The organism is Spongisporangium articulatum (assembly GCF_044465595.1).
Lineage (GTDB): Bacteria > Actinomycetota > Actinomycetes > Actinomycetales > Kineosporiaceae > Spongisporangium > Spongisporangium articulatum.
Map to the genome: position 1 here is coordinate 394041 of NZ_JBITLV010000004.1, position 56868 is coordinate 450908.

Annotated in this window: 52 protein-coding genes (2 of these 52 running past the window's edge); 24 read left to right on the top strand and 28 right to left on the bottom strand. The window is 72.4% G+C overall.

Annotated elements, in window-relative coordinates; genetic code table 11:
* The 3 genes in view from ACIB24_RS14425 to ACIB24_RS14435 are tightly spaced (each overlapping or abutting the next) and all read left to right on the top strand, a layout consistent with a single transcriptional unit that may run on beyond the window.
* Positions 1-27, top strand: partial view of an ABC transporter ATP-binding protein gene (locus tag ACIB24_RS14425; RefSeq protein WP_398281498.1) — the final stretch only. 1560 nt of this gene lie to the left of the window's left edge; only the last 27 of its 1587 coding nucleotides appear in the window; its start codon lies off the left edge, out of view; it ends in the stop codon at positions 25-27.
* Complete coding sequence (locus tag ACIB24_RS14430) at positions 24-1136, top strand: ABC transporter permease (protein WP_398281501.1); 1113 nt, start codon at positions 24-26, stop codon at positions 1134-1136. Before ACIB24_RS14425 ends, ACIB24_RS14430 begins: the two co-directional genes overlap by 4 nt.
* Entirely contained in the window at positions 1133-2401 is a 1269-nt protein-coding gene (locus ACIB24_RS14435) for an ABC transporter permease (RefSeq protein WP_398281504.1), read from the top strand. The genes ACIB24_RS14430 and ACIB24_RS14435 overlap by 4 nt, the downstream gene beginning before the upstream one ends.
* Positions 2402-2463: 62 nt before the next feature.
* Here the strand turns inward: ACIB24_RS14435 and ACIB24_RS14440 are convergent, their stop codons facing one another.
* Positions 2464-4113 (bottom strand): hypothetical protein, encoded by a 1650-nt coding sequence (locus ACIB24_RS14440; protein ID WP_398281507.1) that lies wholly within the window; start codon positions 4111-4113, stop codon positions 2464-2466.
* A gap of 195 nt (positions 4114-4308) precedes the next feature.
* On the opposite strand from ACIB24_RS14440, the gene ACIB24_RS14445 reads away from it, so the two are divergent.
* Positions 4309-5595, top strand: coding sequence for a thymidine phosphorylase (locus tag ACIB24_RS14445; RefSeq protein WP_398281510.1), 1287 nt, complete (start codon positions 4309-4311; stop codon positions 5593-5595).
* A gap of 19 nt (positions 5596-5614) precedes the next feature.
* Here the strand turns inward: ACIB24_RS14445 and ACIB24_RS14450 are convergent, their stop codons facing one another.
* Both ACIB24_RS14450 and ACIB24_RS14455 read right to left on the bottom strand, forming a co-directional pair.
* Positions 5615-7981 carry a glycoside hydrolase family 65 protein gene (locus tag ACIB24_RS14450; RefSeq protein ID WP_398281513.1) on the bottom strand — a complete coding sequence of 789 codons (2367 nt, stop codon included), beginning with the start codon at positions 7979-7981 and terminating at the stop codon, positions 5615-5617.
* Positions 7978-8715: a beta-phosphoglucomutase family hydrolase gene (locus tag ACIB24_RS14455; RefSeq protein WP_398281516.1), complete on the bottom strand. Its 738-nt coding sequence runs from the start codon at positions 8713-8715 to the stop codon at positions 7978-7980. The genes ACIB24_RS14450 and ACIB24_RS14455 overlap by 4 nt, the downstream gene beginning before the upstream one ends.
* A 114-nt stretch (positions 8716-8829) precedes the next feature.
* Here ACIB24_RS14455 and ACIB24_RS14460 point away from each other — a divergent pair, with 114 nt between their 5' ends.
* Positions 8830-10671 (top strand): FGLLP motif-containing membrane protein, encoded by a 1842-nt coding sequence (locus ACIB24_RS14460; RefSeq protein WP_398281519.1) that lies wholly within the window; start codon positions 8830-8832, stop codon positions 10669-10671.
* A gap of 15 nt (positions 10672-10686) precedes the next feature.
* Here the strand turns inward: ACIB24_RS14460 and ACIB24_RS14465 are convergent, their stop codons facing one another.
* Entirely contained in the window at positions 10687-11763 is a 1077-nt protein-coding gene (locus ACIB24_RS14465; protein WP_398281522.1) for an ATP-dependent DNA ligase, read from the bottom strand.
* 27 nt (positions 11764-11790) lie between these two features.
* Positions 11791-12189 (bottom strand): cupin domain-containing protein, encoded by a 399-nt coding sequence (locus ACIB24_RS14470; protein ID WP_398281525.1) that lies wholly within the window; start codon positions 12187-12189, stop codon positions 11791-11793.
* Positions 12190-12231: 42 nt separating this feature from the next.
* Between ACIB24_RS14470 and ligD the strand changes: the two genes are divergently transcribed.
* Positions 12232-13353 (top strand): non-homologous end-joining DNA ligase, encoded by a 1122-nt coding sequence (ligD, locus tag ACIB24_RS14475; protein ID WP_398281528.1) that lies wholly within the window; start codon positions 12232-12234, stop codon positions 13351-13353.
* A 76-nt stretch (positions 13354-13429) separates the two neighbouring features.
* On the opposite strand, the gene ACIB24_RS14480 is transcribed toward ligD, so the two are convergent.
* Positions 13430-13855, bottom strand: coding sequence for a hypothetical protein (locus ACIB24_RS14480; RefSeq protein ID WP_398281531.1), 426 nt, complete (start codon positions 13853-13855; stop codon positions 13430-13432).
* Positions 13856-14312: 457 nt separating this feature from the next.
* Between ACIB24_RS14480 and ACIB24_RS14485 the strand changes: the two genes are divergently transcribed.
* Both ACIB24_RS14485 and ACIB24_RS14490 read left to right on the top strand, forming a co-directional pair.
* Complete coding sequence (locus ACIB24_RS14485) at positions 14313-15395, top strand: adenosine deaminase (protein WP_398281534.1); 1083 nt, start codon at positions 14313-14315, stop codon at positions 15393-15395.
* Between the two features lie 83 nt (positions 15396-15478).
* A complete protein-coding gene (locus ACIB24_RS14490; RefSeq protein ID WP_398281537.1) occupies positions 15479-17473 on the top strand; it encodes a tetratricopeptide repeat protein in 1995 nt (664 codons plus the stop codon).
* On the opposite strand, the gene ACIB24_RS14495 is transcribed toward ACIB24_RS14490, so the two are convergent.
* The 7 genes from ACIB24_RS14495 to ACIB24_RS14525 form a co-directional block, all read right to left on the bottom strand.
* Entirely contained in the window at positions 17467-18339 is an 873-nt protein-coding gene (locus ACIB24_RS14495) for an SDR family NAD(P)-dependent oxidoreductase (protein WP_398281540.1), read from the bottom strand. The two genes, ACIB24_RS14490 and ACIB24_RS14495, sit on opposite strands and share 7 nt — an antisense overlap.
* Before the next feature lie 34 nt (positions 18340-18373).
* Complete coding sequence (locus ACIB24_RS14500; RefSeq protein WP_398281543.1) at positions 18374-18820, bottom strand: GNAT family N-acetyltransferase; 447 nt, start codon at positions 18818-18820, stop codon at positions 18374-18376.
* Between the two features lie 217 nt (positions 18821-19037).
* Positions 19038-19649: a fasciclin domain-containing protein gene (locus tag ACIB24_RS14505; RefSeq protein WP_398281546.1), complete on the bottom strand. Its 612-nt coding sequence runs from the start codon at positions 19647-19649 to the stop codon at positions 19038-19040.
* Positions 19650-19781: 132 nt separating this feature from the next.
* Positions 19782-20687, bottom strand: coding sequence for an aldehyde dehydrogenase family protein (locus tag ACIB24_RS14510; RefSeq protein ID WP_398281549.1), 906 nt, complete (start codon positions 20685-20687; stop codon positions 19782-19784).
* Positions 20684-22129 (bottom strand): aldehyde dehydrogenase family protein, encoded by a 1446-nt coding sequence (locus ACIB24_RS14515; RefSeq protein ID WP_398281552.1) that lies wholly within the window; start codon positions 22127-22129, stop codon positions 20684-20686. Before ACIB24_RS14515 ends, ACIB24_RS14510 begins: the two co-directional genes overlap by 4 nt.
* 13 nt (positions 22130-22142) lie before the next feature.
* Positions 22143-23120: a deoxyribose-phosphate aldolase gene (deoC, locus tag ACIB24_RS14520; RefSeq protein ID WP_398281555.1), complete on the bottom strand. Its 978-nt coding sequence runs from the start codon at positions 23118-23120 to the stop codon at positions 22143-22145.
* Positions 23121-23149: 29 nt separating this feature from the next.
* The gene (locus tag ACIB24_RS14525) at positions 23150-24880 is read right to left on the bottom strand and encodes a phospho-sugar mutase (RefSeq protein WP_398281557.1); all 1731 of its coding nucleotides are present in this window, start codon (positions 24878-24880) and stop codon (positions 23150-23152) included.
* 81 nt (positions 24881-24961) lie between these two features.
* On the opposite strand from ACIB24_RS14525, the gene ACIB24_RS14530 reads away from it, so the two are divergent.
* From ACIB24_RS14530 to ACIB24_RS14545, 4 genes are read left to right on the top strand one after another with little or no spacing between them, the layout of a single operon-like run.
* Positions 24962-25534, top strand: a complete 573-nt coding sequence (locus tag ACIB24_RS14530) for a phosphate-starvation-inducible PsiE family protein (RefSeq protein WP_398281560.1) — start codon at positions 24962-24964, stop codon at positions 25532-25534.
* Between the two features lie 56 nt (positions 25535-25590).
* The gene (locus ACIB24_RS14535; RefSeq protein WP_398281563.1) at positions 25591-26163 is read left to right on the top strand and encodes an ArsR/SmtB family transcription factor; all 573 of its coding nucleotides are present in this window, start codon (positions 25591-25593) and stop codon (positions 26161-26163) included.
* Entirely contained in the window at positions 26163-26912 is a 750-nt protein-coding gene (locus tag ACIB24_RS14540) for an SRPBCC domain-containing protein (RefSeq protein ID WP_398281566.1), read from the top strand. Before ACIB24_RS14535 ends, ACIB24_RS14540 begins: the two co-directional genes overlap by 1 nt.
* Positions 26913-26928: 16 nt before the next feature.
* Positions 26929-27744, top strand: a complete 816-nt coding sequence (locus ACIB24_RS14545; RefSeq protein ID WP_398281569.1) for an alpha/beta fold hydrolase — start codon at positions 26929-26931, stop codon at positions 27742-27744.
* Positions 27745-27826: 82 nt separating this feature from the next.
* Here ACIB24_RS14545 and ACIB24_RS14550 read toward each other — a convergent pair whose 3' ends face one another.
* The 5 genes from ACIB24_RS14550 to ACIB24_RS14570 all read right to left on the bottom strand — a co-directional run bounded on the left by ACIB24_RS14550 (position 27827) and on the right by ACIB24_RS14570 (position 33369).
* Positions 27827-28573, bottom strand: coding sequence for an ATP-binding cassette domain-containing protein (locus ACIB24_RS14550; protein ID WP_398281572.1), 747 nt, complete (start codon positions 28571-28573; stop codon positions 27827-27829).
* Positions 28570-29577: an ABC transporter permease gene (locus ACIB24_RS14555; RefSeq protein ID WP_398281575.1), complete on the bottom strand. Its 1008-nt coding sequence runs from the start codon at positions 29575-29577 to the stop codon at positions 28570-28572. The genes ACIB24_RS14550 and ACIB24_RS14555 overlap by 4 nt, the downstream gene beginning before the upstream one ends.
* 57 nt (positions 29578-29634) lie before the next feature.
* Complete coding sequence (locus tag ACIB24_RS14560) at positions 29635-30687, bottom strand: substrate-binding domain-containing protein (RefSeq protein ID WP_398281578.1); 1053 nt, start codon at positions 30685-30687, stop codon at positions 29635-29637.
* Positions 30688-30830: 143 nt separating this feature from the next.
* Positions 30831-31916 (bottom strand): LacI family DNA-binding transcriptional regulator, encoded by a 1086-nt coding sequence (locus ACIB24_RS14565; RefSeq protein WP_398281581.1) that lies wholly within the window; start codon positions 31914-31916, stop codon positions 30831-30833.
* Between the two features lie 64 nt (positions 31917-31980).
* Positions 31981-33369 (bottom strand): FGGY family carbohydrate kinase, encoded by a 1389-nt coding sequence (locus tag ACIB24_RS14570; protein WP_398281584.1) that lies wholly within the window; start codon positions 33367-33369, stop codon positions 31981-31983.
* Positions 33370-33468: 99 nt separating this feature from the next.
* Between ACIB24_RS14570 and ACIB24_RS14575 the strand changes: the two genes are divergently transcribed.
* Positions 33469-34443 (top strand): ketose-bisphosphate aldolase, encoded by a 975-nt coding sequence (locus tag ACIB24_RS14575; RefSeq protein WP_398281587.1) that lies wholly within the window; start codon positions 33469-33471, stop codon positions 34441-34443.
* Positions 34444-34503: 60 nt separating this feature from the next.
* Here ACIB24_RS14575 and ACIB24_RS14580 read toward each other — a convergent pair whose 3' ends face one another.
* Positions 34504-35310 carry a purine-nucleoside phosphorylase gene (locus ACIB24_RS14580; protein WP_398281590.1) on the bottom strand — a complete coding sequence of 269 codons (807 nt, stop codon included), beginning with the start codon at positions 35308-35310 and terminating at the stop codon, positions 34504-34506.
* Between the two features lie 6 nt (positions 35311-35316).
* Entirely contained in the window at positions 35317-35790 is a 474-nt protein-coding gene (locus ACIB24_RS14585; RefSeq protein WP_398281593.1) for a gamma-glutamylcyclotransferase, read from the bottom strand.
* Between the two features lie 178 nt (positions 35791-35968).
* On the opposite strand from ACIB24_RS14585, the gene ACIB24_RS14590 reads away from it, so the two are divergent.
* Positions 35969-37360, top strand: a complete 1392-nt coding sequence (locus tag ACIB24_RS14590; RefSeq protein WP_398281596.1) for an NAD(P)H-quinone dehydrogenase — start codon at positions 35969-35971, stop codon at positions 37358-37360.
* A 90-nt stretch (positions 37361-37450) separates the two neighbouring features.
* Here ACIB24_RS14590 and ACIB24_RS14595 read toward each other — a convergent pair whose 3' ends face one another.
* Positions 37451-39253, bottom strand: a complete 1803-nt coding sequence (locus ACIB24_RS14595; RefSeq protein ID WP_398281599.1) for an acetyl/propionyl/methylcrotonyl-CoA carboxylase subunit alpha — start codon at positions 39251-39253, stop codon at positions 37451-37453.
* Between the two features lie 215 nt (positions 39254-39468).
* On the opposite strand from ACIB24_RS14595, the gene trxA reads away from it, so the two are divergent.
* Positions 39469-39852: a thioredoxin gene (trxA, locus tag ACIB24_RS14600; protein WP_398281602.1), complete on the top strand. Its 384-nt coding sequence runs from the start codon at positions 39469-39471 to the stop codon at positions 39850-39852.
* On the opposite strand, the gene ACIB24_RS14605 is transcribed toward trxA, so the two are convergent.
* On the bottom strand, positions 39849-41510 hold the full coding sequence (locus ACIB24_RS14605) for an endonuclease/exonuclease/phosphatase family protein (protein ID WP_398281605.1): 1662 nt from the start codon (positions 41508-41510) through the stop codon (positions 39849-39851). The two genes, trxA and ACIB24_RS14605, sit on opposite strands and share 4 nt — an antisense overlap.
* 29 nt (positions 41511-41539) lie before the next feature.
* Positions 41540-43714 carry a putative bifunctional diguanylate cyclase/phosphodiesterase gene (locus ACIB24_RS14610; protein WP_398281608.1) on the bottom strand — a complete coding sequence of 725 codons (2175 nt, stop codon included), beginning with the start codon at positions 43712-43714 and terminating at the stop codon, positions 41540-41542.
* 100 nt (positions 43715-43814) lie between these two features.
* Between ACIB24_RS14610 and efeU the strand changes: the two genes are divergently transcribed.
* Genes efeU through efeB form a run of 3 tightly spaced genes read left to right on the top strand, consistent with a single transcriptional unit; the run spans position 43815 to position 47843 of the window.
* Positions 43815-45395 carry an iron uptake transporter permease EfeU gene (gene efeU, locus ACIB24_RS14615; protein WP_398281611.1) on the top strand — a complete coding sequence of 527 codons (1581 nt, stop codon included), beginning with the start codon at positions 43815-43817 and terminating at the stop codon, positions 45393-45395.
* Positions 45396-45427: 32 nt separating this feature from the next.
* Positions 45428-46573 carry an iron uptake system protein EfeO gene (efeO, locus tag ACIB24_RS14620; protein WP_398281614.1) on the top strand — a complete coding sequence of 382 codons (1146 nt, stop codon included), beginning with the start codon at positions 45428-45430 and terminating at the stop codon, positions 46571-46573.
* Positions 46566-47843: an iron uptake transporter deferrochelatase/peroxidase subunit gene (gene efeB / locus ACIB24_RS14625; RefSeq protein WP_398281617.1), complete on the top strand. Its 1278-nt coding sequence runs from the start codon at positions 46566-46568 to the stop codon at positions 47841-47843. Before efeO ends, efeB begins: the two co-directional genes overlap by 8 nt.
* Here efeB and ACIB24_RS14630 read toward each other — a convergent pair.
* Positions 47840-49021: a benzoate/H(+) symporter BenE family transporter gene (locus ACIB24_RS14630; RefSeq protein ID WP_398281619.1), complete on the bottom strand. Its 1182-nt coding sequence runs from the start codon at positions 49019-49021 to the stop codon at positions 47840-47842. The genes efeB and ACIB24_RS14630 overlap by 4 nt on opposite strands.
* Before the next feature lie 23 nt (positions 49022-49044).
* On the opposite strand from ACIB24_RS14630, the gene ACIB24_RS14635 reads away from it, so the two are divergent.
* The gene (locus tag ACIB24_RS14635; protein WP_398281622.1) at positions 49045-49575 is read left to right on the top strand and encodes a pyridoxamine 5'-phosphate oxidase family protein; all 531 of its coding nucleotides are present in this window, start codon (positions 49045-49047) and stop codon (positions 49573-49575) included.
* On the opposite strand, the gene ACIB24_RS14640 is transcribed toward ACIB24_RS14635, so the two are convergent.
* The 3 genes from ACIB24_RS14640 to ACIB24_RS14650 all read right to left on the bottom strand — a co-directional run bounded on the left by ACIB24_RS14640 (position 49576) and on the right by ACIB24_RS14650 (position 52270).
* The gene (locus ACIB24_RS14640; RefSeq protein WP_398281625.1) at positions 49576-50184 is read right to left on the bottom strand and encodes a Maf family protein; all 609 of its coding nucleotides are present in this window, start codon (positions 50182-50184) and stop codon (positions 49576-49578) included. It lies immediately after the preceding gene.
* A 123-nt stretch (positions 50185-50307) separates the two neighbouring features.
* Entirely contained in the window at positions 50308-50550 is a 243-nt protein-coding gene (locus tag ACIB24_RS14645; protein WP_398281628.1) for an acyl-CoA carboxylase subunit epsilon, read from the bottom strand.
* A gap of 106 nt (positions 50551-50656) precedes the next feature.
* On the bottom strand, positions 50657-52270 hold the full coding sequence (locus tag ACIB24_RS14650) for an acyl-CoA carboxylase subunit beta (protein ID WP_398281631.1): 1614 nt from the start codon (positions 52268-52270) through the stop codon (positions 50657-50659).
* A gap of 115 nt (positions 52271-52385) precedes the next feature.
* On the opposite strand from ACIB24_RS14650, the gene ACIB24_RS14655 reads away from it, so the two are divergent.
* Genes ACIB24_RS14655 through ACIB24_RS14665 form a run of 3 tightly spaced genes read left to right on the top strand, consistent with a single transcriptional unit; the run spans position 52386 to position 54954 of the window.
* Positions 52386-53348: a biotin--[acetyl-CoA-carboxylase] ligase gene (locus ACIB24_RS14655; protein WP_398281634.1), complete on the top strand. Its 963-nt coding sequence runs from the start codon at positions 52386-52388 to the stop codon at positions 53346-53348.
* 7 nt (positions 53349-53355) lie between these two features.
* Positions 53356-53937, top strand: a complete 582-nt coding sequence (locus ACIB24_RS14660) for a PH domain-containing protein (protein ID WP_398281637.1) — start codon at positions 53356-53358, stop codon at positions 53935-53937.
* 36 nt (positions 53938-53973) lie between these two features.
* On the top strand, positions 53974-54954 hold the full coding sequence (locus ACIB24_RS14665) for an adenylate/guanylate cyclase domain-containing protein (protein ID WP_398281640.1): 981 nt from the start codon (positions 53974-53976) through the stop codon (positions 54952-54954).
* Here ACIB24_RS14665 and ACIB24_RS14670 read toward each other — a convergent pair.
* Entirely contained in the window at positions 54878-55495 is a 618-nt protein-coding gene (locus ACIB24_RS14670; RefSeq protein WP_398281643.1) for a GtrA family protein, read from the bottom strand. The genes ACIB24_RS14665 and ACIB24_RS14670 overlap by 77 nt on opposite strands.
* A 67-nt stretch (positions 55496-55562) precedes the next feature.
* Between ACIB24_RS14670 and ACIB24_RS14675 the strand changes: the two genes are divergently transcribed.
* Entirely contained in the window at positions 55563-56771 is a 1209-nt protein-coding gene (locus tag ACIB24_RS14675; RefSeq protein WP_398281646.1) for a 5-(carboxyamino)imidazole ribonucleotide synthase, read from the top strand.
* Between the two features lie 65 nt (positions 56772-56836).
* Positions 56837-56868, top strand: partial view of a 5-(carboxyamino)imidazole ribonucleotide mutase gene (purE, locus tag ACIB24_RS14680; protein WP_398281914.1) — the beginning only. 457 nt of this gene lie beyond the right edge of the window; only the first 32 of its 489 coding nucleotides appear in the window; the start codon lies at positions 56837-56839; its stop codon lies beyond the right edge, outside the window.

The following is a 56868-nucleotide window of genomic DNA, read 5'->3' on the forward strand; positions in this document are numbered from 1 at the left end:
GCTGACGGTTCGGAGGACGTCGCGTGAACCGCTGGCGCAGTATCGGCATCACCCTCGCGGCCCCCGCGCTCGCGATCGTCCTGTCCCTGGTCATCACCTCGCTGGTACTGCTCACCACGGGGACGTCGCCGTTCAGCACCTACCGGACGATGCTGAACTACGCGGCCGAGCCGCGGACGACGACGCTGATCATCAACTCGGCGATCACGTACTACTTCGCGGCGCTCGCGGTGGCCGTCGGGTTCCGGATGAACCTGTTCAACATCGGCGTCGACGGGCAGTACCGGCTGGCGGCCATGCTGGCGGCCGCGTTCGCCGGCAACGTCGACCTGCCGAAGCCGTTGCACGTCGGGCTCACCCTGGTCATCGCCGTGCTGGTGGGTGGCGCCTGGGCGGGGATCGCGGGGCTGCTGAAGGTGTACCGCGGGGTCAGCGAGGTGATCTCGACGATCATGCTGAACTTCGTGGCCACCGGCGTCGTCGCCTACCTGCTCACCCCGGGGCGCCTCGCGGTGCGGACCGAGGGGTCCAACAACATCGGCACGAAGGAGATCCCACCGTCCGGGCAGGTCCCCGGGCTCGGTCTGGTGCCCGACTCCCAGCTGAAGGTGTACGGGCTGGGCGTCCTGGCGGTCCTGGTCGGGTTCGGGTTCTGGTTCCTGCTGGAGCGCACCCGGTTCGGCTTCGACCTGCGGGTCACCGGCTCCAACGAGGAGGCCGCGGTCGCCAGCGGGGTGAGCGTCCGGCGCATGGTCGTGATCAGCATGCTGATCTCCGGCGGCGTCGCCGGCCTGGTCGGCATGCCCGACCTGCTGGCCGTCGACGGGGCGGGCAGCTACTCGCTCGACTTCCCGGCCGGCATCGGCTTCACCGGCATCGCGATCGCGCTGCTCGGCCGGAACACGGCGGTCGGGGTCGCGATCGGTGCGCTGTTGTTCGGCTTCCTGGACAGCTCCTCGTTGATCCTCGACCTCGAGGGAGTGGCCAAGGAGATCGTGCTGATCACCCAGGGCGTCATCGTGCTGTCGGTGGTGGTCGCCTACGAGATCGTGCGCCGCTACCGGGTCCGCGCCGAACAACACGAGGTGGGCCGCGCCCTGGGCCGGACGACCCCGGCCGAGGAGGTGGCGGCATGAGCGCCGAGACCGTCACGACCGCGACCTCGGCACCCGGCCCGGCACCTGCCGCCCCGGTGTCGCGCGCCCGTCGTTACCGGCTCCTGCTGTTCGTCGCGCTCGGGCTCGTCGTGCTCTCCGCGGTGCGCGTCATCGCCGGCGCCAACGACCTCACGTCGTCCGGAACAATCTCCGCCGCACTGGGTCTCGCAGTACCGATCGGGATGGCCGGGCTCGGCGGTCTGTGGGCCGAACGCGCGGGCGTCGTGAACATCGGGCTCGAGGGGATGATGATCCTCGGGACGTTCGGGGCCGGCTGGATCGGCTGGCAGCACGGCCCCTGGGCCGGCCTGGTCGCCGCCGTACTGTTCGGTGCGGTCGGCGGTCTCGTGCACGCGATCGCCACCGTCACGTTCGGCGTCGACCACATCGTCTCCGGTGTGGCGATCAACATCATGGGCCTGGGCCTGACCCAGTTCCTCGCCTCCGAACTGCTGGCCGGGACGCCGGGGGGCGGCGAGTCGCAGTCGCCGCAGATCGGCGACCTGCCCAACCCGTCGCTGCCGGGGGCCGACGCGCTGCTCGGGCCGATCGAGCGCACGCACTGGTTCCTGGTCTCCGACGTGGCCGGCATCCTGCGCGGGCTGACGACGAGCGTGCCGATCCTCGCCGTGCTCGCCGTGCTGCTCGTGATCGGCAGCTACGTAGTCCTCTGGCAGACCCCGTTCGGCCTGCGGCTGCGCTCCTGCGGCGAGGACCCGTACGCCGCCGAGTCGCTGGGCGTGAAGGTCTACCTCTACAAGTACGTCGCCGTGCTCGTCTCGGGTGCGCTGGCCGGGTTCGGCGGCGCGTTCCTGGCCATCACCGCGGCCGGCATCTACCGCGAGGGGCAGACCGGCGGCCGTGGCTACATCGGCCTGGCCGCGATGATCTTCGGCAACTGGCGGCCCGGTGGGCTGGTGGCCGGGGCCGGGCTGTTCGGCTACACGGACGCCATGCAGTTGCGCAACGCGGCCGCCGTGCACGCCCTGCTGCTCCTGCTGTTCGCCCTACTGCTGGCCCTGGCGGTGCGTTCCGCCGTGCAGCGCTCGTGGGTGGCCGCGGGCGTCGGGCTGGTGACCTCGCTCGGCAGCCTCTACTGGTACCTGAACACCGACACCCTGCCCTCGCAGGTCACGTTCATGGCGCCCTACCTGACCACGCTGCTGGTGCTGGCCCTGGCCTCGCAACGCCTCCGCATGCCCGCCTCCGACGGCCTGACCTACCGCAAGGGCGGCGAACGCTAGAGATCATCGCCGCTGCCGGGTCTCGCCGAGCGGAACTCGGTGAAACCCGGCAACGGCGGCGATCACCCGCCGGCGCCGCCCAGCACCGCCGCGATCAGCGCCGGGTCCAGCGGGCCGGTCTTCCCGGTCAGGATGCAGATGTAGATCGGCAGCGTGACCACCGGTGGGGTCACGACCGGTGGGGTGACCGGCGGCGTCGCCGGGTCCGTCGGGCTCGTGGTCGGGCTCGTGGTCGGGCTGATGGTCGGGCCGGACGACGGGCTGTCCGTGGGGCTGGCCGTGGGACTGGCCGTCGGGCTGTCCGTCGGCGAGGCGGGTGCCGTGGGCGGCCCGTTCAGGTCGTCCGTCGGGCTCGCGGTCGGGGGAACAGTCGGCCCCTCGCTCGGCCCCGTGGTCGGGCCGTCCGTTGGACCGGTCGGACCGGTCGTCGGACCGGTGCCCTCCGACGGGTCCCACGTCGGCAGGGTGGTCGGGGGCGGAATGGAGGCGCTGTGGCTCGGCTCGTCGGTCGGCTCGGCCGTGGGTCGGGTGCTGGGGTCCAGCGACCAGGTGGGTTCCGGCGACGGTGACTCGCTGGGCTCGGGCGTGGCCGACTCCGACGGCGAAGCCGTCGGTTTCCCGGTGACCGACGCGCTCGGCGAGGGGCTCGCGGAGGCGCTCGGCGTCGTCCCCGGGCCTGCGCCCGAGCCCGGGTCCGGCTGGGCGGCGATGCCGGTCAGCGCCTTGACGTAGGCGTTGCCGGCGGCCGGGTTGGTGCCGGTCGGGTAGAGCGCGGAGCGGATGTAGGCGGCCGGCTCGTTGAAGTACGACTCGAAGGCGACGCGGTCGGCGTTCGCGGCCAGGAACGCGAGCAGTCCCGCGATGTAGACGGCGTTGTCGCCGCCCGCGTGGCCCTGCCACTGGCAGCCGCCGCCGTCGCAGGCGACGCCCCACTCGGGGACGGCGAACTTCTTGCCGTTGGCCTTGGCGTAGGCCAGCGAGTCGGCGAGGCCACCGGGCCCGACGAGCTGCTGGCCACCGGCCCGCAGCCCGTTGGCGGGCCATGAGTCGTAGATGTCGATCGCGTACACGTCGACGAGGCTCTTCACAGCCTGGAAGACGTCGCGCGAGGAGGTGCCGGTCTGGTCGCCGCCCCAGTTCGGGTTCCACACGATGCGCAGGCCCGGCGCGACGGAGTGCATGGCGTTGACGGCCCGGGTGAACGCGGCGATCCACTCGGTCCGGTTGGCGGCCGTGACCTTCCAGTACTGGCCGATGTTCATCTCCCAGCCGAGCCGGACGTACGCGTCCGGGTCCTTGTCGGCGAGCTGCTGGGCGAAGGTGCGCCACTGGCCGTCGGCGTTCGCGCTCACGTCGCTGCCCTGCGGCCACAGGGGCACGGCGGCGACGATGTCGCCCTTGAAGCCCTTGGGGATGACGCTGTCGGTGAGGTACCAGGCGCTGTTCATGGACGCCCACGAACCGCGGTCGGGGAAGACGCTGATGTTGTCGACGGGGCGGCGCCGCCAGGTGCCGAAGGCCATCGCCTCGTCGGCGGAGTGCTCGGCGTAGACGCCGCTCGACCACGGCAGGCCGGAGGCGTGGGCGGTCGAGGCCGGTGCGGAGGCCGCGATGAAGGCGATGGAGCCGGTGCCGAGTACGGCTACGGCGAGGGTCGTGACCCAGACGCGACGTGCGAATCGGCGCAGCGAGCGTTTCCAGGCAGGTCGCATGGTGAATCCCCTGGGGAAGAAGGGAAGATGATCACCCGAAGATTCGCTTTAGGCGATTAAGGCCTCAAGCATTTCCAACTCGGCGTGTCGGATATAAACGGGAAAAGACCCGGAAATTGGTGTGATCTACGACACGAAACGCCGAAATCCCCCGGTTTTCACGGTGGCGATCTGCGGTGTTCTACCGTCGGTTCCATGAGCGAACCGTTCGCCGCCGTTGACGTGATCACCGCCAAGCGCGACCGCACCCGGCTCACGGACGAGCAGATCGCCTGGGTCGTCGACGCCTATACCCGCGGCGCCGTCGCCGACGAGCAGATGTCGGCCCTGCTGATGGCCATCCTGCTCAACGGCATGGACGCCGCCGAGATCTCCGCGTGGACGACGGCCATGATCGCCTCGGGGGAACGGCTCGACTTCTCGGGTCTCGACCGGCCGACCGCCGACAAGCACTCCACGGGCGGCGTGGGCGACAAGATCACGCTGCCGCTGACCCCGTTGGTCGCCGCGTGCGGCGTCGCCGTGCCCCAGCTGTCGGGCCGCGGGCTCGGTCACACCGGCGGCACGCTCGACAAGCTGGAGGCGATCCCCGGCTGGCGCGCGAGCCTGTCGAACGACGAGATGCACCGCCAGCTGGCCGAGGTCGGCGGGGTGATCTGCGCGGCCGGCTCCGGCCTGGCTCCTGCCGACCGCAAGCTCTACGCGCTGCGCGACGTCACGGGGACGGTCGAGTCGGTGCCCCTGATCGCCAGCTCCATCATGAGCAAGAAGATCGCCGAGGGCACGGGGGCGCTGGTGCTCGACGTGAAGGTCGGCACCGGTGCGTTCATGAAGACCGAGGCGGAGGCGCGCGTCCTGGCCGAGACGATGGTCCGGCTGGGCGGGGACGCCGGGGTGCGGACGGTCGCGCTGCTCACCGACATGTCGACGCCGCTCGGGCTGACCGCGGGCAACGGGCTCGAGGTACGGGAGGCGCTAGAGGTGCTGGCCGGTGGCGGCCCGCCCGACGTCGTCCGGCTGACCCTGGAACTCGCTCGCGAGATGCTCGAGGCGGCCGGGGTGGACGCCGACCCCGAGGCGGTCCTCGCCTCGGGCCGCGCGATGGACTCGTGGCGCGCCCTGATCGCCGCGCAGGGCGGCGACCCCGACGCGCCGCTGCCGACGGCGCGGGAGACGCAGCAGGTGCTCGCGCCCGCCGACGGGGTGCTGGTCCGGCTCGACGCGATGGCGGTCGGCCAGGCCGCGTGGCGGCTCGGCGCCGGGCGGGCCCGCAAGGAGGACGACGTCCAGGCCGCCGCCGGGGTCGAGCTGCACGCCACCGTGGGCGCGCCGGTGCGGGCGGGCGAGGCGCTGATGACCCTGCACACCGACACCCCGGAGCGGTTCTCCACGGCGGTCGCCGCCCTCGAGGGTGGGTTCGACATCGCGCCCGAGGGCTCCCGCCCGGACCGTGGGCCGCTGGTCATCGACCGGATCGCCTAGCGCCGGCTGTCCGGAGGCCTCAGCTACCCGCGCGCATGTCGCGCGGCTGGCGCCCGTGCGGCTGCTGCGGGCGGGGTCGCGCGGGCGTCGGCGGCACCGGCAGCGTCATGGGTTCACCGGCGACCAGGGTGACGCGCTGCCCGTGGTGCAGCAGGTCGAGGGTGCTGGCGTCGTCCGTCAGGGTGTAGGTGGCCTCGGCGCCGTCGGTCTCCACCCGCAGGCGCAGCCCGCGGTGGGTGATCCCGAACGACAACCGCTTCAGTTCCGGAGGCAGTCGTGGCGCGAAGCTGAGGGTGCCCGAGTGGTCGCGCATCCCGCCGAACCCGCCGACCATCGTCGACCAGGCCCCGGCCAGCGACGCCATGTGCAGCCCGTTGAGGGTCGTGCCGGTGACGTCGTGCAGGTCCATCAGCGCGGCCTCGCACGCGTAGTCGTAGGCCAGCCCGAGGTGCCCGGTCTCGGCCGCCATCACCGCCTGGGTGCAGGCCGACAGCGAGGAGTCCCGCACCGTCAGCTTCTCGTAGTAGGCGAAGTTGGCGGCCTTCTGCTCGGCCGTGAACGCATCCCCGCGCAGCTGCATGGCCAGCACCAGGTCCGCCTGCTTCACCACCTGCAGCCGGTACAGCTGGACGTAGGGCATGTGCAGCATCAGCGGGTAGTCGGCGTCGGTGAGCGACTCGAAGTCGAGCACCGCGTGGTCGGTGAACCCCTCGGACTGCGGGTGCACCCCGAGCTTCTCGTCGAACGGGATGTACATCGAGTCGGCGCACTCTCGCCAGGCCGTCGTCTCCTTGCCGGTGACGCCGAGCGCGGTCGCCTCGTCGGTGTAGCGCCGGCAGACCGCGGCCGCCGCCCGCAGGTTCCGCTGCGCCATCAGGTTCGTGTAGACGTTGTTGTCGGCCACGGCCGAGTACTCGTCGGGGCCGGTGACGCCGTCGATGCGGAACTTCCCGGCCCGGTCGTACGCGCCGAGGGAACGCCACAGCCGGGCGGTCTCCACCAGGAGTTCCGTGCCGACGGTCCGGTCGAACTCCTCGTCACGCACGGCGTCGCGGTAGCGGATCACCGCGTCGGCGATGTCGGCGTTGACGTGGAAGGCGGCGGTCCCGGCGGGCCAGTACCCCGAGCACTCGTCGCCGTTGATCGTGCGCCACGGGAACGCCGCGCCCTCGAGGCCGAGCGTCCGGGCCCGGGCCCGGGCCTTGGGCAGCGTCGAATGCCGCCAGCGCAGAACGTCTTTGGCCGCGTCCGGGGCGGTGTGGATGAGCACCGGCAGCACGAACGTCTCGGTGTCCCAGAAGCAGTGCCCGTCGTACCCGGGCCCGGTCAGGCCCTTCGCCGCGATGGGCCGCCCCTCGCCGCGGGCCCCGGCCTGCAGCACGTGGAAGAGCGCGAACCGCACCGCCTGCTGGAGGTCCGGGTCGCCGTCCACCTCGACGTCGGCGCCGGCCCAGAAGTCGTCGAGGTAGGCCCGCTGCTCGGCGACCAGCCCGTCCCAGCCCGTGTGCCGAGCCCCGGTCAGCGCCGCCGCCACCTGGTCGCGCAGCGCCGGGACCGACCGCTCGCTCGACCAGCCGTAGGAGACGAACTTGACCAGCCGCAGCTTCTGCCCGGGCTGCAGGGTGGCGGTCGCCGTGACCCGGCCCCAGTTCTCTTGGACGGCCGTCTCCATCGACGTCTTCACGCCCTCGGGCGCCTCGATCAGGTGGTCGGCCGCGGCCGCCATCCGCCGTCCGCTGCGCCGGGTCTCGTGGATCAGGGTCAGCCGGTTGCCGTCCCGGTCGTGCTCCAGCGGGGCCAGCGGTGACTCCAGGACGGCGGCCACCCGCGGGTCCGTGCTGGCCGGCATGGGCAGCTGCTCGTTGGCCACCAGCTCCGACTGCAGCACCACCCGGGCCGCGTGCTTCAGCGGCTCGACCTCGTACAGGATCGCCATCACCGAGCGGTGCGTGAACGACACCAGCCGGGTCGAGGTGATCCGCACCTCCTGGTCGGCGGGCGAGCGCCACTCCGCGACCCGCTCCAGGGTGCCCGCGCGCAGGTCGAGCTTGCGCTCGTGCCGCAGCAGGGTGCCGTACCGGACGTCGAACGGCTCGTCGTCCACCAGCAGCCGGACCAGCTTGCCGTTGGTCACGTTGATGATCGTCTGGCCCGACTCGGGGTACCCGTACCCGCCCTCGGCGTAGGGCAGCGGGCGGCGCTCGTAGACCGAGTTCAGGTACGTGCCGGGCAGCCCGTGCGGCTCACCCTCGTCGAGGTTGCCGCGCACGCCGATGTGCCCGTTGGACAGGGCGAACACGGACTCGGTGGTGCCGAGGACGTCGAGCCGCAGCTCGGGCTCGCGCACGCACCACGGGTCGACGGTGAAGGCGATCTGGGCGGTCATCTGGTCTCCAGCAGCTGCTCGAGGTCGGTCACCACGGTGTCGGCGCCGTGCTCGCGCAGGGCGTCGGCGTGACCGACGCGGTCCACGCCGACCACGATCGCGAAGTGCCCGGCGTGCCCGGCCTGGACGCCGGCGATCGCGTCCTCGAAGACGGCCGCCTCACCCGGCCGCACGTCGAGCCGCAGGGCGCCCTCCAGGAACGTGTCGGGCGCCGGTTTGCCGGCCAGCCCCGCCGCCGTCGCCGCCTGCGCGTCGACCCGCGCCTCCACGTACTTGTCGAGGCCGGTCACCTGCAGGACCTGCGCGGTGTTGGCGCTCGACGAGACCACGGCGACCCGCAGCCCCGCCGCGTGCACGGCCTCCAGGTAGCGCACCGACCCCGGGTAGACGGTGACGCCCTCGGTGGCGATCACCTGCTGCACCAGGTCGTTCTTGCGGTTGCCCAGCCCGTTGACGGTCTCGGCGCTCGGCGGGTCGTCGGGCTCGCCGTCCGGCAGGTGGATGCCGCGCGACTCCAGGAACGCGCGCGTCCCGTCCGGCCGGCGGCGGCCGTCGACGTAGCGCGGGTAGTCGGAGGCGATGTCGAAGGGCGTGAACCCGTCACCGTCCCGGCTGCGCAGGTAGTCGTCGAACATCTTCTTCCAGGCGGCGGCGTGCACCGAGGCGGTGTCGGTCAGGACACCGTCGAGGTCGAAGAGACAGGCTCGGACGCCGTCGGGCAGACCCAGGGACATGACGGCAAGCACACCACAACTCACCATGAGGTCGCGCGAGGACCGTCCCAACGCCCGGGTCGATACGGCATATTGTCGACGAACGGGACGATCGAGGGCACAGGTGGGCGCGCGATGCAAAGGCACGGGGACGACGTCCGCCCGCCCCGGGCGGCTCGGCGTGTGCGGTTGTTCGTGGTCGGGTTGTTCGTCGGGGCGCTCGCGCTGACCGGCGCGTCGTCCGCGTCGGCGGCGGTGCCGGGGGCGATCGGCCTGCAGCCCGTGACGCTCAAGCTGTCGCCGAAGTCCGGCCCGCCCGGGTCGTCGATCACCGTGCGCGGCACCGGCTTCGACCCGGGCATCTGCGGTGGCCGGGCCGGCCTGAAGTGGCGGGGCGGTGGGCTTTTCAACGTCCAGCACGTCTCGCTGCGCGCCGACGGCACCTTCACCGCCACCGTGAAGGCGCCGGCGCGGGCGCTGTTCGGATCGCGGGCGCGGCTCGTGAGCAGTTGCGGGCCGGGCCCGTTCGGGCTGCCCGGTCCGCGGGCCACGTTCCGGCTCACCCCGAAGCCGGCCGAACCGGCCCAGCCGTCGAAACCCGTTGAGCCGTCGAAGCCGGACGGCGGCGGTGGCGACGGCGGAGGCGGTGGGAACGGCTCCGGGGGAGGTGGTTCGGGCGCGTCCGGCGGGGGCGGCTCCAGGGATGGCTCGACGGCCGGCGGCTCGTCCTCCGGTGGTACGGGCACGGTGGTCCCGATCGATACCACGCCCACGACCGCGCCCACGAGCGCACCCACGAGCGCACCCACCACGGCCCCGACGCCCGGACCGAGCGCCTCCGCGGCGCCCGCGCTCGCGCCGTCCCCGGGGCCGACCTCCCCCGCCGCGCAGGCCCTTCCGGCCGCGAGCCGGACCGGGCCGGCGTCGACGACCGGCACTACGGACCTGCACCCCGCGCGCGTCACGGCCAGCGTCCCGACCGCGCAGGAGGCGGGTTTCGCGCCCAAGATCGCGCTGCTCGCGCTCGCGCTGGCGGCCCTGTTCGTCGTGCTCGTCGCCTTCCCGGCGGAGCTGTTCAACAACACGGTCGAGTCGAACGCCGAGGAGATCAGGGCGATGCTCGGGGTCGCCGCCGGGTGGCTCGGCCTGCGCGGGATGGCCCGCGCCGGGGAGTCGGTCGCGCACCGGGTGGGGACCCGGGGCGGCCAGTTCATCGGGTTCGTCGTGGTGGGCACGCTGCTCACGGCGGTGCTGGCCGGCAACGAGTCGGCCGACGGCAACTGGCCCGCGCAGATCGTCGGGCTGCTCATCGCGATCGCCGTCGTCACGCTGATCGCCGAGCTGCCCGAGGAGATCGTCACCCGGCGGGTCACCGGGGTGCCGGCGACGCTCAAGATGGTGCCGGTCGCCGTCGTGGTGGCGGTCGTCTGCACCCTGCTCTCACGCCTGCTCGGGCTCGAACCGTCCTACCTGTACGGGCTTTTCGCGGGTTTCGCGACCCTGGCGGCGCGCGAGATGACACCGCGTCAGGAAGGCCGCGCAGTACTGGCCAGCGTGGTCGCGGTGGGGGTGTTCGGCGTCGCCTGCTACTTCCTCTGGGGCCCGGTGCACGCCGCCGCCTACGCGGGCGACCCGACGTGGCCCGAGGTGCTGCTCGACACGGTGCTGTTCTGGTGCTTCGCGCTGTCCACCGAGGGGCTCGTGTTCGCGCTCGTACCGCTGAGTTTCCTCGACGGCGCGACGTTGCGGGCCTGGCACTGGGCGGCGTGGTTCGTGCCGCAGGCGCTCGCGGCGGCGTTCTTCATCTACCTCTTCGTGCTGAAGGGTTCCAACGCGGGCCAGCTCGGGGCCGACGCGGTGATCCGCGCGGTCGCGTTCTTCGCCGTCTTCGGTCTGTTGTCCGTCGGCGTCTGGCTCTACTTCCGCTGGACCGGCCGCCCCACTCACGCGCTGGCCGCCGAATCGCAAGCGGTTTGACCCCACCCAGCGGGGTCATTCCGCTTTGGATCGGAGCACGTCGGCCAGGTCGTAGGTGAGCGGGCGGTCGAGCTGGGCGTAGGTGCACGAGTCGGGGGTGCGGTCGGGGCGCCAGCGGCGGAACTGCGCGGTGTGCCGGAACCGGTCGCCCTCCATGTGGTCGTAGGCGACCTCGACCACCAACTCGGCGCGCAACGGCACGAACGACAGGTCCTTCTTGGCGTTCCACCGGCTCACCGCGCCGGGCATCCGCTGGCCCGGTTCCGGGTTCAGCTGGGCGTCGGCCCAGGCACCCCACGGGTGCGAACCCTCGGGCACGTCGCGGTACGGCGCGAGTTCCTCCAGCAACGACGCGCGCCGGGCCATGGGGAACGACGCGCTGACCCCGACGTGGTGCAGCCGCCCCTCGTCGTCGTACAGCCCGAGCAGCAGCGACCCGACGATCGGACCGCTCTTGTGCCACCGGAACCCGGCCACCACGCAGTCGGCCGTCCGCTCGTGCTTGATCTTGTACATCGCCCGCTTGTCGGGCTGGTAGAGGCCGTCGACGGGTTTGGCCACCACGCCGTCCAGACCGGCACCCTCGAACTGCTCGAACCATTGGCGGGCCACGTCCAGGTCGGCCGTGCCCGGCGTCACGTACACCGGTGCGGAAGCCGGGCCGAGCGCCTCGGTGAGGAGCGCGCGGCGACGGGCGAACGGCGTCCCGAGGTGGTCGTCGGTGCCCAGGGCGAGCAGGTCGAACGCGACGAAAGACGCGGGCGTCGACTCGCTCAGCAGCTTCACTCGTGACGCCGCCGGATGGATGCGCTGCTGCAGGGCGTCGAAGTCGAGCCGGTCGCCGGTGATCAGCACGATCTCGCCGTCCAGCACGCACTTGTCCGGGGTGTTGGCCTTGATCGCCTCGACCAGTTCGGGGAAGTAGCGGGTCATCGGCCGCTCGTTGCGTGAGCCGAGCTCCACCTCGTCGCCGTCACGGAACACGATGGTGCGGAACCCGTCCCACTTCGGTTCCACGTGCCCGACGTCGGGGATGTCCTTCACCGACTTGGCCAGCATGGGGGAGACGGGAGGCATCACCGGCAGGTCCATGCCCGCCATCCTGCCCCAGCCACAGCCCTAAAGCGCAGGCTCCCATCGGCCCTCGACCGGTGACGCCTCGCCCTCACCCGGCCACGGCGGTGCGGTGACGCCGAGGATCTCCAGCGGTTCGTCGTCCGCCCCGCCCTCGGCCCGGAACTGGAACGCGGTGCCCACGGGGATGCTCAGGCTGACGCCCGGGACGAGCGCCAGCTCGGACTCGGACGCGCCCTGGCGCCGCCACATCACCCCGCGGCCGCGCAGCACGTACCAGACCTCCGAGACGGTCGCATGGACGACGGCGACGCTCACCTGCCCGGGCCGGAGCCGGAAGTGCGCGGTGGAGGCGCCGTCGACACCGCAGAGGATGCGCACCTGCGAACCGTCGGGGGCGATGACGTCGGGTTCGGCGGGCAGGGTGCGGTCGGCCATCTCCATGACCGCATTGTCGTGGGTGGCCTCGGCGATAGGGTCGGCCAGGTGCCGAAGGAAGCGCCGCAGCTGCTCGAGGTCCCCGGGCCGGACGGGCCGCGTGAGGTCAAGGTGTCCAGCCCGAGCCGCGTGCTGTGGCCGCAGGTGGGCATCACCAAGCTGGAGCTCGCGCAGTACGTGCTCGCCGTGGGGGACGGCGTGCTGCAGGCGCTCGGCGATCGGCCGGTGACCCTGCAGCGCTTCCCGGAGGGTGTCGAGGGGGAGGCGTTCTACTCGAAGAACCCGCCGCGCGGGGTGCCGGAGTACACACGCACGGTCGACGTGACGTTCCCGTCGGGGCGGCGGCACGCGCAGCTGGTGGTCGACGAGCTGGCCACCGCGGTGTGGGCCGTGCAGATGAACACCATCACGTTCCACCCGTGGCCGGTCCGGACGGCGAACGTCGACAACCCCGACGAGCTGCGCATCGACCTCGACCCGCAGCCCGGCCGCACGTTCGCGGACGCGGTGACGGCCGCGCACCTGTTGCGCGAGGTGCTGGCCGAGCTGGGGCTGACCGGGTACGCGAAGACCTCCGGCAACCGCGGGGTGCACGTGTTCGCCCGGGTGAAGCCGGATTTCGAGTTCCTCGACGTCCGGCATGCGGTGATCGGCATCGGGCGGGAACTGGAACGCCGCGACCCCGACCTGGTCACGATGGCCTGGTGGAAGGAGGAGCGCGGCGAGCGGGTGTTCGTCGACTTCAACCAGTCGAACCGGGACCGCACCATCGCCGCCGCGTACAGTCCCCGACCGTTGCCGCACGCGCCGGTCTCCACGCCGGTCTCGTGGGAGGAGCTCGGGGACGTCGACCCGCAGGGACTCACGGTCCGCTCGGTGCCGTCGCTGGTCGCCTCGCGCCCCGACCCGTGGGCCGAAATGAACGCCAGCGCAGGCTCTTTGGACGCGGCGCTGGCCCTGTGGGAGGCGGACGTGGAGCGCGGGCTGCCCGAGCTGCCGTTCCCGCCGGACTACCCGAAGATGCCGGGGGAGCCCAAGCGGGCGCGGCCGTCCGTGTCCCGCGACGACACCGAGGGCATCGCCGAGCGGGACTGGTACGCCGACCGGAAGCGCTGGGAGGGCGACGACGCGCCGCCCGAGTGGGACCACCGGCCCCGCGGTCGCGGCTGAGGGCGCTCAGCGACCGTTTGGGTTGCCACGGTGCGGCGTGGACGCCTCATGGCGACTCAAACGGACGCAGCTGCGCTCAGCCGTCGTGGTGGAAGCTGCCGTTGGAGGCGGCCTCGTCGTGGGACGGGGTGCGGGCCTCCGGCGGGGTGATGACCGCGAACGATCCGGTGTCCGTGACCTGGAACGGCCCCGCCTCAGTGACCGCCTCGGTCACCGCCTCGTGGTTCAGCAGTGCCGGGTCGAGCGGCTCGAGCCGCTCGTGGCTGGTCACCGACATCGATCGGTTGCCCTTGCCGTCGATCGTGGGGACGACGTCCACGGGCGTCTGAGGGTCGATGAACCTGCGCTTCATTTCCAGCGCGAACTCGCGCACGTCGTCGCTGCTGAGCCGGACGAGGTCGCTGCCCGAGTCGATGCGCAGGATCGTGGTCATGGTCATCGACTTCGTCGGCTGGGGCTTGGCCTGGCGCCGTTCCTGCTGCTTCTTCTTCCTGCCGAACATCCGCGCTCCCCGGTGAACGTCGACCTCAACCTGTGGTTGAACGTGAAGGTACGGCATAAGCCTTAGAACCGGCCAACCGGGACCACTCGCCTATTCCGTGACTATCGGGATGCCGCCCGTGTCCGTCGAAGCTGAGGGGCTGTCGGCATCGCGCCCGACCTTGATCCGTCGAACCCTGCGTCGCAGGCCGAGGCGGCGGGTCGTCACCTCGGCCGTCAGTGGCACGCCGCGTTGTTGAGCGCGCTGCACGAGCTTCACCAAGTCCTCGAGGGTCAGCGGTTTGCCCCGCTCTCGTCGGCTCTCCTCCCAGTGGTAGGACCCGCCTGAGTGTCTGTCCACCATGGCTTCTCCCCGTCGAGTCGATGATCGTCGATCATGCCCCAATTTGACCCTGATTGGTGCGAGTTTCGTGAGGTCGGCATGGAGATCGACCGCCCGAACCGTAAGCTCGGCAGGCATGGAGACCACCCCCGTCGCCGACGCGCTGGCCCGCGCCCCGAAGGCGCTCCTCCACGACCATCTCGACGGCGGCCTGCGCCCGGCGACCATCGTCGAGCTGGCGGCCGAGATCGGTCACGGGCTCCCGGCGTCCGACGCCGCCGGCCTGGGGGAGTGGTTCCGCGGCAGCGCCGATTCGGGTTCCCTGGAGCGGTATCTCGAGACCTTCGTGCACACCACGGCCGTCATGCAGCGCCGCGACCATCTCGTGCGGGTCGCCCGCGAGTGCGCGCTCGACCTGGCCGCCGACGGCGTCGTCTACGCCGAGGTGCGCTACGCGCCCGAGCAGCACCTCGAGGCGGGGCTCGACCTCGACCAGGTGGTGCTCGCCGTTCAGGAGGGGTTCGCCGAAGGGGTGGAAGAGGCTGCGGCGCAGGGAAACACGATCCGGGTCGGCACCCTGCTGACCGCCATGCGGCACGCCGCGCGCAGCCAGGAGATCGCGGAACTCGCCGTCCGGCACCGCGACGAGGGCGTCGTCGGGTTCGACATCGCGGGCGCGGAGGCGGGTTACCCGCCGTCCCGGCACCTGGCCGCGTTCGAGTACCTGCACCGCGAGAACATGCACGTCACCATCCACGCCGGCGAGGCCTTCGGCCTGCCGAGCATCTGGGAGGCCGTGCAGGTCTGCGGCACCGACCGCCTCGGGCACGGGGTGCGCATCATGGACGACGTCGGGCTGGACGGCGAGAAGGTGCGCCTCGGGCGGCTGGCCGCCTGGGTGCGGGACAAGCGGATCCCGCTGGAGATGTGCCCGAGCTCCAACGTGCAGACCGGGGCGGCCGCGAGCATCGCCGAGCACCCGATCACCGCGCTGAAGGACCTGCGTTTCCGGATCACCCTCAACACGGACAACCGGCTGATGTCCGCGACCAGCATGACCCGCGAGATGGAGCTGCTGGTCCGGGAGGCCGGCTGGAGCCTGGCCGACCTGCGCTGGGTCACGATCAACGCGCTCAAGAGCGCCTTCATCCCGTTCGACGAGCGCTTGGCCCTGATCGAGGGCGTGGTCAAACCCGGGTACGCCGTCCTGGGGGTATGAGCGCGTCTGCAGGGCCGTATGACCCGAATTGATGCAGGCTTTACCCTGAGTCGGTCCCTGTGCGGTGGAGAGGAAGGGGAGCTGTGGCTTATCGCGCTGAGCGGTTCCCCGGCGCCCGCCGCATGCTCGCCCAGGACGTGGTCGGCCGGTACGACCTCAAGCGGACCCTGATGGCCCGCCAGGTCTCCGAGCATCCGGGCCTGATGATGCTGCAGCTCTTCGGTGACGTCGAGCTCGACGACCTCGACCTCGACCCGCGGTACGGCATGGACGCGCCTCTGGCCGCGCTGAACCGCAGCGCCGAGTCGGATGTGCACGGGCTGGTGATCGCGGGGAACCTGCTCGTGAACGGGGCGATCCACCACGTGAAGGCGCCCGCCGGGCTGTCGTTGTACGTGCTCGGCGACCTGAAGGCCCGCAACGTCGCGATCAGCGGCCTCGAGCTCGTGGTGCGCGGAACCCTCACGGTGACCGAGGTGTTCAGCGGTTCCGGCCCGGCCGGCGGGGCCCGGCTGGACGGTGGGGCGAACGGCAAGCTGCTCATCTCCGACGGCTTCCCGATGCTGATCGGCGGGACCCTGGGCCTGCCCGTGCTGGACACCGGACGCACCCGCATCGGCCTGGTCGAGAACGGTGGCGTGCGTGAGGTGGTCGGCGACGTGCCCGCGCCGCTGGTGCTGAACGAGCAGCTGCTACCGGCGGCCGAGAGCTCGCTGGATCAGGTGAACGCCGTGCTGGCCGCCGGCGGGTCGGTGCTGTCGTCCGACTACCTGGCCGGGCGCACCGACCTCGAGGTGATCCGGCAGCTGCGCTGGCTGGAGCGCGAGATCGAGAAGTCCCTCGCCGGAGGCCATTACCTGCTGGCCATCGACCTGCTGCGCGCCGCCCGGATGCGCGGCGCCCCGCGCCGCGAGAACGGCCTGCTGCTGGCCGACGCCATCTTCAAGGCCCACTACGAGACCGGCGAGGTCGACGCGCTGGCCGAGGCGCTCGCCGTCCTGAACGAGACCCTCGGCCGGCACGCCGACCCCGAACTGGCCCGCACCCGGCCGACGGCCCTGGTGCAGCGGGCGATGATCCTGCACACCCTGCACGAGGACGAGGACTGGGCGTTCGACCAGGCCTGGCGCGACTGCAGTGACGCGATCGGCACGCTGCCGCCGGCCGAGCGGATCGGGATCGCAAAACTCATGGGGGAGTGGCTGTTCAACCGGCACCGCTACGAGGAGTGCGTGCCGTACCTGCAGGAGGCGCTGGCCAACGACCCGGGTGACGGCGTGATGTACGGCCGGATGGCCCGCGCGTTGTGGATGCTCGACCGCGAGGAGGAGGCGCTGCCCTACGCCTCCCGGTCGCTGCAGCTGAACCCCGTCGACGACCGGATGTGGTTCGTACGCGGCACGTGTCGGCGGGCCCTGGGCCAGCTCGGGGAGGCCGCCCTCGACCTGCAGACGTACCTCGAGCTGCACCCGGACGACGTCGCGGCCGTCGAGGCGGCCGTGGAGGTCGCGCTCGGGCAGGGGCGGCAGGAGGTGGCCATCGAACGGGCCGGCCGGTTCATCGACGACTTCCCCGAGATCACCGACTCCTCGGCCCGGTTCGGGCGCTTGTTCCGGCAGCAGGGGCTGGTCGAGCGGGCGCTGCCGTTCCTGCGCCGGGCGGTCGAGATCGACCCCGAAGACCGTTCCGGCGTCAGGGATCTCGCCGTCACCCTGGTCGACGCCGGGCGGGACCACGCCGGGCTCACCACGGCGCTGCGCTCGCTCGAGATCGACCCGGACGGCGACCACGTCGCCTACCTGCGGGCGGAGTGCCTGCTCGCGCTGGGTGAGGACGACGCGGCGGCCGCCGACCTGGAGACCTACCTCGCGCACTTCCCCGACGCCGCCCGGGCCCAGGCCTCGCTGGCCATGATCCGGCTCCGGCAGGGACGCACCGAGGAGGCCGAGCAGCTGCTCGGCCTCGCCTGGTCGATCGCCCCCGACGACCACTTCGTCGAGGAGGTCGCCGCCACCGCCGGGGTGGAGCCGCCCGGTGAGCCGCGGCAGTACCGCAGCCCCTCCCACGTGAGTTATTGAGCCTGTTTCCTCCGACGCCGGGCCCGGTCCTGGCGGTAGTCGGCGACCAGCATCCGCTCGGTCAGGGCGGGCGCGCCGGTCCAGACCACGGCGCCCAACCTCGCCCACCAGGGCCGCAGCACCCGGGGCCGGTCGACGATCACCCGGCACACGACGTCCCCTGCCTGCCGGGCGCTCATCCCGCCGCGCACACCGGCGTAGGTGGGGGCGCTCATGGCCGTGTGCACGAGCCCGAAGTGCACGGACGACGACGCCACGCCGTCCGCGCGGGCCTCGGCCCCGGCGGCGGTCAGCCAGGTCTCGAACGCCGTCTTGGACGCCGAGTAGGCCGACCAGTTCGCGCTCGGCATGTCGACGCCGATCGTCGAGATGTTGACGATGTGCCCGGCGCCGCGGGCGCGCATCGCCGGGAGCAGGCCGAGGGTGAGCTGCACGGGCCCGAGGTAGTTGATCGCCATCGTGCGGGTGTAGTCGTGCAGCCGGTCGTAGGCCTCCTCGACCGGGCGCCGGATCGAGCGGCCCGCGTTGTTGACGAACACGTCAACGGGAGGCTGCTGCTCGGCCAGCTGTTTCAGCAGCTCGGCGACCTGTTCGGGCTCGGTCAGGTCGGCCGGGTAGGTGGCGACGCTCCCGCCGTCCTGGCGGAGCTGCGACGCGAGCGCGTCGAGCAGGTCGGCGCGGCGGGCCACCAGGACGACGTGGGCTCCCGCGCGGGCCAGCCGCCGTGCGGTGGCCTCGCCGATGCCGCTGGAGGCCCCCGTGATCAGCACCGTGCGCCCGGTCACGGCCTCCCGCAGGTCGGCCTCCCGGGGGCCGCTCCAGGCCTCGCCCGTGAGCCGGCGGAGCAGTCGGGGTCGGTTCGTCACCCGAGAATGGTACCGGCACGTACCACTCGTGGGTCTAGGTCAGATGGGAAACCATGTGCGGCTGCTTGGCCGTCGGGGTGACCTCGATCGACGTCCCGGGCATCCGCAGCGGGCTGTCGGCCCGGCCGACCACGTACCCCATGCGGCCGAAGACCTCCGAGTGCGGGCCGTCGAAGGCGCCGTAGACGAACGTCCCGTGACCGTGGTGGTCCTCGACCGCGTGCACGAGCCGCTCCGACAGGCCGGCCGCCTCCCACTCGGGTGTGACGGCGAGCGCCACGATCCGGCAGACGGGGTTGCTCAGGCTCGGGTGGTCGATCGAGAAGGTGAGGATCGTGCCGACGATCAGGCCGTCCTGGATCGCGATGAACCCGTCGAGCTCCTCGTAACGGTGCTCACCGAAGTCCGGGTCGTACTGCGTGGCGAAGGCCTCGGCGGACGACGTCTGGCGGGCGATGTGCCGGATCTCGGGCTGGATCATGCTGGCCCCCTGGTGGGTGCGGAGCGGTGGACGCCCCTCGGTTCGGCCCGCCCCCCGGCTCTCTTGAGCCCCGCGGTAACCCGTTCGGCAGCCCTGGATCGGTGGGCATGGTGGAGGGGTGGTCGTCGGGTGAGCCGGCCGCCACAGGGGAGATCGGGTGAGTTCGTGGCCGTCAGGCGACCGCGAACTCACCCGATCTCTGTCGTGGAGCGTCGGCTCAGAGGTCGAGCGGGCGCAGCACCCGGTCGACGCCGTGCGCGATCTGCTTGTTGCCGTAGTTCAGGTTGACCACCTTGACGTGCGCGTCACGTGCGTTCGGGTCCTTGTCCTTCAGCCCGATCGGCAGGATGTCGGCGACCAGGTAGGTCTGGAAGCTTCCGCCCTGCGCAGTGGTGAAGCTCGAACCCAGCGACTTGATCACCTTCACCGCGCCGAGGGTCTTGCCCGGGATGACGTGGTAGAGCAGCACGGTCTCGACCGTGGGCACGCCGAGCTTCAGAACCGCTGCGAACACGTCCTTCTCGCTCTTCGGCGACTTCCCCGTCAGGTCCTTGACCAGGATCCGGAAGGCGTTGTCGGTCGGCAGGAAGGCGGTCGCCGCCGTCGTGCCGTCGGTCAGCACCTTGACCGCCGAGTCGGGCTTGGCCTTCAGCACGGCCAGCACCGCCTGCGTGACGATGTCGTAGTCCTTGCCGTTGCTGTCGAACGTGCCGTTGCCGCCGGCCGTCAGGTACGCGGCCAGCGACCGCGTGCCGGTCGCCGCGGACGCGCTCGGTGCGGCGGCGAGTCCGGCCGTGAGGAGAAGGCCGGCTGCTGCGAGTGCGGACACTGCTCTTCGTGCGCTGCGCATCGTGATCAGACCCCGATCCGTCAGGCGCGGCCCCGTCGGCCGCGCTCGACGTCCGTTCGTCACACCCCTGAAACCGGATTGGTGGGGTTCGGGACGATTCTCAGCGAGCTCTCAGCGGCCCTTCGGATGCCAGACGGTCTTGGTCTCGGTGAAGGCCAGGGCGCGCCGCGGGCCGGGCGGCGTCGCCGTCCAGTCGGGTTCGGCCGGGTCGTCGGACGACGGCGCCTCGCCCTCCGGCCGGACGACGCGGGTCAGGGACGCGGCGGCCGCCCGCTCGAGGTCGCCCCAGTCGATGTCGGAACCGGCGCACCCGGCCAGGTCGAGCGCGTCGACGTCCTCGTGCGAGGCCAGCCAGGGAGCGACCTCGGCGACCCGCCCGGTGAGCAGGTTGACCACCCCACCGGGCACGTCGGACGTGGCGAGCACCTCGGTCAACGTCACCGCCGGCAGCGGGCGGGACTCGGAGGCCAGCACGACACACGTGTTCCCGGACGCGACGACGGGCGCGACGACCGAGACGAGCCCGAGCAACGACGACGACTGCGGGGCCAGCACGGCCACAACGCCCATCGGCTCGGGCACCGAGAGGTTGAAATAGGGGCCGGCGACCGGGTTGGCCGAACCGGCGACCTGGGCGAGCTTGTCGGTCCAGCCGGCGTACCAGACCCACCGGTCGATCGCGGCGTCCACCACGGCCCTGGCCGCCGACTCCGACAGCCCTTCGGCGGCACTCACCTCGGAGACGAACTGGGCGTGCCGGCCCTCCATGAGCTCGGCGACCCGGTAGAGCACCTGGCCCCGGTTGTACGCCGTCGCGCCCGACCAGCCGCTCACCGCCGAGCGGGCGGCCACGACCGCGTCGCGGGCGTCCTTGCGCGACGCCAGGGCCGCGTTGGCCAGGAACTCACCGGATGACGACGACACCACGTACGACCGCCCCGACTCCGAACGCGGGAACTTCCCACCCACGTACAGCTTGTAGGTCTTGGGCACCGCCAGCCGGCCCGGTGAACTCACAGCCCCGCCTCCTGCAGGTAGGCGGCCAGGCCGTGCCGCCCGCCCTCACGCCCGTACCCGCTCTCCTTGTAGCCGCCGAACGGGGACGCCGGGTCGAACCGGTTGAACGTGTTGGCCCACACCACACCGGCTTTCAAGCGGTCCGCGAGCCACAGGATGCGCGAGCCCTTCTCCGTCCAGATGCCGGCCGACAGCCCGTACGGCGTCTGGTTGGCCTTGGCCACGGCCTCCTCCTCGGTGCGGAACGTCAGCACCGACAGCACCGGCCCGAAGATCTCCTCGCGGGCGATGCGGTGACCGGGGGAGACGTCCGTGAAGACCGTGGGCGCGAACCAGTACCCGGACGACGGCAGCTCGCACGCGGGGGACCAGCGGGTCGCGCCCTCGGCCTCACCCGCCTCGACGAGCGCTGAGATCCGGGCCAGCTGCTCGGCGCTGTTGATGGCCCCGACGTCGGTGTTCTTGTCCAGCGGGTCGCCGACCCGCAGGGTGGCGACCCGGGTGCGCAGCCGCGCCAGCACGTCGTCCAGCACCGATTCCTGCACCAGCAGGCGCGAACCGGCGCAGCAGACGTGCCCCTGGTTGAAGAAGATCCCGTTCACGATGCCCTCGACGGCCTGGTCGATGGGGGCGTCGTCGAACACGATGTTCGCGGCCTTGCCGCCCAGCTCGAGGGTGACCTTCTTCCGGGAACCGGCCACGGCCCGGGCGATCGACTTGCCCACCTCGGTCGACCCGGTGAAGGCGACCTTGTCGACTCCCGGGTGCGCGACCACGGCGGCGCCCGTCTCGCCGGCGCCGGTCAGGATGTTCACCACGCCCGGCGGCAGCCCGGCCTGCTGGCAGACCTCCGCGAACAGCAGGGCCGTGAGCGGCGTCGTCTCGGCCGGTTTCAGGACGACGGTGTTCCCGCAGGCCAGGGCGGGCGCGACCTTCCAGGCCAGCATCAGCATCGGGAAGTTCCACGGGATCACCTGTCCGGCGACGCCCAGAGGCCGCGGCGCCGGCCCGAGCCCGGCCCAGTCCAGCTTGTCGGCCCAGCCCGCGTAGTAGAAGAAGTGCGCTGCGGCGAGCGGGATGTCGACGTCCCGGCTCTCCTTGATCGGCTTCCCGTTGTCGAGCGTCTCCAGCACCGCGAACTCGCGCGCCCGCTCCTGCAGGATGCGGGCGATCCGGTACAGGTACTTCCCGCGCTCCGACGCCGACAGCGACGACCAGACCCCCGCGAAGGCCGCACGCGCGGCGGAGACCGCACGGTCGACGTCCGCCGGCCCCGCCACCGCCACCTCGGCGAGGACCTCCTCGGTGGCCGGGTTCACCGTCTTCAGCGACCCGCCGTCCACGGGGTCGGTGAACTGCCCGTCGATGAACAGGCCGTACGCGTCGCGCAACGTCACCACGGAGCGCGACTCCGGGGCGGGCGCGTATTCGAAACCGGTCATCACACGAGCCCTTTCAGGTCGCCGGCGTCAGGTGGTCGGCCCCGGCGTAGGCGCCGGTGGCCAGCTTCCGCCGCTGCAGGAGGACGTCGTTCAGCAGGCTGGAGGCACCGAGCCGGTACAACTCCGGCGTGAGCCAGTCGGGGCCCGCGGTCTCCTGCACCAGCACGAGGTGCTTCAGCGCGTCCTTGGCGGTGCGGATGCCGCCCGCCGGCTTGAACCCGACGCGGGAACCGGTCAGCGAGAACCAGTCCCGCACCGCCTCGAGCATGACCAGCGACACCGGCAGAGTCGCGGCGGGAGAGACCTTCCCGGTGCTGGTCTTGATGAAGTCGGCCCCGGCCAGCATGGCCAGCCAGGACGCCCGCCGCACCCGGTCGTAGCTGCCCAGCTCACCCGTCTCCAGGATGACCTTCAGGTGCGCGTCCACCCCGTCGGGACGCCGGCACGCCTCGCGGGTCGCGACGATCTCCTCGTACACGGCGCCGTACCGCCCGGCCAGGAAGGCGCCCCGGTCGATCACCATGTCGATCTCGTCCGCGCCCGCGGCCACGGCGTCCTCGGTGTCGGCCAGCTTGACCCGCAGCGACGCGCGGCCGCTGGGGAATGCGGTCGCCACCGCGGCCACCTTCACCCGCCCGGCCGCCCCCAGCCGCTCCAGCGCCGAGACCGCGACGGGCACCAGGTCGTTGTAGACGCACACTGCGGCGGTCGACGGGCAGCTCGGATCGCTCGGGTCGGGCCGCACCGCCTTGGCGCACAGGTTTCGCACGGCGCCGTGGCTGTCGGCGCCCTCCAGCGTGGTGAGGTCGATGACCCGGACCGCCAGGTCGAGCCCGTACGCCTTGGCCGTGGTCTTGATCGACCGGGTGGCCAGCGCGGCCGCGCGGGCCTCCGCCCCCACCTGGTCCACCCCGGGAAGTCCGTGCAGGAAGCGGCGCAGCGTGGCGTCGTCCACCACACCCGAACCCAGAACGTCAGTGGCCGTGGTCATCGGACCCAGCCTACGTCTTACCGCCCTGGTTACTGCCCCAGGGACGTCCTCACGTCCCGCTCCAGCGCGGCCAGCGCCCCGGCCGCCTCGGCCCGCGCCTCGCGCACCGGCCGGGCGCCCACTCCGACGACGACCTCCAGGTAGACCTTCAGCTTCGGCTCCGTCCCGCTGGGCCGCACGATCACGCGGGCCCCGCTCTCGGTCCGGTAGCGCAGTCCCTCGGTGGGCGGTAGCCCGTCGACGCCGTGCGACAGGTCGGCGTAGGTGAGGATGGCCGACCCGCCGAGCCTGGTGGGCGGCGCCGCCCGCAGCCGGTCGACCATGACGCCGATCTGGCTCAGGTCGTCGACCCGTACCGAGAACTGGCCCGTGGCGTGCAGCCCGTGCTCCACCGCCAGGTCGTCGAGCGCGTCGAGCAGGGTGCGGCCCTGCGCCTTCAACCCGGCGGCGAGCTCGGCGACCAGCAGTGCCGCGCTGATCCCGTCCTTGTCGCGCACCACGTCGGGGGCGACGCAGTAGCCCAGCGCCTCCTCGTAGGCGTACCGGAGGCCGGGCACGCGGGACAGCCACTTGAACCCGGTCAGCGTCTCCACGTGCCGGTGCCCGCGCGCCTTGGTGATCCGGGCCAGCAGCTGCGACGAGACGATCGAGCTGGCCACGACCGTCGGGACCGAGGCCCGGGCGAGGAGGTAGTCGCCGAGCAGGGCGCCCACCTCGTCGCCGCGCAGGGCCCGCCAGGCGCGTGCCCCGTCGCCGTCCGGGTCGGGGACGGCGACCGCGCACCGGTCGGCGTCGGGGTCGTTCGCGATCACGAGGTCGGCGCCCCGGGCCCGCGCCGAGGCGAGCGCCAGGTCCATCGCGCCCGCCTCCTCGGGGTTCGGGAACGCGACGGTCGGGAACGCCGGGTCGGGCGTGGCCTGCTCCGAGACCAGATGCGGGACGGGGAATCCCGCGCGGCTGAACGCGCGCACCGCGGTCTCGCCGCCGACCCCGTGCAGCGGGGTGACGACGATCTGCAGGTCGTGCGGCGCATCCGGGTCGACCAGCCCGACGACCGCCGCCAGGTAGGCCTCCACGACGTCCTCGCCGAGCACGGTCCACCCGTGCGTGGCCATCGGGACGTCGATCGCCGCGGGCGCCGCCGCGATCTGCGCCGCGATCTGCGCGTCGGCCGGCGGCACGATCTGCGCCCCCTGCCCCGGACCGTCGTCCACCCGGCCGCCGAGGTAGACCTTGTACCCGTTGTCCTGCGGCGGGTTGTGGCTGGCCGTCACCATGACGCCGGCGTCCGCGCCGAGATGCCGGACGGCGAAGGCGAGCACCGGCGTCGGCAGGAACCGGGGCAGCAGGACGGCGGTGCAGCCGGCCGCCGTGAGCACCGCGCAGGTGTCGCGGGCGAAGACGTCGGAGTCGGTGCGCGCGTCGTAGCCGACGACGACGAGCGGGGGCACGTCGCCGGCGTCCCCGGGGACCGCGCCCAGCAGGAACGCCCCCAGCCCGGCGGCCGCGCGGATCACCACGGCCCGGTTCATCCGGTTCGGACCGGCGCCCAGCGCCCCCCGCAGACCGGCGGTTCCGAACGTCAGCTCGGCGCTGAACCGGTCCTCCAGGTCGGCCACGGCCCGCTCCCGCCCGGCCCGGTCGCCGCCGGCGGCCTGCGCGATCAGACGGTCCAGTTCACGCCTGGTCCGGGGTTCGGGGTCGCTGTCGCGCCACGCCGCCGCCCGACCGACGAGATCAGCGAGCTCGGCGTCGTCCACAGACGAGGAATCTAGTACCTGGGGTACGGGGGCATGACACGCGCGGTGGCGGGGTCGATGGGGGAGCGGAAGACTGCGCGGATGATCACGACGAAGCAGGGTGACAAGGCCGCCCGGCAGGCCGACGGTCTGAACGAGACCGTCCGTACGGTCGGCGAGCGGGCCCTGCGCTACAGCGAGGACGTCGTGTACGTCCTGATCGCGGCGCTGCTCGTGGTGGGCGCGCTGGTGCTGCTGGTCTCGGCGGCGGGCGAACTGCGCGCGGTCGGCGAGGACACCACGACCGCGGTGCTGGCCCTGCTCGACACCCTGCTGCTCGTCTTCGTCCTGGTGGAGCTGATCTTCGCGGTGCGCACCACGCTGCGCCGCCGGGAGATCGTCGCCGAGCCGTTCCTGGTCGTCGGCATCATCGCCTCGATCAAGGAGATCATCCTGCTCAGCGTGGAGGCCGGGAACATCCTGGAGGGCAAGCCGACCAGCGAGCCGGGCGGTGACCTGGGTGAGTTCGCCCTGCACATCGGGCTCCTCGGCGTCCTGGTGCTGGTCCTGGCCGGGTGTGCGGTCCTGCTGCGGCTGAAGGAGCGGGAGCCCGAGGAGGGGTCGGCCGAGGAATCCGGCACCGACAGCGGGCAGCCCGAGAAGGCCGCTACCTAGCACCGACAAGAAATGTTGTCTTGACAGTTTGATGCGTCGGCGGGCAGGCTCATCGCATGTTGGACGTCGCGGTGATCGAGGACCCGGCGGCGGCCGAGGTCTCACTCGACCCGGTCCGGGCCCGGCTGCTGGCCGAACTGGTCGAACCCGGCTCGGCCGCGCAGCTGGCCGCCAAGGTCGGCCTGCCCCGCCAGAAGGTGAACTACCACCTGAAGGCGCTGGAGCGGCACGGCCTGGTCGAGCTCGTCGAGGAACGGCGCAAGGGCAACATGACCGAACGGGTGATGCGGGCCGCGGCCGCCGCCTTCGTCATCTCGCCGGTGGCGATCGGGGGCGTGCGGTCGTCGGAGCAGCCCGACGCGCTGTCGGCCCGCTGGCTGGTGGCCGTCGTCTCGCGCACCCTGCGAGAGGTCGGGGCGCTGGTCGCCGCGGCGGGACGGGCCCGCAAGCCGCTGGCCACCTTCGCCGTGGACGCCGAGGTGCGGTTCGCCTCGGCGGCCGACCGGGCGGCGTTCGCCGAGGAACTGGCCGGTGCCGTCGCGCAGCTGGTCGGCAAGTACCACGCGGGGGAGGGCCGCGAGCACCGGCTGGTGCTCGCCGTCCACCCGAAGAACGAGCTGGAGGACTGATGGGTCACGGGTTCGAGAGCGACGACCGGATCGAGGTGGACGCCACGCCTGAGCAGGTGTGGGCGGCCATCGCCACCGGCCCCGGGCACGACTCCTGGTTCATGGGCGCCAACGTCGTGGAACCGGGGGTGGGCGGGCAGGTGTCGTCCGACTTCGCCGGCGGGGCGATCCCCGCGGCGACCGTCACGGCCTGGGAACCGGGCCGGCACCTCGGCTACCGCGCGAGCGGCCCCGACGGGCGGTTCCTCGCGTCGGAGTACCTGATCGAGGCCCGGGACGGTGGCGGCGCCGTCCTGCGCGTCGTGACCAGCGGCTTCCTGCCCGGGGACGACTGGCAGGGCGAGTACGAGGCGATGCGGGCCGGCAGCTGCCTGTTCCGCTCGACGCTGGCCTGCTACCTCGACCACTTCGCGGGCCGCGTGGCGCGGCCGCTCACGGTGTTCGGGCCGACCGTCACCGACTGGGCGGGGGCCTGGAAGCAGCTGGACGACGCCCTCGGCCTGGGCGGGCTCGACCGGGACACGCCGGTCCGGTTCACGCTCGGCGGGCGCTCCGTGGAGGGCGTGCTCTACGGCGCGAACGAGCAGGTCCGCGGCATCCGCACCCCGCAGGCGATGTACCGGTTCGTGCAGGCCTTCGACCCCCACGGCACCGGTAGTCCGATGCTCGCCATGCACCACGTCTTCGACCCGACGCTCGACCCCGGCGAGGCGGCCTGGAACGCCTGGCTGACCGATGTCCTGAGCTGAAAGAGATTCCTCCGACATGACTTCCACCACCGCCCCCACGCAGTCCGTCACCTCCGCCGACGGCACCACGATCGCCGTCGAGGCGGTCGGCTCCGGGCCGCCCGTCGTCCTGGTGGACGGCGCGATGTGCCTGCGCGCGCAGGGCCCGGCCCGCCCGCTGGCCGAGGCGCTCGCCGACCGGTTCACGGTCTACATCTACGACCGGCGCGGCCGGGGCGAGAGCGGCGACACCCAGCCGTACGCGCCGCAGCGTGAGATCGAGGACCTGGCCGCCGTGATCGCCCTGGCCGGCGGGGAGGCCGACGTGTACGGCATCTCGTCGGGGGCGGCCCTCAGCCTGGACGCGGCCGCCGCCGGCATCGGGGTGCGCCGGCTGGCCGTGTACGAGGCGCCGTTCATCGTCACGGCGGACGGGCCGGTCCGCGACCCGGAGCTGATCGAGAAGACCGAAACCCTGGTCGCCCAGGGCAAGCGCGGCGCGGCGGTCCGGCTGTTCATGCGCACGGTCGGGGTGCCGGCGCCGTTCGTGTGGCTCATGGGGCTGTTCCCGATGTGGAGGACCATGACCGGCATCGCGCACACGCTGCCCTACGACTACCGGCAGCTGCGGCCCGAAACAGGCCGGGGAGAGGCGCTTTCCGCCGACCGGTGGAGGGGGCTGAGCGTGCCGACCCTGAGCATGGCGGGCGGGAAGAGCCCGCAGTACATGCGCGACGCGATGCAGGCGGTCGACGGGCTGCTGAGCGACTCGCGCTACGAGACGCTGCCCGGGCAGACCCACATGCTGAAGCCGGAGGCCCTCGCGCCGCGGCTGAAGGAGTTCTTCGCCTGAGCCCAGCGGTGGAAGGCGGTGACGGCGCCGTCACGGGGGGAATGGCGCCGCCACCGCCGCTTGGGGGTGGGAGAGGAACGGCTCAGGCGGCGGCGATGGTTCCCGTGACCATGCCGACCAGCTGCTCGCCGGTGACCTCCGAGGTGCGGGTGCCGCCGACCACCTGACCGGCCCGCATCACCCACACCTGCTGGGACAGGCGCATGACCTGCTCGAAGTTGTGCGAGATGACCAGGACCGTGGTGCCGCCCTCGACCACCCGCTTGATCAGGGCCTCCACCTGGGCGGTCTCCCGCAGCCCGAGCGCCGCGGTGGGCTCGTCGAGCACCAGCACCGACTTGGCCCACATGACGCCCCGGGCGATCGCGACGGCCTGGCGCTGACCGCCCGACAGCCGCTTCACCGACTTGGTCACCGACGGCACGTTGACCGCCAGCGAGCTGACCAGGCGGTGGGCCTCCTCGCGCATCGCCTTGCGGCGCAGGAAGCCGATCGGGCCGATCTTCGCGGTCAGCTCGCGGCTGAGGTACATGTTCTGCCAGACCGACAGCTGGTCGGCGAGCGCCAGGTCCTGGTAGACGGTCTCGATGCCGGCGGCCCGGGCCTCCAGCGGCGAGTGGAACCGTACGGGCCGGCCGTCGATCAGGATCTCGCCCTCGTCGGGGGTGTAGACGCCGGTCAGGTTCTTGATCAGCGTCGACTTGCCGGCGCCGTTGTCGCCGACGATCGCCGTGATCTCACCGGGCTGCGCGCTCAGGCTCGCCCCGCGCAGGGCCTGCACGGACCCGAAGGTCTTCTTCAGGTCACGGATCTCGATCTTCGCGGTCACGAGTTGCGCCCTCTCATCAGCGTGGCGGCGGCCAGCACGACGATGCCGATCACCAGCGGTTCGTAGTAGGCCTCCACCCCGATCAGGGTCAGGCCCTGCTGCAGCACGGTCAGGAGGATCGCTCCGAGGACCGGGCCGACGATGGTCGCCCGACCGCCGAACAGGTTGACCCCGCCGAGGACGACGGCCGCGATGGCCTTCAGCAGGTAGTCGGTGTTCGTGGTGGGCTGGCTCGAGGAGATGAAGCTGATCAGCTGGATCGAGGCCAGGCCGGCCAGGGCGCCGCCGATCGCGTAACCGGCCAGTTTGATCCGCGCCACCTTCAGCCCCATCGCCTTCGCCGAGGCGGTGTTGTCGCCCGTCGCCAGCAGGTGCACACCGAAACTGGTGTGGAACAGCAGGATGTGGAGCAGGACCGCGACGATCAGCGCGATCGCGATGTTGTAGCGCAGCGGCCCGATCGAGTCGCCCCCGATGGTGGTCAGCACGGTGCTGAACATCTGTACCGGCTGGCCGTCGGAGACGATCAGCGACAGGCCCATCACCAGGCTGAGCGAGCCCAGCGTGACGATGAAGTCGGGGATCTTCACCCAGCCGACGAAGAAGCCGTTCAGTAGGCCGATGGCCAGACCGGTCGCCATTGCGACCGCGAAGCAGGCCCAGATGCTCCAGCCGGCGTCGTAGGCGACCCCCGCCGTCACCGAGCCCAGGGCGACCGTCGCGGCCAGCGACAGGTCGATCCCGGCCAGGGTGACGGCGAACGTGGCCGCCAGCGCGAGGGTGACGGGGATCGTCGCGTCGGACAGCATCCCCGAGAGGTTCCCCACGGTGAGGAACGCCGGCGAGAGGAAGGAGAACACGACCATGATGGCCACCAGAGCCACCGGCGCGGTCGCGTTGACCCAGAAGTCCTCGGTCGCAACCACTTTGCCGAGCCTCCGGGCGCGGTCGCCCGGAGCCGGGCGGTGCGCCGTGGCGGGTTTGTCCTCGGTGATCGTGCTCAATGCCATCTCCTTCCTGCTCGCCGGCGTCTCACCGGCGCGGGTCCCCGTGGGTGAGGGTCAGCCCTCGAACGGGTTGGGGACCTCGAAGTCCGCCGGGGGAGCCGGGTAGTTCTCCAGCGCCGCGTCGACGTTGTCCTTGTTCACGACCAGGACCGGGGTCTCCACCTTGGTGGGGATGCTCTTGCCGTCGATCGCGGCCAGGCACGCCTGGACCGACTGCACGCCCATCAGGTACGGGAACTGCTCGACCGCGGCCGGCTCGCCGCCCGCCTTGATGTCCTTCAGCTGGTCCTCGGTGCCGTCGACGCCGATCACCGCGACCTTGTCGTCCTTGCCGGCCTCCTCGACCGCCTGCTGGATGCCGAGCGCCATGTCACCCGACGGGGTGAAGAAGCCCTTCAGGTCCGAGTGGGCCCGCAGCAGCGTGGCGGCGGCCTGCTTGGCCTTGGCCTTGTCGAAGTCCGCCGCGACCGTCTGGATCACGTCGAGCTTGCCCGAGACCTTGTCCTTGAAGCCCTTCAGCCGGGCCTCGCTGCCGGGGTCGCCGGCCAGGCCGCCGATCAGGGCCACCTTCGAGTTCGCGGCGATCTCGGCCACCATCGCGTCGCCGCCCGCGGCCCCCGCGGTCTCGTTGTTGGTGCCGACGTAGGTGGTCAGCTTGACGCCCGCCTTCGACGCCGCGTCGGTGTCGATCGGGTAGTCGAGGTTCACGATCGGCTTGCCGTCCTTGCTGACCGGGGCCAGCCCGGTGAGCAGGTTGGTGCCGCTGGTCGGGTTCACGATGTAGCAGTCGTACCCGGCCGTCACCAGCGAGTTCAGCTTGCTGGCCTGGCCCGAGTCGTCGGTCACGTTCTGGGCGGCGGAGATGGTCAGCTGGACGCCCTGCTTGTCGGCCTCGGCCTGCGCGCCCTTGGCCATGGCGCCGAAGTAGGTGTTGTCCAGGGGCTTGATGACGAAGGCGAGCTTCGGCTTCTCGGTGCTGGTGCCGCCACCGTCACCGGCGGAGGAACCGCCGCCGCAGGCCGCCAGGGCGAACGCCACGGCGGTGACGCCCACGGCCACGCCGCTGAGGCGGGTGATCGGCCGAACGTTGGAACGAACGGTCTTCATCTCGTACTCTCCCTTGAGTCTCCTGGGGGCGCCGAACTCTTCGACGACCCCTGCGGTGCGGCCGCGTCCTGGCAGATCCGGTCGCACCTGGGTGGCACATCAGAAACCGGGGCCGGCCCTTGCGGGCCGGTCTCGGCATGCGGTCAGCCGCGTCTGGCGTAACCGCTGAACATGACGGGGGACATCTCGTAGGGCACGCAGCCGCAGGTCGTCCCGTACTCCACGTCGCACTCGACCACGACGTTGCGCGGCTTCAGGCCCGGGGCGCTCATCCTTTCCGTGAGGAGTTGCATCGCGCGGGCGGCCAGGGTGGAGACCGGGACGACCGCTTGGGTGGGGACGAGGCCGGTGACGGTGGCCTCACCGATGCCGTCGAAGGTGGTGACGACGACGTCGTCGGGGATCCGTAGGCCCAGCCGGGCGATCGCCGCGATGGTGCCCCAGAACATCCGGTTGTTCGTCGCCAGCACCCCGAACGGGGGCTTCAGCGTGCGGAACAGCCCGTAGGCGCCGGCGGCCGCGTCGTTCGGCGTGACGTGGCCGTTGGTGATGTGCTTGGTCAGCCCGCCCTTGTTCATCACCCGGGTGTACCCGGACTGCCGGTCCCGGACGTTCGAGACCGAGAGGTCGCCCGCGACCAGGCAGACCTGCTCCAGGTTGTGCTTCTCGACCATGTGTGACACGAGAGTCTCTGCCGCGCGGCGGTTGTCGGCCATCACGTGGTCGGCGAGGTTGCGCACCGAGGGCACGGTCCGGTCGACGATCACGGTGGGGACCTGGCTGATGGTCTCGGGCAGGCTCGGGGCGCCGGCCGGCAGGATGATCAGCCCGTCGACGCGCTGCTGCCGGAAGGTGCGCAGGATGCGCTCCTCCTGGTCGACCTCCTCGTCGGAGTCGGCCAGCAGCAGGGTCGCGCTGGGCGGGGCCAGCCGCTCCTCCAGGGCGCGGGTGATGAGCGCGAACTGGCCGTTGCGGATGTCGGGGATGACGACCCCGATGAAGCCCGAGCGCTTCAGTCGCAGGCCGCGGGCCTGCGCGTCACCGACGTAGCCCAGTTCCTGGACGGCGGCCAGGACCTTCTGCCGCATGGGCTCTTTCACGTACGGCTCGTCGTTCAGGACGCGCGAGACCGTCTTCATGGAGACGCCGGCGTGCTCCGCGATGTCGACGAGGCGCGGGGGGCGCGCGAACCCGTCGACGTTCGGGGTCTGGCCAGCATCGTTGCTCACGTCGGGGACGCTAGCTGTTCTGACAGCGTTGGTCAAGAGATTCTCTGACAGCGCTGTCAACATGTTACCGAGCCCCCGGGAGCAGTTGGCCTGCCGGCCGCGGAAAGTCCCCCTGACCAGCCCAGACACCGGCCGCCACCCCTGCCAGGAGGGCGGCCCCGCGGGCGGTCGCCTCGGCCTCGTCGACCAGCAGCAGACCGTGCGTGCTGCGGGCCTGCTTGGCGGCCATCCAGCGGGCGGAGCGCATGCCACCCCCGATCACCAGGGTCGGTTCGGTCGTGCCGCTGTGCGTGCGCAGGGCCCGCTCCGCCGCTGACGTGAGCTCGGCGTAGCCGTCCAGGACGGCGGCCCAGGTGGGCCCCGGGTCGTCCGCCGCGCCGGCGGCCGCGAGTCGCGCGAAGAGCTCCTCGTCCCCGTCCCCGGGGCGCTCCAGGTGGCGCAGACGGGTCGCTGACCAGGGAGTCTGCGGTCCGACGGACGCCGCGGCGCGCTCCAGGTCACCGCGCTCGTGGCCCAGCAGGGCCGCCAGGCGGGCCAGGCCGAGACCCGGGCGGATCTGCTCCCACAGCACGGCCGGGGCGTCGGCCGCCGGCCAGGCGGTCACCGTCGTGTCGCCGCCGACCGTGGCCAGGTCGGCCCGTAGACCGTCGATGGAGACCTCCCGGGGCAGGGCGATCAGCAGGGGTTCACCGCTGCCCATCGAGTCGGTGACCCGACCGACCCCCGCCCCCGCGCCCACCGCGCCGACCGGATGGTCGTGCCCGGCGAGGGTCACGGGGATGCCGGCCGGCAGGCCCGACCAGTGCGCCCCGTCGGCGTGGATCTTGCCGTGCACGGTCCCGGCCGGGCTGACCGGCGCGAACCGGACGCCGCCCAGGCCGACGGCCTCGAACACCTGCGGTAGGTAGCGGCCGGCGATCGGGTCGTAGGCCCCGCTGGTCGCGGCCAGGGAGCGTTCCTGGGCGAACTCACCGGTCAGGTACCAATTCAAAAGTCCTGCGACACCGACGAAGACGCCGCTCAGGTCGGCGCCCGAGCCGGCCAGCCAGCCGATCTTGGCGATCGTGCTCACCGGGCGCGCGGGCCGCCCGGTCCAGGCCACGAGCGCGTCGTCGCCGAACACCTCGACCAGGCGGCGGGCCGTGCCCGCGCCCCGGGGGTCGTGCCACGCGATGACCGGCAGGTCGGCGGGACCGTCGTCCCGGACGAAGGTGCCGGATTCACCCAGACTGGCTATCCCGACGCCCTGGACGCCGGTGAGGTCGCCCAGCCCGGTGATCGCCTCTCGGGCCGCGGCGAGCAGGGCCCCGGCGGACATCTCGGTTCCGCCCGCCGACAGGCCGAACGGGGTCTCGGCGGCAGAAACCCTTATCGAGTGTCCATTCTCGTCGATCAGGAGCGCCTTGATCCGGGACGTCCCGATGTCGAGGCCGAGCAGTCGACCGTGCGCCATGCAGGGGCCTCGCTTCTCTGGGAGGTGGTGGGCGGCGGATTCGTAAGGTAGCTTCGCGGCTGGAACCTGTCCAACGATGTCAGAAATCCAGGAGCACCCGTGTCACTCATCACCCTGCGCCAGGCGCTCGACGCCGCCCGGGCCGGCGGCTACGGCGTCGGCGCCTTCAACGTCACTGACATGACCCAGGTCGAGGCCGTTCTCGAGGCCGCCCGCGAGACCCGGTCGCCGGTGATCGTGCAGACCCTCTCGGGCTCGTCGGCCCACGGCTCCGACGAGCTGTTCTGGGACCTGATGCTGCGCACCACCGAGCGCTATGCCGACGTCCCGACCGTCCTGCACCTCGACCACGGCCCCGACTTCGAGACCTGCCGCCGCGCCATCGCCGCCGGGTTCACCAGCGTCATGATCGACGGCAGCCTCGACCCGGTCACCCATCGGCCCGCCACCTTCGAGGCGAACATCGAGATCACCCGTAGCGTGGTCGACATCGCCCACCCGGCAGGGGTTTCCGTCGAGGGCGAGCTCGGTACCATCGGCGGTTCCGAGACCGGCGAGGAGCACAAGGAGATCATCCTGGCCGACCCCGACGAGGCCGAGGAGTTCGTCCGCCGTACCGACGTCGACGCCCTCGCCGTCGCCATCGGCACCTCGCACGGCGCCTACAAGTTCTCCTCCCCGCCGGACGGGTCCGTCCTGCACATGGACCTGATCACCGAGATCGCCCGGCGGGTGCCGGACACCCACCTGGTGATGCACGGCTCGTCCTCGCTGCCCGCCGACCTGCGGGCCGTGATCAACGCGAACGGTGGCACCCTGCCCGAGTCGTGGGGCGTGCCCGAGAGCGAGAAGGCCCGCTCCACCCAACTGGGCATCCGCAAGATCAACCAGGGCATGGATTCGCACATGGCGTTCACCGCCGCGGTCCGGCAGCAGCTGGGCCAGGACGGCATCACCGTCGACCCGGCGCCCTACACCCGCTTCGGCCGGGTCGCGATGCAGCAGATGGTCGCCGAGCGCATGCACGTCTTCGGCCAGGCCGGCCACGCGGCCGACTTCACCGTCAACGCCTGATCGATGCTGCGTTTGCGCATGATCACCGCAGGAATGCGGTGATCATGCGCAAACGCAGGTTCAGAGTTTGCGAACCACGTCCGCCAGCATCGAGCCGACCCGCTGGGCCGCGGCCCGGCCCGCCTCCAGCACCTCGGCGTGGTCCAGGGGTTCACCCGTGATGCCGGCGGCCAGGTTGGTCACCAGCGAGATGCCGAGGATCTCCATCCCGGCCTCGCGCGCCGCGATCGCCTCGAGCGCGGTGGACATGCCGACCAGGTCGGCGCCCAGCCGGCCGTACATCCGGATCTCGGCGGGCGTCTCGTACTGCGGCCCGGACAGCTGGACGTAGACACCCTCCGGCAGGTCGGGCTGCACGGTGCGGCACACCTCGCGCAGCCGCTTCGAGTACAGGTCGGTGAGGTCGACGAACGTGGCCCCGACCAGTGGCGTCGCGCCGGTCATGTTGAGGTGGTCGCTGATCAGCACCGCCGTCCCGGGACCCCAGTCGGTGTTCAGCGAACCGCACCCGTTGGTCAGCACCAGCGTCGAGCAGCCGGCCGCGGCCGCCGTCCGGACGCCGTGCACGACCGAGGCCACGCCGTGGCCCTCGTAGTAGTGGGTGCGGGCCCCGAGGACGAGCGCGTGCCGCGGCACGTCACCAGGGACGGCGACCACGCGCAGCGTGGCGACGTGCCCGGCCACCGACGGCGCCCGGAAGCCCGGGATCTCCGCGGCCGGGACCTCGGCGACGACGTCCCCCAGAAGTTCCGCCGCCGGTGCCCAGCCGGAGCCGAGAACCATGGCCACGTCGAACGTCTCGATGCCCGTGCGGGCCTTCAGCTCGGCGGCCGCCTCGGCCGCGAGCCGCTTCGGGTCGGTGCTCAACGCGGCTCAGGCCTCCTGCGGCGGGAACACCGCGTCGTCGCTGCTGCAGGGGCGCGAGCGCAGCTCGGCCACGTAGTCGGCGGGCGCCCCTCCGGCCTCCGCGGCGTCGGCCAGCCGGAACAGGTAGCGGGCGGTCGGCAGCCCACCCTCGTAGGCGTCGAGCACGTGCACCCAGGCCAGCGCGTCGCCGTCCAGCGTCTGCACCCGTACGTTCACCTTCGTCGACACCCCGGTCGACAGGCCCTCCCACTCGTCGAGCCCCGACTCGTCGCCCGGCGTCACGTCGTACAGGCTCACGTAGACCTGGCTCTCGCCGTCCTCGACCAGCGTCGCGAACGCGCCGCCGCCGGCCGACCCGGCGTCGCTGAACGTGAGCCGCCAGCCGTTCAGCCAGCCCGTGCCGCGCAGCGGGGAGTGGGGCGCCCGCAGAGCCATGCTCTCCGGGTCGAGGTTGCTGCCGTAGGCGGCGTACAGGGCCATGGGGAACAGGGTAGAGAAGGGACGCTGCGCGCGGACACCAGGTCTCCGGCTGAGCCCCGCCCGACATGCGTCGGAACCTGGAACCGAAACACGGTGGGTGGAGAATGGCGAGGGTGAGCGCGCAGAACACGGTCCTGATCATCGGCGCCGACGACTCGTCGGGTGAGAGGTGGCCGAGGTGAGCGCGCAGAACACGGTCGTGATCATCGGCGGCGGACCCGGCGGGTACGAGGCGGCGCTCGTCGCCGCCCAACTCGGGGCCGAGGTGACCGTCGTCGAACGGGCCGGCCTGGGCGGCGCGGCCGTGCTGACCGACGTCGTCCCGAGCAAGACGTTGATCGCCACCGCCGAGGTGCTGGCCACCGTGGCGGGGGCGGGGGAGCTGGGCATCACCGGCACCCGCGACATCGCCACCGACCTCGGGGCGGTCAACGCGCGGGTCCGGCGGCTGGCCGCCGCCCAGTCGGGCGACATCACCGCGCGGCTGGAGAAGGAGGGCGTGCACATCCTGTCCGGCACCGGCCGCCTGGCCGGCGTCGCGGGGGCCCTGCACCGGGTCGTGGCCACCGACGCCACCGGTGCGGAGACCGAGCTGACCGCCAGCACCGTCCTGGTCGCCACCGGGGCCCGGCCGCGGGCGCTGCCCGGAGCCGAACCGGACGGCGAGCGCATCCTGAACTGGACGCAGCTGTACGGGCTGGCCCGGTTGCCGGACAAGCTCATCGTCGTCGGGTCCGGCGTGACGGGCGCCGAGTTCGCCTCCGCGTACCACGCGCTCGGGGCGCCGGTCGCGCTCGTGTCCAGTCGCGACCGGGTGCTGCCGGGGGAGGACCCGGACGCCGCCGAGCTGCTCGAGCGGGTCTTCCGCGGTGGTGGCATGGAGGTGCTGTCGCGCTCGCGGGCGCAGTCGGTGGAGCGCACCGCCGACGGGGTGGTCGTCACCCTCGCCGACGGGCGCACCGTCGAGGGGTCGCACTGTCTGATGGCCGTCGGCTCGCTGCCCAACACCGAGGACGTCGGGCTCGCCGAGGCGGGCGTGACGCTCAAGGAGTCGGGGCACATCGTGGTCGACCGGGTCAGCCGGACGTCGGCGCCGGGCGTCTACGCGGCCGGCGACGTGACCGGCGTCCTGGCGCTGGCGTCGGTGGCCGCCATGCAGGGCCGCACCGCCATGCACCACGCGCTCGGTGACGCGGTCACGCCGCTGAACCTGCGCCGGGTCTCGTCCAACGTGTTCACCGCCCCCGAGATCGCGACCGTCGGGGCCACCCAGGCGGAGGTGGACGCCGAGGGCGGGGCGAGTGTCCGGCTCCTGCCGTTGGGCGGGAACCCGCGGGCCAAGATGCAGGGCGTGCACGAGGGTTTCGTGAAGGTGATCGCCTCGTCCGGGTCGGGCCGGGTGCTCGGCGGAGTGATCGTGTCGCCGCGGGCCAGCGAGCTGATCCACCCGCTCACGCTGGCCGTGTCGAACCGCCTCACCGTGGACGACGTCGCCGCCGCCTTCACCGTGTACCCGTCACTGTCCGGGTCGGTCGCCGAGGCCGCCCGCCAGCTGCACACAGGTTCGTGATCATGCAGAAACGTCCCGCCCCCGGAAGGGGACGGGACGTTTCAGCCTCAGCGAGGCGGACGTTTCTGCATGATCACGAACAGACGGTCGTCAGCCCTTGATCTCGCAGATCACGGCCCCCGAGGTGACCGTGGCCCCGACCTCGGCGCTCAGCGTGGTGATCGTGCCGGCCTTGTGGGCGGTCAGCGGCTGCTCCATCTTCATCGCCTCCAGGACGACGACCAGCTCACCCGCCTCGACCGTCTGGCCCTCCTCGACGGCGACCTTCACGATCGTGCCCTGCATCGGCGACGTCAGCGAGTCACCGCTGGCGGCCGCACCGGCCTTGCCGCCCCCGGCGCGCTTCGGCGCCTTCTTGGCGGCGGGCGCGGGACCGGAGCCGGCGCCGAAGCCGGCCGGCAGGACGACCTCGAGCCGCTTGCCGGAGACCTCGACGACGACGCGCTCGCGCTCGCCCTCCTCGGGAGCCTCGCCGACCGGGCCCGAGTACTGCTCGATCTGGTTGTCGAACTCCGTCTCGATCCACCGGGTGTGCACCGTGAACGGCTCGTCCGGGTCGGCCGGGGCGAACGCCGGGTCGCTGACCACCGCGCGGTGGAACGGCAGCACCGTCGGCATGCCCTCGACGGTGAACTCGGCCAGCGCGCGCCGCGACCGCTCGAGCGCCTGCTGCCGGGTCGCGCCGGTGATGATCAGCTTGGCCAGCATCGAGTCGAACTGGCCCGCCACGACGGTGCCGGAGACCACGCCGGAGTCCAGGCGGACGCCCGGGCCGGTCGGCGGGTCGAACAGGGTCACGGTGCCGGGCGCCGGGAGGAAGTTGCGCCCCGCGTCCTCCCCGTTGATGCGGAACTCGATCGAGTGGCCCTCGATCTTCGGGTCGTCGTAGCCGAGCTCCTCGCCCTGGGCGATGCGCAGCTGCTCGCGGACCAGGTCGAGGCGCGTGACCTCCTCCGAGACCGGGTGCTCCACCTGGAGGCGGGTGTTCACCTCGAGGAAGGAGATGGTGCCGTCGGGGCCGACCAGGAACTCGCAGGTGCCGGCGCCGACGTAGTTGGCCTCGGTCAGGATGGCCTTCGAGGCGCGGTACAGCTCGGCCAGCTGCTCGTCGGTGAGGAACGGCGCGGGCGCCTCCTCGACCAGCTTCTGGTTACGGCGCTGCAGCGAGCAGTCCCGGGTGGAGACCACCACGACGTTGCCGTGCTCGTCGGCCAGGCACTGGGTCTCGACGTGGCGCGGGTGGTCGAGGAACCGCTCGACGAAGCACTCGCCGCGACCGAACGCGGCGACGGCCTCGCGGACCGCCGAGTCGAACAGCTCGGGGATCTCCTCGATGGTGCGGGCGACCTTGAGGCCACGGCCGCCGCCGCCGTAGGCCGCCTTGATGGCGACCGGGAGGCCGTGTTCCTTGGCGAAGGCGACGACCTCGTCGGCGCCCTCCACCGGGTCCTTCGTGCCGGGCACCAGCGGGGCGCCGGCCTTCTGCGCGATGTGCCGGGCCTTGACCTTGTCGCCGAGCGCGTCGATGGCCGCGGGCGGCGGCCCGATCCAGATCAGCCCGGCGTCCATCACGGCCTGGGCGAAGTCGGCGTTCTCCGAGAGGAAGCCGTAGCCCGGGTGCACCGCGTCCGCGCCGGAGCGCTTCGCGATGTCCAGCAGCTTGTCGATGACCAGGTAGGTCTCGCCGGGCGTGTTGCCGTTCAGCGCGTACGCCTCGTCCGCGGCCGTGACGTGCACGGAGTCGCGGTCGGGGTCGGCGTACACCGCCACCGAGGCGATGCCCGCGTCGGCGCAGGCGCGGGCGACCCGCACAGCGATCTCGCTGCGGTTCGCGATGAGCACTTTGGTGATGGTCCGGCGCGCGGTGGGCGCTGCCGAGGACGGCGTCGTCATGAGGCTCCCTTCCGGTCGAGCGAGCCTACTGCGGGGCTCAGGGGGTCCACACACGCGGCGGCGTGGCGCAAGCCACGTTGACGCCCCTCGTGCGGTGGACGCACAGCATTGTTACCACTGAGTCGGGTGGGGATGCGGGCGGGTCCGGATTGTCCGCTCCTCCCCCGGGGAGCCGGCCGGGGAATGACACCTGTGGGTGAACCGTTCCACCACGCATGGCGACTCTTGAGATGACCGACACGAACCATGACGAGACGGTCAAGGACGGCATCGTCCTGATCGACTTCTGGGCCGAGTGGTGCGGTCCGTGCAAGCGCTTCGCGCCCATCTTCGAGCGGGTCTCGGAGAAGCACGCGGACGCCGTGTTCGCGAAGGTCGACACCGAGGCCGAGCAGGAGCTGGCCGCGAAGTACGGCGTCACCGCCATCCCGACCCTGGTCGTCTACCGCGACGGCATCCCGGTCTTCGCCCAGCCCGGCGCGCTCCCCGAGCCCGCCCTGGAGGAGATCCTGGAGAAGGTCAAGGAGCTGGACATGGACGACGTCCGCACCCGCTACGAGGCCCAGGTCAAGGAGCGGGAAGCCGCGAACCGGGGCTAACCGGGGACGACCACCGACGCGACGACGGCCCGGTCGGGAGTACCTCCGATCCGGGCCGAGTCGACGCCGCTGACCCCCATCCCGTCGCCGACCATCACGTGGTCCAGGGGCGTCACCGGCACGGGGGACCAGGCCGGCCAGCTCGGCCGCAGCCCGCGCCCGTTCACGTCGGCGGCGTCGTGCCACCCCGCATCACCGAGCCGGCGGAACGCCGGGTGCCACGGGGTTGAGGCCAGGTCGCCCACCAGCACGCGGTGCGGTGAGCGCGCGGACAGCTGCGACACCTTCTCCAGCGCGTCCCGCCACCCGGCCCCGGGCCGCAATGCGGTACCGGGAATGCTCGTGGCGATCAGCTCGAACGTTCCCGCCGGCGTCGTCACCAGGCCCTGAGCGGTCGGCGCGCCGGTCGAGGGGACGCTCTCCATCGTCACCGTGCCCTGCCGCGACCAGACCCCGAGCCCGTCGCTGCGCCCGCTGGTGATCCCGACCCAGCGTGGCGTCAGCAGCCGGTTCAACCCCGCCACGGCCACGTCGTGGCTCAGCGCGTCGCTCATCCCCGACATCACCAGCACGTCGACACCCTGCTCGCGGACCGCCGCGGTGATCGAGTCGGCGTCGAGGCGGCCGTGGTTGCCGTCCACGTACATCACCCGCACCGTGCGCGCCGCCGACCCCTCGTTCGGGCCCGGCCCGGCCGCCGCGTACCCGGCCGCGAACAGCCAGGGCCCCACGGCCGCCAGCCCCGCGAGCACGCCCGGCAGGAGGGCCCGGCGGCTCGCGCTCAACGCCAGCACCGGGATGGCCGCCACCGTGACCAGCGGGCAGAACGTGGCCAGCAGCGTCACGGGCTCTGCGGCGGAGTCGAGCAGGGGTACCGCGGCCCACGCCAGCAGCACGGCCGCGGCGCCCGTGAGTCCGGCGACCAGCAACGGGTGGGCCGGCCTGGGCGACCGGGCGGGCGGGCCGGCCGGGCCGGCGTCCGGGGGGCTGGACGGGCGGGGGTCGGAGCGGGTGTCGGAGCGGGTGTCGGAGCGGCCGGACGACGGGTGCTCGGACGCGGGTCGGCCGGACGACGGCGGGTGCGACCGGGAGCGGGGGGCGGCCGGCTCGGGCGTGGCCGAGCGGTCCCGGCCCCCGGGACGCGGCGCCGGCGGAGGGACCGGCGAGCGCGTCGGGGGGACGTTCAACGGCAGCGGCCCGGTTTCGGGGGCGGCCTCGTAGGCCTCGCGGGAGAACGGGTTCAGGACGGGGTTCGCGACCGGGTCGGCGGGACGTCCGACCGGCGGCGGCGCCGCGAACCGGCCGGTCTCGTGGGCACTCGGCTCGGCGGGGCGGCGGGCGGTGCGCGGGAGCGCCCCCGTGGGCGGGTCGGCCGGACGACGGGGGCCGCGCCCGCTGTCCCGCTCGCTGCGCCGGGCCCGGGCCTCGCGCCGGGTGAGCGGTGCCGCGTTCGGGACCCGGCCGGTCGGCGGGTCCTCGGTGCCGGAGCCGGGGCGGTACCCCTCGGCGCGGGCCTGCCCGGGCTGGAACAGGCTGCCCTCACCGTGTTCCTCGGACCGCTCCGGAGTCGGGGTGGACGGCTCGGCATTCAGCCAGTCCAGCGGCTCGGACCTCCGGCGACGCCTGCTGGGCCCTGGCCCTCCAGCGTCTCGTGCCATGGACGACACGGTAGCTGAGCGACCCCCGCTCAGCTCGTCTCCAGCCTGGTCAGGAACTGCCCGGCGGTCATCGCCGCGCCGAAGTGGATGCCCTGCCCGACGTCACAGCCGAGTTCGGCCACGCGGCGGGCCGTCGCCTCGTCCTCGATGCCCTCGGCCACCACGACCGCGCCCAGATCGTGGGCCAGCGCCGCGGTGTGTCGCACGATGCTCGACGTCGTCTCGCGCCGCGCGTCGGCGATGAAGGCCCGGTCGAGTTTCACCTCGTCGACGGGCAGCTCCCGCAGGTACGACAGCGACGAGTAGCCGGTGCCGAAGTCGTCGATCGCGACGGCCACCCCGGCGTCCCGCCAGCGGCCGAGCACCACGGCGACGGCGGCGGGGTCGGTGAGCAGCGCCTGCTCGGTGATCTCCACCCGCAGCGCGGCCGGGGGTAGGGCGTGCCCGGCCAGCAGGCGGGTGATCCGGTCGCCGACCTCGGGGTCGCGCAGGTCGTCGGCGCCCAGGTTCACGCTGACGGTCACCTTGTGCCCGGCGTTCCACCAGGTCGCACAGGCGGCGAGGGCCCGGTCGAGCAGCTGCGCGGTGACCGGGCGCATCAGGCCGGTGTGCTCGGCCAGCGGCAGGAACGACTGGGGCAGCAGTACGCCGTCCTGCGGGTGCCGCCACCGGGCCAGGGCCTCGGCGCCCACGATCGCGCCGGTGCGCAGATCGACCTGCGGCTGGAGGTGCACCTCGAGGTCGCCGCGTTGCAGGGCGTCGCGCAGCTCGTCGGTGCGCCGCAACCGGTCCCCGGTCAGGCCCTCGTCGCGGGACGGGTCGTAGAAGGCGACGCCGCTGTCGGTGCCCTTCGCCTGGTACATCGCCACGTCGGCCTGGCGCAGCAGGTCGGTGGGTTCGCCGTGCGAGGGGTCGCAGGTGGCCATCCCGATGCTGGCCTGCACGTGCAGCCGGTTGCCGTCGATCTCGAACGGGGTCTCCAGCGAGGCGCGCAGGTCGGCGGCCACACGCTCGGCCTGCTCGGGGCCCGCGGCGGGCAGGACGACGGCGAACTCGTCGCCGCCGAGGCGGGCCAGCAGCTGGGTGGGGCGCAGGGTGCCGCGCAACCGGGCGCCGACCGCGGCCAGCAACCGGTCGCCGGCCGCGTGCCCGAGGGCCTCGTTGACGTCCTTGAAATGGTCGAGATCGACCAGCAGGAGCGCGATCTCGTCCGACCAGCCGGCCCAGCCGGACCAGCCGGTGGCGTCCGTCTCGGGGACGGTGACCCCGGCCGGGGCGCTCGGGCGCTCGCCGGCCAGCGCCTCCGACAGCGCCCGCCGGTTGGCCAGCCCGGTCAGGTCGTCGGTGCGCGGGCTCACGTCCTCACCGCCACCCGGCCGCCGCGTCCGGTCCACGCGCACCAGGGACAGCAGCAGGAAGGCGGCGGCCAGCAGCCCACCCGCGCGCACGGCGAGCGTGCTCGCCCGCGGTGCGCTCCCGTCGTCCACGATCGCGACCACGACCACGACAACGGCGACGAGGCCGAGGGCCAGCGTGCGGCGGCGGCCCGTCGCCTCGGCGGGCGGCAGCTCGAGGCTCGCGCGCCGGTCCGCCGGAGTGCGCCGGGCGCGCACGGCCACCGTGCCGAGCAGCAGCAGGTAGCCGGCGGCCAGCAGGGTGCCCGGCAGCCACCCGCCGGACGCGGCGGCGGGCCGGCCCCGGTCGGCCAGGGCCACCTGGTCGGCGGCGGCGACGAGCACGAGGCCGCCCGCGATCCACGGCAGGCCCGCCCGGGCCAGGGCGGGGGTGCCGAGCGAGAGCTCCCGCGGGCCGGACAGCACGATTGCGCTGACGGCGACCCCGGCCACCGCGGCGGAGGCCACCACCGGGACGACGTCGGCGGCGGTCAGGTCGCCGCGCGGCCGGACGGCGAAGCCGAGCGTGCAGGAGGCGAAGGCGGCGACCCCGAGGAGCGTGCACCAGGCCTCCCAGCCCTGACCGGGGAAACGGCGCAGACCGCGAGCCCCGGCGGTCAGGGCCAGACCCAGCAGCTGGAGGGCCGCCGCGGTCACGAGCAGGGCGGCCGCAGGGGTGGCGGGCGGGTCGACGACGACGACGAGCGCGACCGGGACGGCGGACGCGGCCAGGGCGGCCAGCGCCCGGGCCCGGGGGGTCGGGGGAGGCCGCACGGGGAGGCCGATCGCCGACTCCCCGTCATGTGCCATCTACACAGTGTGGCGATCGAGACGGTTCGGGGGCAACCGGGCGAAAGATGAAGGCCACCCCTGGTCAGGTAAGCCTGGCCTAACCGTATAGTGGTCGCTCGTGCTAGCCACGTTTGTGATCGGCCTCCGGGAAGGCCTCGAAGCCGCCCTGATCGTCAGCATCGTCGCCGCCTTCCTGCGCAAGCAGGGGCGGATGGACCTCCTCAAGGCGGTCTACGTCGGCATCCTCTCCGCGGTCGGGCTGTGCCTGGCGGTGGGGGTGGCGCTCGAGATCGTGTCGCAGGACCTGCCGCAGAAGCAGCAGGAGCAGCTGGAGACCGTCATCGGCGCGATCGCCGTCGGGATGGTCACGTACATGGTCGTCTGGATGCGGCGGCACGCGCGGGAGCTGAAGGGCTCGCTGGAGTCGGCCGCGGGCGAGGCGCTGGCGGTGGGCTCCGGGTGGGCCCTCGTCGCGATGGCCTTCCTCGCCGTGCTGCGGGAGGGTTTCGAGACCGCCGTCTTCCTGCTGGCCGCCTACAACGGCAGCACCAACGGCGGGCTCGCCCTGCTGGGCGCCGTGCTGGGCGTGGCCGTCTCGGTCGGGCTGGGCTACGCGATGTACCGCGGCGGCGTCCGGATCAACCTGCAGAAGTTCTTCCGCGCCACGGGTGTGGTGCTCGTGCTGGTCGCGGCCGGGCTCGTGGTCAGCGCGCTGCACACCGCGCACGAGGCCGGCTGGCTGAACGCAGGCCAGGACCGGGTCTTCGACTTCTCGGCCGTGATCGGCAACGGGACCGTGCAGGGGGCGCTGCTCACCGGCGTCCTCGGCATCCCGCCGGGTCCCGTCCTGATCGAGGTCGTCGGCTGGGTCGCCTACCTGCTGATCGTCCTGCCCTACGTCGTGTGGCCGCCCGAGAAGGTGCCGAGCCGGCGCCGGGTCGCCCAGCTGTCCGCGGGCGGGGCGCTGTTGGCGGCCGCCGTCGCGACCGGGCTGTTCGCCGCCGCCCCCGCCCAGGCCGGGGCCAGCTCGACCGGCACGCTCGGCGGCGCGACCGTGCAGCTGCAGGGCTCGCCCGGTACCGCCGCCACCGCCCGGGTGGCCTTGCCCGCCGGCTGGAGCGGGCCGCGATCGGCCGCGGAGACGGTGCAACTGCGCCGGGCCGGACAGCAGTCGGTGCACGGCGTGACCGGTGACCTCTACTCGCAGGTGGCGCACGTCGACACCACGACCGACCCGGCGAAGCTCAGCGTCGAGCAGCTCACGGAGCTGAACAACGGCCGACTACCGCTGGGACTGACCGCCGCCAGCGGTCCGGTCTCGGCCCACTACGACGTCACCCGCACGACCCTCGCGGTCGTCGAACCGCTCACCGGCCGCGTCCTCGACGTGCAGACCCGCGACGACGCCACGGTCGAGGTCATGGTGGGCGGCGCCGGGGTGCCGCTGGCGGAGAAGACCTACACCGTCCATGCCCCGCCCGCCGCCGTGACGGCCGCCTCCGCGGCGACCGCCCGCGACGACCTCGCCGCCGGCGACCGGCGCGAGCTGATGCGCGAGCTGGCCGTGGTCGGCGCGCTGCTGGCCGCCGGCCTCCTGGTCGTCACCGTCACCGCGCGGATGCGGATGCGCTCGTCCGGTCCCGGGCCCGCGCAGCCGGCGACCGCCGTCCCCCAGAGCCCTGCGCACCACCTTTCCTGACCCTGGAAGTTCCCTGAGGAGAAGAATTCTCGATGCACGCGATCGCCCGCGGTGGGATCACCGCCACCGCCCTCGCGCTCCTGGTCGCCGGCTGCGGCAGCAGCAGCGACTCCACCGGTACGGCCGCGGCCGGTGACCCGCACACCGCCGTGGTCACCGTGACCGCCGACAAGTGCCTCACCGACCGCACGTCGTACGACGCCGGGGCCGTCGACTTCAAGATCACGAACAGGGACGCCACCGCGGTGTCCGAGGTCGAGGTCGTCCTGGACGAGCGCATCCTGGCCGAGAAGGAGAACCTGCCCCCGGGCTTCTCGGGCACGTTCTCGGTGAACCTGCAGCCGGGCACCTACCAGCTGTACTGCCCCGGCGCCGCCACCGAGCGCGTCCCGCTGGTGATCACCGGTACGGCCACCTCGCAGGCGGTCACCGACACGACCCAGCTGCTGCAGGAGGGCACCAAGACCTACGGGCAGTACGTGGATCAGCAGGTCGCCGGCTCGCTCGAGGCGGTCACCGCGCTCGACGCGGCGATCAAGAGCGGCGACGTCGACAAGTCGAAGGTGGCCTACGCCAAGGCCCGGCCGTTCTACGAGCGGATCGAGCCCGTGGCCGAGTCGTTCGCCGGGCTCGACCCGAAGATCGACGCCCGCGCGGACGACGTCCCCGTCACCCAGCTGACCGGCTTCCACCGCATCGAGTACGGCCTGTGGACCAAGAAGTCGACCGACGGCCTGGAGAAGTACAGCGCCCAGCTCGTCACCGACACCAAGGAGCTGCAGACCAAGGCCACGGGTCTGACCTACCAGCCGGCCGAGCTGGCCAACGGCGCGGTCGGGCTGCTCGACGAGGTCAGCAAGAGCAAGGTCACCGGCGAGGAGGAGCGGTACTCGCACATCGACCTGGTCGACTTCTTCGCCAACGTCGAGGGCTCCCAGCAGGCCTTCGCCAATCTGAAGCCGGGGCTGAACACCATCGACCCCGCGCTGACCGACACGATCAGCAAGGCGTTCCAGGCCAACCTCGACCTGCTGGACGACTACCGGACCACCGACAACCCCTACGGCTGGAAGCTCTACGGCGACCTCAGCAAGACCGACGTGAAGAAGCTGGCCGACTCCGTCCAGGCCATCGCCGAACCCCTGTCCCGGGTCGCGAGCAAGGTCGTCGATGCCTGAGTCGAACGAGTCGAGCGCGCAGGAGGCGACGCCGGCCACCAGCCGGCGTCGCTTCCTCCTGACCGGCGGTGCCCTGGGACTGGGCGCCGCCGGCGCCGCGGCGGCCGCAGCGGGCATCCACGCCGTGGCCCCGACGCGGGAACCCGCCGCCCCCGGCGACCGGGTGCCGTTCTACGGCGAGCACCAGGCCGGGATCGCCACCCCCGAACAGGACCGCCTGGCGTTCGCCGCCTTCGACGTCACCACCACCGACCGGACGGCGCTGATGGCGCTGCTCGGTTCGTGGGCCGCCGCGGCCTCCCGGATGGTGAACGGGCAGGAGATCGGCTCGGTCGAGACCCACCCGCAGGCCCCACCCGTCGACACCGGCGAGGCCATGGGGCTGGGCCCGGCGCGGCTGACCGTCACCGTCGGGTTCGGGCCGACGCTGTTCGACGACCGGTTCGGGATCGCCGATCGGCGCCCGGCCGCTCTCGAACCGCTGCCGAGCCTGCCCGCCGACCTGCTCGTGCCCGAGCGCAGCAACGGCGACCTGTGCGTGCAGGCCTGCTCCGACGACCCGCAGGTCGCCTTCCATGTGATTCGCAACTTCGCCCGGATCGCCCGGGGCCGGGCCGTGATGCGCTGGTCCCAGCTGGGTTTCGGGCGCACGTCGTCCACCTCCCAGGCCCAGGCCACGCCGCGCAACCTGATGGGGTTCAAGGACGGCACGAACAACATCAAGCGCGAGGACCTCGCCGCGATGGATCAGCACGTGTGGGTCGGCTCCGAGACCGACCAGCCGTGGATGGTCGGTGGCTCGTACCTCGTGACCCGCCGGATCCGGATGATGATCGAGTCATGGGACGCCGACTTCCTGGCCGACCAGGAGGCCGTCATCGGCCGTACGAAGATCGTCGGAGCGCCGCTGGGGGCCGAGGCCGAGTTCGACACCGTCGACCTGGCCGCGATGCGCGACGGACAACCCGTCATCCCGATGGACGCCCACATCCGGCTGGCCGCGCCCGAAACCAACGGCGGGGTGCGGATGCTGCGCCGCGGGTACTCGTTCACCGACGGTACCGACCCCGCCACCGGCCAGCTCGACGCCGGCCTGTTCTTCATCGCGTTCCAGAAGAACGCGCACGAGCAGTTCGTGCCCGTGCAGCGGCGGCTCGGTCAGTCCGACGCGTTGAACGAGTACATCAAGCACGTCGGCAGCGGGCTGTTCGCGATCCCGCCGGGGTTGTCCGGGCCGGGGGACTGGTACGGCAAAGCCCTCTTCACCTAACGCTTCTCGGGTCTGCCGACCTTCAACGCGAGCAGGACGCCGCCGAGCAGCAGCCCCCACGGCGCGGCGCCGACCCCCAGCGCCGTCATGCCCGACGCGGTGACCAGCAGGGTGACCGCGGCCGGGACCCGCGCGTCCTCGTCGTCCAGGGCCTGCTTGGCGGCGGCGACGAACGTCATCACCAGGGCCAGGCCGGCCGCGGTGCCGACGAGCGCCGGGTCGGTGCGGGTGACGATGCCCGCCGCGACCGGGGCCAGCGCGCCGAGCAGCAGGTGGGTGAGGCCGTTCGTCGTCACGGCCACCCACCGCTTGTCCGGGTCGGGATGCGCGTTCGGGCCGGCGGTGAGCGCCCCGGTGATCGCGGCCAGGTTGATGGTCATGCCCCCGAACAACCCGCCCGCCGCCGATCCGGCGCCGGTGGCGACCAGGATGCGCCCGACCGGCGGCCGGTACCCGAAGGTGGTCAGTACCGCGACGCCGACCAGGTTCTGCGCGGCCATGGTGACCACGTAGAGCGGCAGCGCGATCTGGACGACGGCCTGCCACGTGAGGCTCGGGGTCGTGGGGTCGAGGTGCAGCGCGGTCGGGGAGCCCGCCGTCCCGTCGAGCACGGCGATCACCACCAGCGCCGCCAGGGCGGCCGCCGACGCCCAGGCCGGGCGTAGCCACAGCACCACGAGCCAGGTGACGACGATCGCCCCGGCCGGCACCGGCAGTTCGGTCACCGCCCGGGCCGGTTGCAGGCAGAACGGCAGGACGACGCCCGCCAGCACCGCCGCCGTCAGCGGCGTGGGCAGCTGCAGGATCAGCCGGTTCAACGGCCTGATCAGGCCGGTCAGGGCGATCAGGAGACCGGTCAGCACCAGGGCGCCGATCGTCGCCGGGTACCCGCCGTCCACCGCGCCGACCCCCGCCATCAGCGCGGCGCCGGGCGTGCTCCAGGCGATCGACACCGGGATCCGCAGCCCCGCGCTGAACCCGACCGCGACGACCGCCATCGAGATACCCAGCGCGAGCAGCCCGGAGGAGACCTGCTCACTGGTCGCCCCGGCCTTGGTCAACGCGATGATGACCAGGGAGATCGAGCTGGCGTAGCCCAGGATCGCCGACGAGACGCCCGCGGCCACCGCCTGTCCGGTGAAGTCGGCACGTCGCGATGGCGCGGCTAGGGTCGGCACGACGGCACGCTACGGGAGGACGCATGCGCGCGAAGAACCTGGCCGGGTTGTACGACTTGAAGACCCTCGAATGGGCGCCGGTCGCCCAGCGGTTGGCGGTCGGCTTCACCCAGGCGCCCGGCACCGGCGGCCCGAACCGGCACTCGTCGTGGCTGAGCACCGTCGATGAGGACGGCGCACCGCACGTGCACGGTCTGGGGGTCCTCTGGCACCGCGACGCCTTCTGGTTCGAGACCGGTGAGCACTCCGTGAAGGGCCGCAACCTGGCCCGCGAGCCGCGGTGCGCCCTGAGCCTGGCGCTCGCCGAGTACGACCTGGCCTTCCAGGGGGTCGCCGAGCCGGTGCGCGACCCGGACGCCGTGCGCGAGCTGGCCGCGCTGTGGGCCGAGGGCGGCTGGCCCTGTGAGCCCGACGAGACCGGCACGGCGCTGACCGCCCCCTTCAGCGCCCCGTCCGCCGGTTCACCCCCGTGGCTGGTCTACCGGTTCACGATCACGAAGGCCACCGTGCTGTCGGTCGTCGGCGACGGCGGCGCCACGACCTTCGACTTCTAGCTAGGCCCAGAGGTCGGGCCACGGGATGCCGAGGTGCGCGGCCAGCATGCGCAGCAGGGGCACGCTCACCCCGACGACGCCGTGCGGATCACCCTCGACGCCCGTGACGAACCCGGCGCCCAGGCCCTCGAGTGTGAACGCGCCCGCGACGTGCAGCGGCTCGCCGGTCGCGACGTAGGCGTCGATCTCGGCGTCGGTCACGTCCGCGAAGTGGACCACGGTGTCGGAACGCCCGTCCGCGACCTCGCCGTCGCGCGCCAGCCGGTGACCTGTGCGCAGCACCCCGGACCGCCCGCGCATCGCACGCCAGCGGGCCACGGCGTCGGCGGCGTCGGTCGGCTTCCCGTGCGCGACGCCGTCCAGCTCGAGCACCGAGTCGCAGCCGAGCACCAGCGCCCCGGCCGGGACCTCGGGCCGGCGCGCGACGTCGTCCGCCTTGGCCTGCGCGAGCACCTCGCAGACGGTGGTCGGATCGCTCACCCCGCGCTGCGCGAGCAGCGCCGGCTCGTCGACGTCCGAGACGATGACGAGCGGGTCGAGCCCGGCCGTGCGCAACGTGCGCAACCGGGCGGGTGAGGCGGACGCCAGGACGAACGGAACGGTGGGCACGGTGTGACACCGTACTCATCGGTTCCAAGATCACCGGTAGCGCCCGATTATTCGCAGTTCCACTCCCGGAAACCGGGCACTATCGGTGATCTTGGTCCGTGAGGCGCGCCGATGTCGTCGAACTCAGCGCGAGGAGTTGCGCCACGCACCCGGACCGGGGGCCGGGAGCTGGCGCATCTGCGCGGCGCGGTCGTTCCACGGGCTGCGGTTGTGCGTGGGCAGCCGGTCCTCGGCGGACGGCGTGCGCCGGGAGAACACGGCCAGCACAGCGGCGATCTCCTCGGGGGTCGCGTCGCCGCGGACCACCCGCAGCGTCGGACGCTCGGGAACTTCGGGGGTCTCGCTCAGGGGCTCGATCGCGCTCACAGGGCTACCTCCACCGCCGCGGCCGCCGCTGTCAGACGACCAGGTTGAAGAAGTATTGAAGCGATTTGACCGCTTCGCACTTCCACCTGCACAGAAGGACGTCCGGTCACAGCGGGATGTTCCCGTGCTTCTTGGGCGGCAGCGTCTCGCGCTTGGTCCGCAGGGCCCGCAGCGCCCGCGCCACGTTGTCGCGCGTCTGGGCCGGCTCGATCACCGCGTCGACGTACCCGCGCTCGGCGGCCACGTACGGGTTGAGCAGCGTGTCCTCGTACTCGGCGATGAACTTCTGCCGGGCCGCCTCGACGTCGGCGCCCGCGTCGGCGGCCTGCTTCAGTTCCTTGCGGTACAGGATGTTGACCGCGCCCTGCGCGCCCATGACGGCGATCTGCGCGGTCGGCCAGGCCAGGTTCAGGTCGGCGCCGAGGTGCTTGGAACCCATCACGTCGTAGGCGCCGCCGTAGGCCTTGCGCGTGATGACCGTGACCTTCGGCACCGTCGCCTCGGCGTAGGCGTAGATGAGCTTCGCGCCGCGCCGGATGATGCCGTCCCACTCCTGGTCGGTACCCGGCAGGAAGCCCGGGACGTCGACCAGCGTGAGCACCGGCAGGTTGAAGGCGTCACAGGTGCGCACGAACCGGGCCGCCTTCTCGGAGGCGTCGATGTCGAGGGTGCCCGCGAACTGCATCGGCTGGTTGGCCACGACGCCGACCGCGCGGCCCTCGATCCGGCCGAAGCCGACGATCAGGTTGGGCGCGAACAGCGGCTGGACCTCGAGGAACTCCTCGTCGTCCAGCAGCTTCTCGATCACCGTGTGCATGTCGTACGGCTGGTTGGCCGAGTCCGGGATGATCGTGTTGAGCGACTCGTCGGGCTCGTTCGCGTCCTCCGACTCGAACACCGGCGGCTCGGACAGGTTGTTGTCCGGCAGGTACGACAGCAGCGCGCGCACGTAGTCGAGCGCGTCCTCCTCGTCGGAGCCCATGTAGTGCGCGTTGCCGGACTTCGTGTTGTGGGTCCGGGCGCCGCCCAGGTCCTCGAACGAGACCTCCTCACCGGTGACCGTCTTGATGACGTCGGGCCCGGTGATGAACATGTGCGAGGTCTGGTCGACCATCACGATGAAGTCGGTCAGGGCCGGCCCGTACACGTGACCGCCAGCCGCGGCGCCCATGATCAGCGAGATCTGCGGGATGACGCCGGACGCCTTCACGTGGTTGGTGAAGATGTCGCCGTACAGGCCGAGCGACACCACACCCTCCTGGATGCGCGCGCCGCCGCCCTCGTTGATGCCGACCAGCGGGACGCCGTTCTTGATCGCCAGCTCCTGGACCTTGACGATCTTCTCGCCGTAGACCTCGCCGAGGCTGCCGCCGAACACGGTGACGTCCTGGCTGAACACGCAGACCTGGCGGCCGTCGATGGTGCCGTAGCCGGTGACCACGCCGTCGCCGTAGGGCCGCTTGGCGTCGACCCCGAACGCGCGGGCCCGGTGCCGGGCCAGGGCGTCGAGCTCCACGAAGGAGCCCTCGTCGAGCAGGTACTCGATCCGCTCGCGGGCCGTCTTCTTGCCCTTGGCGTGCTGCTTCTCCACCGCGGCGGCCGCGCCCGCGTGCACCGCGGCGTCCGTCCGGCGGCGGAAGTCGGCGAGCTTGCCGGCCGTGGTGTGGATGTCGACGTCCTCCGGGACCTCGGTTCCGCCGACCTCTGCCGGGTTCTGCATCCTCAACTCCTCGACTGGCTTCTACGGCAACTCGCGTCGTCGAGCCTAGCCGCAGGCCCTCGACCCCACCCCGGCCGTGATGGGGACGCGCGTCACACCGCTATAGCCTTCCCCGGTGGCTGATTCGGGTCCAACCCCCTCCCGGTGGTCCGACCTGGACCGCCCGCCGCTGGACGCGGCCGCCCTGCGCCGCGCGCTGCTGGCCTCCTCGAACGCTGCGCCCGGCGCACCCGGATGGCGGGCCCTGGACGTGGTGCAGGTCACAGGGTCCACGAATGCGGACGTCGTCGCGCGGGCCGGGGCGGGCGAGGAGGCCGGGTACGTCCTGCTCGCCGAGGACCAGACCGCCGGGCGGGGACGACGGGAGCGCGCCTGGTCGTCGCCACCCCGGGCCGGGCTGGCCCTGTCGGTCCTGCTGCGCCCCGCCGTCCCGGCGGACCGGTTGTCCTGGGTCCCCCTGCTCGGCGGGCTCGCCGTGGCCTCGGCCCTGCGCCGCACCTGCGGGCTGCCTGCGGTCGTGAAGTGGCCGAACGACGTCCTGGTGCCCGTCCCGCAGGCGGACGGCCGGTTGAGCCCGGACGCCGTCGGCAAGGTCAGCGGCCTGCTCGCCGAGGTGGTGCCCGCCCCGGGTGGGTCGCCCGGGGCGGCCCGCCAGAGCCCGGCCGTCGTCCTCGGGATCGGCGTGAACGTGACCCAGGAACAGGACGAGCTGCCGGTGCCGACCGCCACCTCGCTGCGGCTGGCGGGTGCGGCGGTGACCGACCGTTTCACGGTCGCCAAGGCCGTGCTGCGCGAGCTGGCTGAACGCTACGACCGGTGGACGGCGGCCGATGGCGACCCGCGGGCCGGGCTGGCCGCGGCCTACCGCGAGGCCTGCGACACCATCGGGCGCGACGTCACGGTGCACCTGCCCGACGGCTCCGGCCTGACCGGAGCGACCCTCACCGGGCGCTGCGAGGGCGTGGACGACGAGGGTCGGCTGCTGGTCGCGCCGGTCGGCCCCGACGGGTCGGTCTCGGAGGTGCGCGCGTTGTCCGTGGGCGATGTGGTGCACGTGCGGCCCGCGGACCGGGCATGATCTGGACATGCCCTTCCCGGACAAGCTGCTGGCGGACGACGAACGCTCGATCCTGACCCTGCACCGACACATCAAGGTGCTGGCCGGGCCGTTCGCACTGCTCCTGCTGGTGATCGCGGCGATCGCGGTGCCGGCCCTGCTGACGGACGTCGGGAGCTGGCCGGTGTGGTTGTGGGTGCTGATCGCGGTGGTCGCCGTCGTCGTCCTGCTGCCCTGGTTCGTGTGGCCGTTCGTCGTGTGGCGCACCACCGTCTACGCGATCACCACGCGCCGTCTGATCATGCGCAACGGCGTGTTCTCCCGCTCGGGGCACGACATGCCGCTGGCCCGGCTCAACGACGTGGCCTTCGAGCACACGTTCATCGAGCGGCTGCTCGGCGCCGGGACGTTGATGGTCGAGTCGGCCGGTGAGCGTGGCCAGCTGACCCTGACGGACATCCCCAAGGTCGAACTGGTGCAGCGCACGTTGTACCGGCTGGCGGAGGACCTGAACCCGCGGGCCGAGGAGCGCACGCTCGACCCGGCGCTGGCCGAGCAGCTGGAGAGGGAGTTCGACGACGACTACCACGGGGACGACCCCAAGTCCTGAAACCCGTTCGGTCGTGATGTAGGAGAGAGATCTACCGTGAGTCGCCAGGACGACCTGGTCACCCAACTGCTCGGTGGGGAGCGCACGCTGCGCCGCCGCGAGGTGGCCCGGTCGGTCGGTGTCTCCCTGCTGTCCGCGCGAAAGCTGTGGCGGGCCCTCGGTTTTCCCGGGGTGGCCGACGAGGCGCAGGTGTTCACCGAGACCGATCGGGACGCGCTCGCGCGGGTCGTGCAGCTGGTCCGCGAGGACGTCGTCGACGAGGAGACGGCAATCGCCTGCGCCCGCGCCCTCGGCCAGAGCACCGACCGCCTGGTCAGCTGGCAGACCGAGGCGCTGCTGGAGTACCTGAACGCGCGCCGGGCCCGGGAGGGCGGCCAGCTCGACCCGTTCCCGGTGATCGAACGCCTCACCCAGGACCTCGAGCAGCTGCTGGTCTACGCGTTCCGCCGCCAGCTGGCCGCGGCCGTCTCGCGGATGGACGGGATCGGGGCCGACCCCGAGGCGGTGATGACGGTCGGGTTCGCCGACCTCGTCTCCTACACCCGGCTGTCCCGCCGGCTGGCTCAGCGCGACCTGGGCCGCCTGGTGCAGCGGTTCGAGGGGCTGGCGTCCGACATCATCACCGCCGGCGGGGGCCGGGTCGTGAAGACGGTCGGCGACGAGGTGCTGTTCGTGGCCGACAACCCGGTCGCCGGGGCGGTGATCGCGCTGTCGCTGTCGGAGCAGCTCGGCGCCGACGACCTGTTGCCCGAGGTGCGGGTCGGCCTGGCCCACGGCCCGGTGCTGCGCAGCCTGGGTGACGTCTACGGCGACACCGTGAACCTGGCCTCCCGGCTCACGTCGATCGCGCAGCCGGGGGCGGTGCTCACCGATCCGGTGACCGCACGCGAACTCCAGACCGAACCGGAGATCGTCCTCGTCGTGCAGCGGCGCCGCCCGATCAGAGGCTTCGGGCAGCTCCAGCCGGTGTTGATCGCACCCGCGCCGGGGACGATCCAGCTGATCCGGGTGGAGTGACCGCCCGCGCGGGCGCCGGGGGCTCGGCGGGCGCCGTGGGTTCGGCGGGGGCCGGGGCCGGTTCGGCGTCCACGTGCAGCGCCGGGTCCGGGTCCTCCGCCAGCTCCTCGGTGAACACGAACTGCTTGTAGGCCCAGAACCGGAACAGCGTGCCGAGCCCGAGCCCGACCACGTTGCCGGCGATGTTGTCGGCCAGCGCCGACGTCAGCTGCAGCACGTAGTGCGAGAAGCCGAGGCAGGCCAGCGAGATCACCAGGCCGCCGACGTTCATCACGACGAACAGCACGAACTCCCGCCGGGCCGAGGCGCGGCGGCGGTGCCGGAACGTCCAGTAGCGGTTGCCCAGCCAGGCCACCACGGTGGCCACGAAGACGGAGATCGTCTTGGCCGTCAACGGCTTGTCGTCGAGGCCGCCGTGGCCGCCGACCCGCAGCAGGTTGAAGACGCCGATGTCGACGACGAAGGCGAGGGCGCCGACCGCGCCGAACTTCACCATCTCGCGGTACAGCACGTTCACGGAGCCCCGTAGCCTGGTCAGCACCCCGCCAGCCTGCCACAGCAGCCTGTGCGCTGCATGAACGCCCGAACCCGGCCGATACCCTGCGCAGGTGCCCGCCGATCCCGTTCCGTCCCCGGCCGAGCCCACCGTCCACGTCGCGCCCGGCTTCCCCGTGGTGGGCGTCGTCGGCGCCGGTCAGCTGGCCCGGATGATGGCCCCGCCGGCTGTCGAGCTGGGTGTCGGGCTGCGGGTCCTGGCCGAGTCCGCGCAGGCCAGCGCCGCCCAGGTGATCCCCGACGCCCCGGTCGGCGACCACCGTGACGAGGCGGCCGTGCGGGCGTTCGCCGCCGGGGCCGACGTCCTGACGTTCGACCACGAGCACGTGCCCCAGCCGATCCTGCAGGCCCTCGAGGCCGACGGGGTCGCCGTCCGGCCGCCGGCCGCCGCGCTGGCCCACGCCCAGGACAAGCTGGTGATGCGCCGCCGGCTCACCGACCTCGGCGTCCCGTGCCCCTGCTGGCGGCAGGTGGCGACCCTCGACGAGCTCGAGGCCTTCGCGACCGAGGTCGGGGACGTCGTCCTGAAGACCCCGACCGGCGGGTACGACGGCAAGGGCGTCCTGGTGCTGCCCGCCGACGGCCCGCGCGACGAGGCCCAGCGCTGGCTGGCGGCCCGCCCCGACGGGTTGCTGGCCGAGGAGAAGGTGCCCTTCACCCGTGAGCTGGCGGTGCTGGTGGCCCGCAGCCCCAGCGGTCAGGCCGCCGCGTGGCCGGTGGTCGAGAGCATCCAGGTCGACGGCATCTGCCACGAGGTGATCGCCCCGGCGCCCGGCCTGGACGACGGGACGGCGGCGCTGGCCACCGAGATCGGGCTGAAGCTCGCCGGGGAGCTGGGCGTGGTCGGCGTGCTGGCGGTGGAGCTGTTCCAGACCCGCTCGCCCGACGGCACGACCGGCGTGCTGGTCAACGAGCTGGCCATGCGGCCGCACAACTCCGGGCACTGGACCATCGACGGGTCCCTCACCTCGCAGTTCGAACAGCACCTGCGGGCCGTCCTCGACCTGCCGCTGGGTGACCCGCGGCCGCGGGCCCGGTGGGCGGTGATGGTCAACGTGCTGGGCGGTGACTACCCCGACCTGTACCGCTCCTACCTGCACGTGATGGCCCGCGACCCGGGCGTGAAGGTGCACCTGTACGGCAAGGAGGTCCGGCCGGGCCGCAAGGTCGGGCACGTGACCGTGACCGGGCGCGACCTGGACGACGTCCGCGCGCGGGCCCGGCACGCGGCCGCCTTCATCACGGGTGAGATAGACGAGTGAGCATCCGTGGAATCATCGACGAGTAAGGGGTTTTCGTGAGCACGCAGCCGATCGTCGGGGTGGTCATGGGGTCGGACTCCGACTGGCCCGTCATGGA

Coding starts and splice junctions, on each gene's coding strand:
- ACIB24_RS14460 (WP_398281519.1), top strand. CDS start 8,830: ATGCAAAGGCACGGGGACGACGTCCGCCCGCCCCGGGCGGCTCGGCGT.
- efeO (WP_398281614.1), top strand. CDS start 45,428: ATGCACGCGATCGCCCGCGGTGGGATCACCGCCACCGCCCTCGCGCTC.
- ACIB24_RS14585 (WP_398281593.1), bottom strand. CDS start 35,790: ATGGCCCTGTACGCCGCCTACGGCAGCAACCTCGACCCGGAGAGCATG.
- ACIB24_RS14535 (WP_398281563.1), top strand. CDS start 25,591: ATGTTGGACGTCGCGGTGATCGAGGACCCGGCGGCGGCCGAGGTCTCA.
- ACIB24_RS14595 (WP_398281599.1), bottom strand. CDS start 39,253: ATGACGACGCCGTCCTCGGCAGCGCCCACCGCGCGCCGGACCATCACC.
- ACIB24_RS14465 (WP_398281522.1), bottom strand. CDS start 11,763: ATGGACCTGCCGGTGATGCCTCCCGTCTCCCCCATGCTGGCCAAGTCG.
- trxA (WP_398281602.1), top strand. CDS start 39,469: ATGGCGACTCTTGAGATGACCGACACGAACCATGACGAGACGGTCAAG.
- ACIB24_RS14650 (WP_398281631.1), bottom strand. CDS start 52,270: ATGCAGAACCCGGCAGAGGTCGGCGGAACCGAGGTCCCGGAGGACGTC.
- ACIB24_RS14570 (WP_398281584.1), bottom strand. CDS start 33,369: ATGGCGCACGGTCGACTGCTCGGCCTCGACATCGGGACGTCCCGGATC.
- efeB (WP_398281617.1), top strand. CDS start 46,566: ATGCCTGAGTCGAACGAGTCGAGCGCGCAGGAGGCGACGCCGGCCACC.
- ACIB24_RS14500 (WP_398281543.1), bottom strand. CDS start 18,820: ATGATCCAGCCCGAGATCCGGCACATCGCCCGCCAGACGTCGTCCGCC.
- ACIB24_RS14540 (WP_398281566.1), top strand. CDS start 26,163: ATGGGTCACGGGTTCGAGAGCGACGACCGGATCGAGGTGGACGCCACG.
- ACIB24_RS14605 (WP_398281605.1), bottom strand. CDS start 41,510: ATGGCACGAGACGCTGGAGGGCCAGGGCCCAGCAGGCGTCGCCGGAGG.
- ACIB24_RS14610 (WP_398281608.1), bottom strand. CDS start 43,714: ATGGCACATGACGGGGAGTCGGCGATCGGCCTCCCCGTGCGGCCTCCC.
- ACIB24_RS14445 (WP_398281510.1), top strand. CDS start 4,309: ATGAGCGAACCGTTCGCCGCCGTTGACGTGATCACCGCCAAGCGCGAC.
- ACIB24_RS14635 (WP_398281622.1), top strand. CDS start 49,045: ATGCGCGCGAAGAACCTGGCCGGGTTGTACGACTTGAAGACCCTCGAA.
- ACIB24_RS14470 (WP_398281525.1), bottom strand. CDS start 12,189: ATGGAGATGGCCGACCGCACCCTGCCCGCCGAACCCGACGTCATCGCC.
- ACIB24_RS14485 (WP_398281534.1), top strand. CDS start 14,313: ATGGAGACCACCCCCGTCGCCGACGCGCTGGCCCGCGCCCCGAAGGCG.
- ACIB24_RS14455 (WP_398281516.1), bottom strand. CDS start 8,715: ATGTCCCTGGGTCTGCCCGACGGCGTCCGAGCCTGTCTCTTCGACCTC.
- ACIB24_RS14435 (WP_398281504.1), top strand. CDS start 1,133: ATGAGCGCCGAGACCGTCACGACCGCGACCTCGGCACCCGGCCCGGCA.
- ACIB24_RS14660 (WP_398281637.1), top strand. CDS start 53,356: ATGCCCTTCCCGGACAAGCTGCTGGCGGACGACGAACGCTCGATCCTG.
- ACIB24_RS14530 (WP_398281560.1), top strand. CDS start 24,962: ATGATCACGACGAAGCAGGGTGACAAGGCCGCCCGGCAGGCCGACGGT.
- ACIB24_RS14515 (WP_398281552.1), bottom strand. CDS start 22,129: ATGACCGGTTTCGAATACGCGCCCGCCCCGGAGTCGCGCTCCGTGGTG.
- ACIB24_RS14545 (WP_398281569.1), top strand. CDS start 26,929: ATGACTTCCACCACCGCCCCCACGCAGTCCGTCACCTCCGCCGACGGC.
- ACIB24_RS14440 (WP_398281507.1), bottom strand. CDS start 4,113: ATGCGACCTGCCTGGAAACGCTCGCTGCGCCGATTCGCACGTCGCGTC.
- ACIB24_RS14560 (WP_398281578.1), bottom strand. CDS start 30,687: ATGAAGACCGTTCGTTCCAACGTTCGGCCGATCACCCGCCTCAGCGGC.
- deoC (WP_398281555.1), bottom strand. CDS start 23,120: ATGACCACGGCCACTGACGTTCTGGGTTCGGGTGTGGTGGACGACGCC.
- ACIB24_RS14450 (WP_398281513.1), bottom strand. CDS start 7,981: ATGACCGCCCAGATCGCCTTCACCGTCGACCCGTGGTGCGTGCGCGAG.
- ACIB24_RS14480 (WP_398281531.1), bottom strand. CDS start 13,855: ATGTTCGGCAGGAAGAAGAAGCAGCAGGAACGGCGCCAGGCCAAGCCC.